This window comes from Inhella proteolytica (assembly GCF_016093275.1).
GTDB lineage: Bacteria > Pseudomonadota > Gammaproteobacteria > Burkholderiales > Burkholderiaceae_C > Inhella > Inhella proteolytica.
The window spans coordinates 54346-110170 of the sequence record NZ_JAEDAK010000014.1; the positions used below are offsets into that span (position 1 = coordinate 54346).

General features: G+C 68.6%; 50 protein-coding genes and 2 tRNA genes (1 of these 52 cut by a window edge). 22 read left to right on the forward strand and 30 right to left on the reverse strand.

What is annotated here, in order from left to right; all coding sequences use genetic code 11:
* Positions 1-99 precede the first annotated feature (99 nt).
* From I7X39_RS17635 to I7X39_RS17645, 3 genes are read left to right on the forward strand one after another with little or no spacing between them, the layout of a single operon-like run.
* The gene (locus tag I7X39_RS17635; protein WP_198112486.1) at positions 100-948 is read left to right on the forward strand and encodes a CheR family methyltransferase; all 849 of its coding nucleotides are present in this window, start codon (positions 100-102) and stop codon (positions 946-948) included.
* A gap of 7 nt (positions 949-955) precedes the next feature.
* Positions 956-1630, forward strand: a complete 675-nt coding sequence (gene cheD, locus I7X39_RS17640) for a chemoreceptor glutamine deamidase CheD (RefSeq protein WP_198112487.1) — start codon at positions 956-958, stop codon at positions 1628-1630.
* Positions 1631-1641: 11 nt separating this feature from the next.
* The gene (locus I7X39_RS17645) at positions 1642-2727 is read left to right on the forward strand and encodes a protein-glutamate methylesterase/protein-glutamine glutaminase (protein WP_198112488.1); all 1086 of its coding nucleotides are present in this window, start codon (positions 1642-1644) and stop codon (positions 2725-2727) included.
* 9 nt (positions 2728-2736) lie between these two features.
* Here I7X39_RS17645 and hemW read toward each other — a convergent pair whose 3' ends face one another.
* Genes hemW through I7X39_RS17670 form a run of 5 tightly spaced genes read right to left on the reverse strand, consistent with a single transcriptional unit; the run spans position 2737 to position 7164 of the window.
* Positions 2737-3945: a radical SAM family heme chaperone HemW gene (gene hemW, locus I7X39_RS17650; RefSeq protein WP_198112489.1), complete on the reverse strand. Its 1209-nt coding sequence runs from the start codon at positions 3943-3945 to the stop codon at positions 2737-2739.
* Complete coding sequence (gene rdgB, locus I7X39_RS17655; protein ID WP_198112545.1) at positions 3936-4538, reverse strand: RdgB/HAM1 family non-canonical purine NTP pyrophosphatase; 603 nt, start codon at positions 4536-4538, stop codon at positions 3936-3938. The genes hemW and rdgB overlap by 10 nt, the downstream gene beginning before the upstream one ends.
* A 4-nt stretch (positions 4539-4542) precedes the next feature.
* On the reverse strand, positions 4543-5268 hold the full coding sequence (gene rph, locus I7X39_RS17660) for a ribonuclease PH (protein ID WP_198112544.1): 726 nt from the start codon (positions 5266-5268) through the stop codon (positions 4543-4545).
* A gap of 19 nt (positions 5269-5287) precedes the next feature.
* A complete protein-coding gene (locus I7X39_RS17665; protein ID WP_198112490.1) occupies positions 5288-6199 on the reverse strand; it encodes a PP2C family protein-serine/threonine phosphatase in 912 nt (303 codons plus the stop codon).
* Positions 6196-7164 carry a serine/threonine protein kinase gene (locus I7X39_RS17670; protein WP_198112491.1) on the reverse strand — a complete coding sequence of 323 codons (969 nt, stop codon included), beginning with the start codon at positions 7162-7164 and terminating at the stop codon, positions 6196-6198. The genes I7X39_RS17665 and I7X39_RS17670 overlap by 4 nt, the downstream gene beginning before the upstream one ends.
* Positions 7165-7197: 33 nt before the next feature.
* On the opposite strand from I7X39_RS17670, the gene I7X39_RS17675 reads away from it, so the two are divergent.
* From I7X39_RS17675 to I7X39_RS17690, 4 genes are all read left to right on the forward strand, one after another.
* Positions 7198-8109, forward strand: coding sequence for a YicC/YloC family endoribonuclease (locus I7X39_RS17675; RefSeq protein ID WP_198112492.1), 912 nt, complete (start codon positions 7198-7200; stop codon positions 8107-8109).
* Positions 8106-8744: a guanylate kinase gene (gene gmk / locus I7X39_RS17680; protein WP_198112493.1), complete on the forward strand. Its 639-nt coding sequence runs from the start codon at positions 8106-8108 to the stop codon at positions 8742-8744. Before I7X39_RS17675 ends, gmk begins: the two co-directional genes overlap by 4 nt.
* Positions 8745-8767: 23 nt before the next feature.
* On the forward strand, positions 8768-8971 hold the full coding sequence (gene rpoZ, locus I7X39_RS17685; RefSeq protein WP_198112494.1) for a DNA-directed RNA polymerase subunit omega: 204 nt from the start codon (positions 8768-8770) through the stop codon (positions 8969-8971).
* Positions 8972-9072: 101 nt separating this feature from the next.
* Positions 9073-11322: a RelA/SpoT family protein gene (locus I7X39_RS17690; RefSeq protein ID WP_198112495.1), complete on the forward strand. Its 2250-nt coding sequence runs from the start codon at positions 9073-9075 to the stop codon at positions 11320-11322.
* Here the strand turns inward: I7X39_RS17690 and greB are convergent.
* From greB to hemC, 7 genes are all read right to left on the reverse strand, one after another.
* Positions 11312-11875 (reverse strand): transcription elongation factor GreB, encoded by a 564-nt coding sequence (greB, locus tag I7X39_RS17695; RefSeq protein ID WP_198112496.1) that lies wholly within the window; start codon positions 11873-11875, stop codon positions 11312-11314. The two genes, I7X39_RS17690 and greB, sit on opposite strands and share 11 nt — an antisense overlap.
* Before the next feature lie 54 nt (positions 11876-11929).
* A tRNA-Arg gene (locus tag I7X39_RS17700) sits at positions 11930-12006 on the reverse strand.
* Positions 12007-12069: 63 nt separating this feature from the next.
* Positions 12070-12146: transfer RNA gene (locus I7X39_RS17705), tRNA-Arg, on the reverse strand.
* Positions 12147-12184: 38 nt separating this feature from the next.
* Positions 12185-13432, reverse strand: coding sequence for a heme biosynthesis HemY N-terminal domain-containing protein (locus I7X39_RS17710; protein WP_198112497.1), 1248 nt, complete (start codon positions 13430-13432; stop codon positions 12185-12187).
* Positions 13432-14508 carry a uroporphyrinogen-III C-methyltransferase gene (locus I7X39_RS17715; RefSeq protein WP_232352034.1) on the reverse strand — a complete coding sequence of 359 codons (1077 nt, stop codon included), beginning with the start codon at positions 14506-14508 and terminating at the stop codon, positions 13432-13434. The genes I7X39_RS17710 and I7X39_RS17715 overlap by 1 nt, the downstream gene beginning before the upstream one ends.
* 10 nt (positions 14509-14518) lie before the next feature.
* Positions 14519-15265 (reverse strand): uroporphyrinogen-III synthase, encoded by a 747-nt coding sequence (locus I7X39_RS17720; protein ID WP_198112498.1) that lies wholly within the window; start codon positions 15263-15265, stop codon positions 14519-14521.
* Positions 15265-16185 carry a hydroxymethylbilane synthase gene (hemC, locus tag I7X39_RS17725; RefSeq protein ID WP_198112499.1) on the reverse strand — a complete coding sequence of 307 codons (921 nt, stop codon included), beginning with the start codon at positions 16183-16185 and terminating at the stop codon, positions 15265-15267. Before hemC ends, I7X39_RS17720 begins: the two co-directional genes overlap by 1 nt.
* A gap of 112 nt (positions 16186-16297) precedes the next feature.
* On the opposite strand from hemC, the gene ppc reads away from it, so the two are divergent.
* The 5 genes from ppc to I7X39_RS17750 all read left to right on the forward strand — a co-directional run bounded on the left by ppc (position 16298) and on the right by I7X39_RS17750 (position 24863).
* The gene (ppc, locus tag I7X39_RS17730) at positions 16298-19126 is read left to right on the forward strand and encodes a phosphoenolpyruvate carboxylase (RefSeq protein ID WP_198112500.1); all 2829 of its coding nucleotides are present in this window, start codon (positions 16298-16300) and stop codon (positions 19124-19126) included.
* Positions 19127-19194: 68 nt separating this feature from the next.
* Positions 19195-20085, forward strand: coding sequence for a FecR family protein (locus tag I7X39_RS17735; RefSeq protein WP_198112501.1), 891 nt, complete (start codon positions 19195-19197; stop codon positions 20083-20085).
* A complete protein-coding gene (locus tag I7X39_RS17740) occupies positions 20082-20954 on the forward strand; it encodes a Tll0287-like domain-containing protein (RefSeq protein WP_198112502.1) in 873 nt (290 codons plus the stop codon). The genes I7X39_RS17735 and I7X39_RS17740 overlap by 4 nt, the downstream gene beginning before the upstream one ends.
* Positions 20954-22339, forward strand: a complete 1386-nt coding sequence (locus I7X39_RS17745) for a serine/threonine-protein kinase (RefSeq protein WP_198112503.1) — start codon at positions 20954-20956, stop codon at positions 22337-22339. The genes I7X39_RS17740 and I7X39_RS17745 overlap by 1 nt, the downstream gene beginning before the upstream one ends.
* A 115-nt stretch (positions 22340-22454) precedes the next feature.
* Positions 22455-24863 carry a YCF48-related protein gene (locus tag I7X39_RS17750; RefSeq protein ID WP_198112504.1) on the forward strand — a complete coding sequence of 803 codons (2409 nt, stop codon included), beginning with the start codon at positions 22455-22457 and terminating at the stop codon, positions 24861-24863.
* Between the two features lie 9 nt (positions 24864-24872).
* Here the strand turns inward: I7X39_RS17750 and I7X39_RS17755 are convergent, their stop codons facing one another.
* From I7X39_RS17755 to I7X39_RS17770, 4 genes are all read right to left on the reverse strand, one after another.
* Positions 24873-26261 (reverse strand): DUF1501 domain-containing protein, encoded by a 1389-nt coding sequence (locus tag I7X39_RS17755; RefSeq protein ID WP_198112505.1) that lies wholly within the window; start codon positions 26259-26261, stop codon positions 24873-24875.
* 12 nt (positions 26262-26273) lie between these two features.
* Positions 26274-28073 carry a DUF1800 domain-containing protein gene (locus I7X39_RS17760; protein ID WP_198112506.1) on the reverse strand — a complete coding sequence of 600 codons (1800 nt, stop codon included), beginning with the start codon at positions 28071-28073 and terminating at the stop codon, positions 26274-26276.
* A gap of 62 nt (positions 28074-28135) precedes the next feature.
* On the reverse strand, positions 28136-28774 hold the full coding sequence (locus I7X39_RS17765; protein WP_198112507.1) for a 3-oxoacid CoA-transferase subunit B: 639 nt from the start codon (positions 28772-28774) through the stop codon (positions 28136-28138).
* Between the two features lies 1 nt (position 28775).
* Positions 28776-29471, reverse strand: coding sequence for a CoA transferase subunit A (locus I7X39_RS17770; RefSeq protein ID WP_198112508.1), 696 nt, complete (start codon positions 29469-29471; stop codon positions 28776-28778).
* Positions 29472-29626: 155 nt separating this feature from the next.
* Between I7X39_RS17770 and I7X39_RS17775 the strand changes: the two genes are divergently transcribed.
* The gene (locus tag I7X39_RS17775; RefSeq protein ID WP_198112509.1) at positions 29627-31537 is read left to right on the forward strand and encodes a B12-binding domain-containing radical SAM protein; all 1911 of its coding nucleotides are present in this window, start codon (positions 29627-29629) and stop codon (positions 31535-31537) included.
* Here I7X39_RS17775 and I7X39_RS23725 read toward each other — a convergent pair.
* On the reverse strand, positions 31527-32234 hold the full coding sequence (locus tag I7X39_RS23725) for a TonB family protein (protein WP_198112510.1): 708 nt from the start codon (positions 32232-32234) through the stop codon (positions 31527-31529). The two genes, I7X39_RS17775 and I7X39_RS23725, sit on opposite strands and share 11 nt — an antisense overlap.
* Positions 32235-32426: 192 nt before the next feature.
* Between I7X39_RS23725 and I7X39_RS17785 the strand changes: the two genes are divergently transcribed.
* The gene (locus I7X39_RS17785; protein WP_198112511.1) at positions 32427-32798 is read left to right on the forward strand and encodes a BlaI/MecI/CopY family transcriptional regulator; all 372 of its coding nucleotides are present in this window, start codon (positions 32427-32429) and stop codon (positions 32796-32798) included.
* Entirely contained in the window at positions 32791-34332 is a 1542-nt protein-coding gene (locus tag I7X39_RS17790; RefSeq protein ID WP_198112512.1) for a M56 family metallopeptidase, read from the forward strand. The genes I7X39_RS17785 and I7X39_RS17790 overlap by 8 nt, the downstream gene beginning before the upstream one ends.
* Here I7X39_RS17790 and I7X39_RS17795 read toward each other — a convergent pair whose 3' ends face one another.
* The 4 genes from I7X39_RS17795 to I7X39_RS17810 form a co-directional block, all read right to left on the reverse strand.
* A complete protein-coding gene (locus tag I7X39_RS17795) occupies positions 34333-35691 on the reverse strand; it encodes a DUF3422 domain-containing protein (RefSeq protein ID WP_198112513.1) in 1359 nt (452 codons plus the stop codon).
* A gap of 61 nt (positions 35692-35752) precedes the next feature.
* Entirely contained in the window at positions 35753-36199 is a 447-nt protein-coding gene (locus I7X39_RS17800; protein WP_198112514.1) for a DUF6265 family protein, read from the reverse strand.
* Positions 36200-36214: 15 nt separating this feature from the next.
* The gene (locus tag I7X39_RS17805; protein WP_198112515.1) at positions 36215-37030 is read right to left on the reverse strand and encodes a LytR/AlgR family response regulator transcription factor; all 816 of its coding nucleotides are present in this window, start codon (positions 37028-37030) and stop codon (positions 36215-36217) included.
* A 13-nt stretch (positions 37031-37043) separates the two neighbouring features.
* The gene (locus tag I7X39_RS17810) at positions 37044-38096 is read right to left on the reverse strand and encodes a sensor histidine kinase (RefSeq protein ID WP_232352035.1); all 1053 of its coding nucleotides are present in this window, start codon (positions 38094-38096) and stop codon (positions 37044-37046) included.
* 47 nt (positions 38097-38143) lie between these two features.
* Between I7X39_RS17810 and argH the strand changes: the two genes are divergently transcribed.
* Together argH and dinB are read left to right on the forward strand one after the other, a co-directional pair.
* The gene (argH, locus tag I7X39_RS17815) at positions 38144-39544 is read left to right on the forward strand and encodes an argininosuccinate lyase (RefSeq protein WP_198112516.1); all 1401 of its coding nucleotides are present in this window, start codon (positions 38144-38146) and stop codon (positions 39542-39544) included.
* Complete coding sequence (gene dinB, locus I7X39_RS17820; RefSeq protein ID WP_198112517.1) at positions 39537-40742, forward strand: DNA polymerase IV; 1206 nt, start codon at positions 39537-39539, stop codon at positions 40740-40742. Before argH ends, dinB begins: the two co-directional genes overlap by 8 nt.
* 249 nt (positions 40743-40991) lie before the next feature.
* Here the strand turns inward: dinB and guaA are convergent, their stop codons facing one another.
* The 3 genes from guaA to guaB are packed head-to-tail and all read right to left on the reverse strand — an operon-like array spanning position 40992 to position 45346.
* Entirely contained in the window at positions 40992-42596 is a 1605-nt protein-coding gene (gene guaA / locus I7X39_RS17825; RefSeq protein WP_198112518.1) for a glutamine-hydrolyzing GMP synthase, read from the reverse strand.
* Entirely contained in the window at positions 42589-43827 is a 1239-nt protein-coding gene (locus I7X39_RS17830; RefSeq protein ID WP_232352036.1) for an MFS transporter, read from the reverse strand. Before I7X39_RS17830 ends, guaA begins: the two co-directional genes overlap by 8 nt.
* Positions 43828-43879: 52 nt before the next feature.
* Positions 43880-45346 carry an IMP dehydrogenase gene (guaB, locus tag I7X39_RS17835; protein WP_198112519.1) on the reverse strand — a complete coding sequence of 489 codons (1467 nt, stop codon included), beginning with the start codon at positions 45344-45346 and terminating at the stop codon, positions 43880-43882.
* Positions 45347-45454: 108 nt separating this feature from the next.
* Between guaB and I7X39_RS17840 the strand changes: the two genes are divergently transcribed.
* On the forward strand, positions 45455-45970 hold the full coding sequence (locus I7X39_RS17840) for a DUF4124 domain-containing protein (RefSeq protein WP_198112520.1): 516 nt from the start codon (positions 45455-45457) through the stop codon (positions 45968-45970).
* 3 nt (positions 45971-45973) lie between these two features.
* Here the strand turns inward: I7X39_RS17840 and nadB are convergent, their stop codons facing one another.
* The 4 genes from nadB to I7X39_RS17860 form a co-directional block, all read right to left on the reverse strand.
* Positions 45974-47578: an L-aspartate oxidase gene (gene nadB / locus I7X39_RS17845; protein ID WP_198112521.1), complete on the reverse strand. Its 1605-nt coding sequence runs from the start codon at positions 47576-47578 to the stop codon at positions 45974-45976.
* Between the two features lie 70 nt (positions 47579-47648).
* The gene (gene clpB, locus I7X39_RS17850) at positions 47649-50240 is read right to left on the reverse strand and encodes an ATP-dependent chaperone ClpB (protein WP_198112522.1); all 2592 of its coding nucleotides are present in this window, start codon (positions 50238-50240) and stop codon (positions 47649-47651) included.
* A gap of 73 nt (positions 50241-50313) precedes the next feature.
* Positions 50314-50679 carry a fluoride efflux transporter CrcB gene (crcB, locus tag I7X39_RS17855; RefSeq protein ID WP_198112523.1) on the reverse strand — a complete coding sequence of 122 codons (366 nt, stop codon included), beginning with the start codon at positions 50677-50679 and terminating at the stop codon, positions 50314-50316.
* Positions 50676-51137, reverse strand: a complete 462-nt coding sequence (locus I7X39_RS17860; protein ID WP_198112524.1) for a molybdenum cofactor biosynthesis protein MoaE — start codon at positions 51135-51137, stop codon at positions 50676-50678. The genes crcB and I7X39_RS17860 overlap by 4 nt, the downstream gene beginning before the upstream one ends.
* Positions 51138-51233: 96 nt before the next feature.
* Here I7X39_RS17860 and I7X39_RS17865 point away from each other — a divergent pair, with 96 nt between their 5' ends.
* Positions 51234-51569: an Mpo1-like protein gene (locus tag I7X39_RS17865; protein ID WP_198112525.1), complete on the forward strand. Its 336-nt coding sequence runs from the start codon at positions 51234-51236 to the stop codon at positions 51567-51569.
* A gap of 21 nt (positions 51570-51590) precedes the next feature.
* Positions 51591-52043, forward strand: a complete 453-nt coding sequence (locus tag I7X39_RS17870; RefSeq protein ID WP_198112526.1) for a hypothetical protein — start codon at positions 51591-51593, stop codon at positions 52041-52043.
* Here I7X39_RS17870 and apbC read toward each other — a convergent pair whose 3' ends face one another.
* Positions 52044-53120 carry an iron-sulfur cluster carrier protein ApbC gene (gene apbC / locus I7X39_RS17875; RefSeq protein ID WP_198112527.1) on the reverse strand — a complete coding sequence of 359 codons (1077 nt, stop codon included), beginning with the start codon at positions 53118-53120 and terminating at the stop codon, positions 52044-52046.
* Positions 53121-53301: 181 nt separating this feature from the next.
* On the opposite strand from apbC, the gene ocd reads away from it, so the two are divergent.
* Together ocd and I7X39_RS17885 are read left to right on the forward strand one after the other, a co-directional pair.
* Positions 53302-54375 carry an ornithine cyclodeaminase gene (gene ocd, locus I7X39_RS17880; protein WP_198112528.1) on the forward strand — a complete coding sequence of 358 codons (1074 nt, stop codon included), beginning with the start codon at positions 53302-53304 and terminating at the stop codon, positions 54373-54375.
* Positions 54376-54454: 79 nt separating this feature from the next.
* On the forward strand, positions 54455-54685 hold the full coding sequence (locus I7X39_RS17885; protein WP_198112529.1) for a hypothetical protein: 231 nt from the start codon (positions 54455-54457) through the stop codon (positions 54683-54685).
* Here I7X39_RS17885 and I7X39_RS17890 read toward each other — a convergent pair.
* Positions 54679-55825 carry the 3' portion of a GGDEF domain-containing protein gene (locus tag I7X39_RS17890; RefSeq protein ID WP_198112530.1) on the reverse strand. 680 nt of this gene lie beyond the right edge of the window, so the window shows 1147 of its 1827 coding nt (coding positions 681-1827); the start codon falls outside the window, past its right edge — the gene reads right to left on this strand; its stop codon occupies positions 54679-54681. The genes I7X39_RS17885 and I7X39_RS17890 overlap by 7 nt on opposite strands.

The following is a 55825-nucleotide window of genomic DNA, read 5'->3' on the forward strand; positions in this document are numbered from 1 at the left end:
GGCAAGGCGGCCATACAGTGCTGCTCCCCCGTGACGATACTAGGGTGTCGCCCCTGGCGGGACTCCCACAATCAAGCCGTATCCGCAGAAGAACCCTCAATGGCCGCCTACGACAACCCGCGTGCAGAAGCCGGTGAACAGGAGTTCAGTTTCAGTCGCGCAGACTTCGATCGCGTGCGGCGCATGATCTATAGCCATGCCGGCATCAGTCTGCATGACGGCAAGCATGCGATGGTCTACAGCCGGCTCTCCAGGCGGCTGCGCGAAACCGGGCAGTCCTCGTTCAGCACCTATCTGGACGCACTGGAGCGCAGCAGCGGGCCGGGCGCCGAGCAGGAGTGGCAGGAGTTCGTCAACTGCCTGACGACCAACCTCACCAGCTTCTTCCGCGAGGAGCACCACTTCCACGCGCTGGCACAGGAAGCCAAGGCCTATGTCGGCAAACCCCTGCGCATCTGGTGCTGCGCCGCCTCCACCGGCGAGGAGCCCTACTCCATCGCCATGACCTGCCACGAGGCGCTGGGCAACCTGAACCAGGTTCAGCTCATCTGCTCGGACATCGACACCAATGTGCTGGCCACCGCGCGCCGCGGCGTCTACAGCGCCGATTCCCGCGGGCTCTCCCCGGAGCGGCTGCGCCAATATTTCATGCGCGGCACGGGTGCCAATTCCGGCCGCATCCGCTTCAAGCCCGAGTTGGCCCGCAACATCGACTTCCGCGTGGTCAACTTGATGCATACGCAATGGCAGCTCGGCGAACCCTTTCACATGGTGTTCTGCCGCAACGTGATGATCTATTTCGACGCCCCCACGCAGCGCAAGGTGCTGGAGCGCATCCACCGGGTCATGCAACCGCATGGCCTCCTGTTTGTCGGCCACTCGGAGAACTTCACCGAGTCCAAGGACTTGTTCCGCCTGCGCGGCAAGACCATTTACGAACGCGTGTAGGTCCGACATGAGCAGCCTGTCCAGCGCTTCGATCGCCTCATCCAGCCTGGCATCGGCTGGCGCACACCCCGGCATCAACTGGGTCAGCAAGCTCAAGAGCCAGCCACGCAAGAACGGTGAGGCGTCGTTCTTCTTCTTCGATTCGCACTTCAAGAACGCAGCGGTCAAGGTGTTGCCGGGCGAGTACTTCGTCGAAGCCGAAGACCTGCTGATCATGACCACGCTGGGCTCCTGCATCGCGGCCTGCCTGTGGGACCGCACCGCCATGGTCGGCGGCATGAACCATTTCATGCTGCCCGAAGGCAATGGCGAGTCGGGCCGCTACGGCACCTATGCGATGGAACTGCTGATCAACGAAATGATGAAGCGCGGCGCCAGCAAGGGCCGCATGGAGGCGAAAGTCTTTGGCGGTGGCGCCGTGATCTCCGGCATGAACAGCCTCAACGTGGGCGAGCGCAACACCAACTTCGTGCTCGACTTCCTGAAGACCGAGCGCATCCCGGTGGTGTCCAAGGACGTGATGGACATCTACCCGCGCAAGGTCTGCTTCCTGCCCAAGAGCGGCAAGGCGATGGTGAAGCGCTTGGCCGCCGCCAACGAAGCCCTGCTACAGCAAGACCAGGTCGCCGTGCAGCGCGTGCAGCCGGTGGCCAGCGGCGGTGGCTCCATCGATCTCTTCTGATTCACAACACTATGGCCAAGACACGTGTGGTGGTGGTGGACGACTCGGCGCTGGTCCGTTCCATCCTCACCGAAATCATCAACAAGCAGCCCGACATGGAATGCATCGGCGCCGCCAGCGACCCGCTGGTGGCGCGCGAAATGATCCGCAACCTCAACCCGGACGTCATCACGCTGGATGTGGAAATGCCGCGCATGGACGGCATCGACTTCCTCTCGCGCCTGATGCGTTTGCGCCCGATGCCGGTCGTGATGGTCTCGACGCTGACCGAGCGCGGCGCCGAAGTCACGCTGAAGGCGCTGGAACTGGGGGCGGTGGACTTCGTCGCCAAGCCCAAGATCGGCGTGGCCGACGGCATCCGCCAACTGGCAGCCGACATCACCGAAAAGATCCGCATTGCCGCGCGCGCCCATATCCGCCGCGCACCGCCCGCACCGGCCGCCGGTGCGCCGGCGGCGGCAGCGGCGCCCACCCAGGTCGCCAGCGTCGGCCGGCTCTCCACGGAGAAGATCGTTTTCATCGGCGCCTCCACCGGGGGCACCGAGGCCACCAAGGATGTGCTGATCAACCTGCCCGCCGACTGCCCGGCCGTCTGCATCACCCAGCACATGCCGCCCGGCTTCACCGCCAGCTATGCGCAGCGCCTCGACGGGCTGTGCCGCATCCGCGTCAAGGAAGCCAGTGACGGCGAGCGCATCCTGCCCGGCCATGGCTACATCGCCCCGGGGGGCAAGCACTTCAGCGTGGAGCGCTCAGGCGCGAACTACATCGCCCGCGTGCAGGATGGCGAACCGGTGAACCGGCACAAGCCCTCGGTCGAGGTGCTGTTCAATTCCGCCGCCCGGGTGGTGGGGCCGAATGCGCTGGGCATCATGCTCACGGGCATGGGGGCCGATGGCGCCCGTGCCATGCGCGCCATGAAGGATGCCGGCGCCTACAACCTGGTGCAGGATGAAGCCAGTTGCGTGGTATTCGGCATGCCGCGTGAGGCCATCGCCGCGGGTGCGGCCGACGAGGTGCTGCCGTTGGGCCAGATCGCCCCCCGGTTGATCGAGCGCCTGCGCAGCACCGCCGGCATGTCCATGAACCGCGTCTGAGGCGCAGCCTCAGGCCAGGAACAGGGCCTGCAGGTCGCTGAGGAAATCAAAACCCTTGGCACTGGCCTGCAGCCGCCCAGGCTCGTCCACCAGCAACCCGCGGGCCACCCCCTGCTCCAGGCCCTTCCGCAAGGCCGACAGCGGCAGCCCCGTGCGCTCCGTGAACAAGGTCAAGGGCACCCCCTCGCGCAGGCGCAGAGCATTCAGCACGAACTCGAACGGCAGGTCGGCCCGCGCGACCTCGTGCTCGTTCGACACCGCCTGACCACGCAGGGCCTGCTCCTGGTAGGTCCGCGGCTCGCGCCAGCGCACCTGGCGCAGCACCCGGTGCGGGTAGGACAGCTTGCTGTGCGCCCCCGCGCCGATGCCCAGGTAGTCGCCAAAGGACCAGTAGTTCTGGTTGTGAACGCAGCGGTGGCCGGCCTGGGCATAGGCCGACACCTCATAGCGCTCATACCCCTGCGCCGCACTGCGCTCGGTGATGCGATCCAGCATCTCGCTGGCCAGATCGGCGTCTGGCAAGGTGGGTGGCTGCACCGCAAAGCGGGTGTTGGGCTCGATCGTGAGGTGGTAGATGGAAAGATGCGGTGGCGCAAACCGCAGCACCTCATCCAACTCGCGGTCCAAGTCCTGCAGGCTCTGCGCGGGCAGCGCGTACATGAGGTCGAGATTGAAGGTCTCGAAGCAGGCCTTGGCTTCGGCCAGCGCTTCGCGGGCCTGCGCTCCGTTGTGTACACGCCCGAGACTCTGCAGGTGCCGGTCATCAAAGCTTTGCACGCCGATGGACAGCCGCGTCACGCCAGCCTCCCGGTAGCCGCGAAAGCGGTCGCGCTCAAAGGTGCCCGGGTTCGCCTCCAAGGTGATTTCGGCCCCCGGCTCCAGCGGCACGCGAGCGCGCAAGTCGGAGAGCAGTCGCGCAACCTGCTCCGGCGTGAACAGGCTGGGTGTCCCGCCGCCGATGAAGGCCGAAATCACTGGCCGCCCCCACACCAGCGGCAAGGCCGCTTCCAAGTCGGCGCACAGAGCATCCAGATAGCCCTCCGCGGCAGAGTCGGACAGGCCCTGCGCGGCCTCGTGCGAGTTGAAGTCGCAATACGGGCATTTGCGCAGGCACCAGGGCAGATGCACATACAGCGAGAGCGGCGGCAGGCTGCTCAGCTGCAAGGTGCCCGGCCGCATCAATTGCGCCAGGCGTTCGGGGCTGGCGTTCAGCGCCATCCCCAGGCCTCGGCCAGCTGGGCACGCAATTGCGCCATGGCCTGCGCGCGATGACTGAGGGTGTTCTTCTCCGAAGCGCTCATCTGGGCCACCGACCGGGACTGGCCGCGCGGCGCGACCAGCGGGTCGTAGCCAAACCCACCCTCACCCCGCGGGGCCGCCAACACCTCCAGAAGCCAGCGCCCTTGCGCGATCAGGGGCTGCGGGTCGTCCGCATGGCGCAGCGCGACCAGCACGCACGCAAAGTGCGCACGGCGATCCGCTTGACCCTGCAGAGTGGCGAGCAGCAGGGCATTGTTCGCCGCATCGCTGCGCTCGCCCCCCGCCAGCGCGGCATAGCGGGCCGACTGCACGCCGGGCCGGCCTTGCAGGGCGTCGACGCACAGGCCCGAGTCGTCGGCAAGCGCCGGGCGGCCGGTGATGCGAGCCGCGTGCCGCGCCTTGGCCAGCGCGTTCTCCACAAAGGTGCCATGCGGCTCCTCCGCCTCGCCCACACCCAGTTCACCCTGGCAGCGCACCTGGATGCCGGGCAGCAAGGCCTGCAGTTCGGCCAGCTTCTTGGCGTTGTTCGACGCCAGCACCAACTCCGGCATGGTCTCAGACATCAGACAAACCCAGGCTCAGGCGCTGCGCCCGATGCAGCTGCGCAATGCCCGCCTGCGCCAGATCCAGCAATTGGTTGAGCTCGGCCCGCGAGAAGGCGGCGCCTTCGGCCGTGCCTTGCACTTCGATCATGCCGCCCTGCCCCGTCATCACCACGTTCATGTCCGTGTCGCAGGCAGAGTCTTCTGTATAGGCCAGGTCCAGCAGGGGCACCCCATCGACGATGCCCACGGAGATCGCCGCCACCGCATCGCGCAGCGGCCAGGCCTGGATCAGGCCCTGCTCGCGCAGCCAGCTGCACGCGTCATGGGCTGCCACGTAGGCGCCGGTGATGGCAGCCGTGCGGGTGCCGCCGTCAGCCTGCAGCACGTCGCAGTCGAGCTGGATCGTGCGCTCGCCCAGCGCCCCCAGATCGAACACGGCGCGCATGGCGCGTCCGATCAGGCGCTGGATTTCCTGGGTGCGCCCGCTCTGCTTGCCCTTGGCCGCTTCGCGATCGGACCGGGTATGGGTGGCGCGCGGCAACATGCCGTACTCGGCGGTCACCCAACCCGCACCACTGCCGCGGCGGAAGGGCGGCACGCGCTCTTCGACCGAGGCGGTGCACAGCACCTGGGTGTCGCCAAAGGCCACCAGCACCGAACCCTCGGCATGGCGCGTGTAATGCCGCTCCAGCCGCAGCGGGCGCAGCTCATCGGCGCGCCGGCCGTCGGCGCGCATTCCCTTGATGGGTTCCATCTCAGACTTTCTTCTTGGTGCGACGGATGGTCGCGTTGATCTCGTCGACCTGGCGGTCGATCTCCGCATCGGTCATTTCCGAGCGGCGCTCCAGCTGCTCGAGCAAGGAGCTTTGAATGGTGGTGGCGAAGGCCGACTCACCGAGGTTGCGGGTGGACAGGCGCTCGGTCTCCGCCACCTCGGCCGGGTCCTCACCCTCCCACTCCACCGCGAGCACGGTGACGTTGTCCGACTTGGCGCCGCCCTGGCGCAGCGCAGCCTCGACCAGATCCGGCACCGCATCGTGCAACTCGCGCGCACTGATCTGCTCGACGATGCTGTGATCGGTTACCTGGCTCCACAGGCCGTCCGAGCACAGCAGCAAGCGGTCCCCCACGGTGAGTGGCAAAGGCCCCTGGATATCGATCATCGGCCTGCCTGGACTGCCCAGGCAGGTGAACAGCACATTGCGATTGACGCGGTCGGCCTGGCGCCCCAGGGCTTCCTGCAGTTCGATGTAGGAATGGTCGCGGGTTCGCGCCACCAGCTCGCCGGACCGCACCCAGTACAGGCGGGAGTCGCCGCAATGGGCCCAGAAGGCCTGTCCGCCCTGGGTGATGCAGGCCACGATGGTGGTGCGCGGCGTGTCGTCCAGCTTGCGTTCGGCCGCGTAGTTCAGCAGTTGCTGGTGAGCCGCCAGCACCCCTTCACGCAGGAACACCATCGGGTCGGCAATGCGAGGCTTGGCGGAGGCCTGAAACAGGGATGCCAGGGTCTGCAACGCAATCTGCGCGGCCATCTCCCCTTCTGGGTGGCCGCCCATGCCATCAGCCAGAGCAAACAGCGCCGAATCCCGCGTGTAGCAATAGCCCATGCGGTCTTCGTTCTTTTCCCGCCCACCCTTGCGGCTGACCTGGAAAACTCCAAACTTCACGCCTTGGCCCCTGTCTTGAGGTTCTCCAGCTGCATCTTCAACCGTTCACTGAAACTGAGTTTGGTATATCGGCGCTCGGTTTCACGCGCCAACTCCTTCTGCAAGGCAAAGACCGACTGCGGCCGCGCCAAGGGATCCATGGCCATGCACCATTCGGTCACTTCCAGCAGGTTGTCTGAATAGACATTGCGCAGGCGCGACAGGCTGAGGCTGAGGCGGTCCTTCTCCTGGCGCTGCGGCGCATCATTGGGCGGATAGCCCTGCATGCAGGCATAGATGCAGGCGCCGATGGCGTAGATGTCCGTCCAGGGGCCCAGCGAGCCATCGCGCCGGTACATCTCCGGGGCCGCAAAGCCGGGCGTGTACATCGGCCGGATGAAGTTGCCTTCCTTGCTCAGCACCTCGCGCGCGGCACCGAAATCCAGCAATACCGCCCGGTTGTCATTGGTGATGAAAATATTGGCCGGCTTGATGTCCAAGTGCAGCATCTTGTGCTGATGGACGATGCGCAAGCCCTTCAGGATTTCATCGAACAAGGATCGAATCGTGGATTCGCGAAATACCTTGTCACGCTTCAAATCTCGCGCCGTGACGATGAAATCCTGCAGGGTATCGCCCTGCAGGTAATTCATCACCATATAAACCGTCTCGTTTTCGCGCAGAAAATTCAGCACCGAGACGACGCTCGTGTGCGAGATCTGCGCCAGCGAGCGCCCTTCTTCAAAGAAGCTGCGCAGGCCCAAGCGATACAGCGGCAGCTTGTCGGGCTTGATCCGTGGGACCAGTTCGCCAGGGCTGCGCTCGGCCAGCGAAGACGGCAGGTATTCCTTGATCGCCACCAAATGGTGGTCAGGATCCTCGGCCAGATACACCACGCCGAAGCCACCAGCTGCGAGTTTCTTGATGATCTGGTAGCCGCCCACCACGGTGCCGGCAGGAAGGGGCGCCGGTTTCGGCTTTGACATAATCGCGAATCGCCTTTTTTGTCAGCCAGATTCATGCCAGTCTACAGCATGACCGGGTATGCCAGTGCCCTGGGGCAACCCCCGCAAAACCCGGATCAAGTGCCCGCGCCGCAACTCGCGGTCGAGCTGCGCTCGGTCAACGGACGCTTTCTGGATCTATCTCTTCGTTTGCCCGACGAACTGCGCCACCTGGAGCCCCCCATCCGCGACGCGATTGCGCAGGGCATCCGGCGCGGCAAGGTGGAATTGCGCATCGCCGCCGGGCGCGAGGGCGACCACGCCCTGCCTCGCCTGAACCCGGGCACCCTGGATCAACTGGCCGAACTCCAAAGTCAGTTGCGGGCGCGCTTTCCGTCTGCCAGCCCCTTTGCCGTTCAGGAATTGCTGCATTGGTGCCGTCAGGGCAGCACCCAACCGGCCTGGGACGACGGCTGGTTATTGAAATTGGTTCAACAGTGCGTGGACGGCCTGCGCGAGGCGCGCGCGCGTGAAGGCGACCGGCTGACCCTGATCCTCCTGGACAAGATTGCGCAACTGCGGGTTTTGGCCGAACGCGCCGAGCCGCTTGTGCCCGCCGTGGTGCAGCGCCATCAGGAGCGCTTCCTGCAGCGCTGGCAGGAGGCCCTCAACCAGGCCGGCGCCCTGGCCCATGCCGAGCTTTCAGAGGCTGCGCGCGAGCGCGCCTTGTCGGAGGCGGCGGCCCATGCCATCCGCATCGATGTGGCCGAAGAGCTGGCCCGGCTGCGCGCCCACCTGGATGAGATCGAGGCCCAGCTGCGCAAGGGCGGAGAACTGGGCAAGCGGCTGGACTTTCTGATCCAGGAGCTGCATCGTGAAGCCAATACCCTGGGGTCCAAATCCACTGCACTGGAGCTGTCCGCCATTTCGGTCGACATGAAGGTGCTGATCGAACAGATGCGCGAACAAGTGCAGAACATCGAATGAACACACCTCTCCCCCTTGACACCCCGGGCAACCTTTTTGTCGTGTCTGCACCGAGCGGCGCCGGAAAAAGCAGCCTGGTCAATGCCCTGCTGGAGCTCGATGCCAAGCTCGCAGCCTCCATTTCGCACACCACCCGCGCCCCGCGTGGGCAAGAGCAGGATGGCCGCGAGTACTGGTTCATCAGCCGCGAGGAGTTCCGCGCCAAGATTGAGCACGATGACTTCCTTGAGTGGGCAGAGGTTGTTGGGAATCTCTACGGCACGTCGAAGGCGGGCATTGAGGCCCGCCTAGCCCACGGCGAGGACGTTGTCTTGGAGATCGATTTCCAAGGTGCGCTGCAAGTGAAGCAGATGTTCCCGATGGCGACGCTGATCTTCATCCTTCCCCCAAGTTGGGAGGAACTTCGCTTGCGATTGCAGCGCCGAGGCGACACCGAGCCAGATGTGATCGAGCGACGCATGGCCAACGCCCGCGTCGAAGTGGCGCAGGCCAAGCACTTCGATTTCGTGGTCGTGAACGCCCTGTTCGAGACCGCCCTCTTCGATCTGAAGGCGATCGTTCACGCGCAGCGTCTAAAATACGCGGCTCAGCTCCGGCACCGCTCGGCGGTGTTCCAGGCGCTGGACCTCTGTTGACCCCTTGCTAGCAAACGAGAACCATGGCCCGCATCACTGTTGAAGACTGCCTGGAAAAGATCCCCAACCGCTTCCAGCTCGTGTTGGCCGCGACCTATCGCGCCCGCATGCTCAGCCAGGGTCATTCGCCCAAGATTGAGAGCAAGAACAAGCCGGGCGTGACGGCCCTGCGCGAAATTGCCGCTGGCGAAGTGGGTCTGGAAATGCTGCGTCGCGTGCCCATCTGAAGCCGCACACTCTGAAAGAAAGGCGCCCACGGGCGCCTTTCTGTTTTTTCGCTTGGCACCGCACTCCAAAACCGGCCCGGGCCATCGAGTAAATTCGACGCATGCTGCGCACCTTTGCCGCTGTCCGCTGGCCGGGCAGCCGCCCCAACCGTCCCACGAACGAAACCCCGGCCACCCATGCGGCCTCGTTCGAGGTGCTGGCGCCGCACCTGAACTACCTCAGCAAGGCTGACATCAAGCGCGTGCGTGAGGCGTTCCGCTTCGCGGACAACGCCCACCTGGGCCAGCTACGTGCCAGCGGCGAGCCGTACATCACGCACCCTCTGGCGGTGGCAGGCATCTGCGCCGAATGGCGACTGGACGCCCAGGCCATCATGGCCGCGCTGATGCACGACGCCATGGAAGATTGCGGCGTCACCAAGGTCGAACTGATCGAAAAGTTCGAGGCGCCGACCGCCGAGTTGGTGGATGGCCTCACCAAGCTGGACAAGCTGCAGTTCTCCACCAAGGAGGAGTCGCAGGCTGAGTCGTTCCGCAAGATGCTGCTGGCGATGGCACGCGACGTGCGGGTCATCCTGATCAAGCTGGCCGACCGCCTGCACAACATGCGCACGATGGACGCGATGGCACCCGCCAAGCAGCGACGCATCGCGCGCGAGACGCTCGAGATCTTTGCGCCTATCGCGCACCGACTCGGTCTGAACCAGACCTACCGGGAGCTGCAGGACCTCAGCTTCCGCTACGAACACCCCTGGCGCCATGCCTTGCTCGAAAAGGCTGTGGGCAAGGCGCGGGGGCATCGGCGCGATCTGGTGGCGCGCATCGAGCAGGACGTGCGCAAGTCCTTCGCCAAGGCCAGCTTGAATGTGGATGTGCAGGGCCGGGAAAAGACCCTGTATTCGATTTACCGGAAGATGCGCGACAAGCACCTGAGCTTTGCCCAGGTCAGCGACATCTTCGGTTTCCGCATCGTGGTGGACGAGCTGCCGCAGTGCTATCTGGCCCTGGGCGTGTTGCACCAGCTCTACAAGCCGCAGCCCGGACGCTTCAAGGACTACATCGCCATCCCCAAGCCGAACGGCTACCAGAGCCTGCACACGACGCTGGTCTCGCCCCTCGGAACCGCGGTGGAGTTCCAGATCCGCACCGAGGCCATGCACCAGGTGGCCGAACAAGGCGTGGCGGCGCATTGGCTCTACAAGAACAAGGGCAAGGGGACCGACGCGCAATCGCTCGGCTCGCGCCTGCTGCAGTCGCTGCTGGACATCCAGAACGAGACACGCGACGCGCGCGAATTTCTGGAGCATGTGCGCATCGATCTGTTCCCGGATTCGGTCTACGTCTTCACGCCGCGTTCGCGCATCCTGGCCCTGCCCAAGGGCGCGACGCCCGTCGACTTCGCCTACGCCATCCACTCCGACATCGGTGACCACTGTGTGGCCGCTCAGGTCAATGGCGAGATGGTGCCGCTGCGCACCGAACTGCGCAGCGGCGATGTGGTGGAGATCGTCACGGCGCCCAGCGCCCGCCCGAACCCTGCGTGGCTGAGCTTCGTGCGCACCGGCCGGGCGCGCAGCAAGATCCGCCACCACCTCAAGACCCTGGCGCACGAGGAATCGCGCGAACTGGGGCTGAAGCTGCTGGCGCAGGCCCTGCGTGCCGAAGGCATGGCGCTCCCGGCCCTGGAAGGTGAGTCCGCACCGCTCTGGCAGAACCTGGCGCGTTGGGCCGGGCATCGCAATGCCGACGAGTTGCTGATGGAGATCGGCGTCGGTCGCAAGATCGCCAGCATGGTGGCCAAGCAACTCTCGCGCATGCTGGTCGAGGCTGGCCAGCGCCCGGACACCGTGCTGCTCAGCATGGGGCGCTTTGCCGAAGACGAGAGCGCCCAGGCAGCCGTGGTGCTGCTGGATGGCAGCGAGGGCGCATCCGTGCGCTACGCCAGTTGCTGCCACCCGATCCCGGGCGACGAGATTCGGGGCTATCTGGGCCGAGGCGAAGGGCTGCTGGTGCACACCGCCGAGTGCCAGACCGGCCGGCGCGTGTTCCAGCGCGACAGCGAGCACTGGATCGATGTGGCCTGGGCGGACGAGCTTCAGCACGCGTTTGAGGCCGAGGTCGGTGTGCTGATGAACAACGTCAAGGGCGCACTGGCGCAAGTGGCGGCGGGTGTCAGCCAGGCCGAGGCCGACATCACGCACGTGGAGATGAACAAGGATTCGGACGTGGCCCGCGAAACCGCGGAGATGCGCATGCTGATCGCCGTGCGCGACCGCCATCACCTGGCCGATGTGCTGCGCGTGGTGCGCCGGGTCTCGCCCGTGATGCGCGTGTGGCGCATCAAACCTTAGCCGGGTAGCTCACTTCCAACACTTCGAGCGCTTCATCGCCGCCCGGGGTGCGCAGCACCACCTCGTCGCCCACGCGGGCGCGCAACAGGGCGCGCGCCACCGGGGCCACCCAGCTGATCTCGCCGGACAGGCTGTCGGCCTCGTCAACGCCCTTGATGGTGACCGTGCGCTCTTCGCCGCGCGCATTGGCGAAGGTGACGGTGGCGCCAAAGAACACCTGTTCGCTGCCGTGATGCACGCTGGGGTCGACGACCTCGGCGATTTCCAGGCGCTTGGTCAGGAAGCGGATGCGCCGGTCGATCTCGCGCAGGCGCTTCTTGCCGTACAGGTAATCGCCGTTCTCGCTGCGGTCCCCGTTCGAGGCCGCCCAGTGCACGATCTCCACCACCCGCGGCCGCTCCTCATCGAGCAGGTGCAACAACTCAGCACGCAGCCGCGCGTGGCCCGCCGGCGTCATGTAGTTGCGCTGACCGGGAGGCAGGGGCGGTAGCGCGGGTGCATCGCCGTCTTCGGCGTCGTCCGCATCGCTTTCGCGTGTGAAGGCCTTGCTCATGTCGATTGCACAAAGAAAAACGGGTCGATGCGAAGCATCGACCCGTTCAGATGTTGGCGCGGCTGGCAGGATTCGAACCCACGACCCCTTGGTTCGTAGCCAAGTACTCTATCCAACTGAGCTACAGCCGCTTTGCATAAACCCGGCGGGCCGGGATCTGCGATTTCTAATTTCTTCTTGATTCCAACAATTTCTGGCGCGGCTGGCAGGATTCGAACCCACGACCCCTTGGTTCGTAGCCAAGTACTCTATCCAACTGAGCTACAGCCGCCGAAAGACAGAGACTATAACAAGAAATTTGAATGATCATCAAGTGGCGCGCGCGGCTTTTTCCAAGCAATGCAGCCGCTGCTCGCTGTCTTCAAACTGCTCGGCCAGCTCTGCCATGCGCAACCAGGCGCGGCGGCGCTGGTTGGCGCTGAGCCGCTGCTCTTCGGCTGCCGTGCCCAGCACTTGTCGCGCCTTGCCCCAGAGCTGCAATTCGGCCAGCGTGTGACCCAGGGCCAGCGGTAGTTGCACATTGCGCGGGAAGCGCGCAACGGCCTCCTCCAGGCGCGCCAGCCAATCGGCCCCGATGCCCGACGTGCACAGGGCCAGCGCATCAGCCAGCACGCCGCGCTCTTCCTCACTGAGTTGGGCGAGCTGATCCCAGAGCGGACGAATCCAGGCGCGTGCATCGGCCGCGGCACCCTGCGCGGCCATGGTCTCGGCGGCGCGCGCCACCACGAAGGGATCACGCCGGTCGCTCGCATCCAGTTGCAGCCACAGGCCACGCAACTGGTCGACATCGCGCGCACTGGCCAGCACATCGAAAGCCAGCGAGCGCATCAGGCTCTGCGCCACGCCGGCGGAAAAGCCCTGGTGCTTGGCCAGCAGACGCGCGGTGCGCAGGGCCTCCAGCGGGCGCTCGGCCATGCGGGCCGCCTGCAGCCGCAGGCGCAAGGCCTGCGTTCGGCGCGCGGCACCGGCCGGCAACTCGGCCAGCAGGTCCAGTGCACGGGGCGCGTCGCGGTCGTCCAGGGCCCAGCCCACGGCCATCAGTCGGGCGGCTTCCTCATGGGCGCGCGCTTGGCCCTGGCTGGCGCACAGCCGCAGCGCGGTGTCCCATTGCTCCTGGCGGCGCGTGCGGTCTTGCAGGCGGTGCGCGGCTTCGGCGGCCAACAGGTGCGCCAGTGCCAACGCACCGGCATCGGCCTGCAACTCGGGGGTCTTGGCGTTCAGTGTGAGCAGGCGCTGCACCACGCGCTGGGCACGCGAAAAGCGCGCGCCCCAGAGCGACACCAGCGCCTCGCGCAGCAACTGCTGCGCGCCGCGATCGCGCTGGGCCAGCCGCCAGGCGCGGGCGCGCTCGGGCAGGCCGAACAGCAGGCTCAGGGTATGCAGCAGGGCGAACACCAGCAGGCAGGCGCCCACCATCAGCAGCAGAAAGAGGTTCAGTGACAGGTCGACGCGCCAACCGGACCAGAACAAGCTGACCAGGCCGTCATTGCGCCCCAACGTCAGCGCCGCCACCGCGGCAGCGGTGAACAGCAGGATCAACCAGACGATGCCGCGCATCAGCGCACACCCGCCACGGCGGCCAGAGCGGCCAGGCTGTCCTCAGGCCGGGGCAGCTGGATAGGCCGGGCCTGGCCCTGCACCTGGCGCAGCAACTCCATGGCCAACTGGGTGCGGCGCTGGCGGGCGTCCGCGTAGCGCTCCACTAGGCCCAGTGCGGCACGCAGGTCGGCCTGAGCGCCTTCGTACTGCCGCGACATCAGCGCCAAGCGGGCGTTCAACAGGCGCAGCTTGAGGTTCTCGCGCAGGAAATAGCTCTGCTCGGGCGCGATCAGCATGGCGTCGGCATGCTCGATGCGGGTCACCCGCACCAGGTCTTTGACCTCACTCCAGGCCTCGCCCGCGCGCAGGCCGAGCCAGCGCTGCCATTCCTGCCAGCGCGGCTCCGGTGCACTGGCCGGCTTGGCCGGCGCCGAGGCAGGCGCTGCGCGCTGCAGGCGCTGCGGCTCGACCAGCAGGGGCAGCTCGTCCACCAGGCGCGTCACTTCATCGAGGCGGAGTGCCAGCGTGGCGTTGTCGACCGCGCCCACGGCCTTGACGCGATCGAGGTCGCGCAGCATGGCGCGGCGCACACCCTCCAGGCGCGGTTGCTTGTGGCGCTGCAGGCGTTCCTCCCCCTGCTTGAGCGCCGCCACCAGCGGCTCGGCGCTGGCAAAGAGCTGCGCCTGCTGACTGGCCAGGCGCAGGCTGGCTTCCAGGTCGCCGACAACGTTCTCGTCGCGCGAGCGCGAAAGCGAAGAGAGCAGCTCTTCCAGCTGGCTGCGCTGCACCGCCACCTCGGCCAGACGCGCCTCGGCCAAGGCCAGCTTGGCAGCCAGGTCGCGCACCTGTTCCTGAGTTTGCTGAGCGGCCTGGCGGGCTTCACCGGCAAGGCTCTGCGTGCCGGCCTGGCGGCGCACCAGCTCCTGCTCCAGTTCGCGCACCCGGGTCTGTGACTGCCAAGCCAGGCCCAGTGCGGCCAGGCTCAGGCCGGCCAGCACGGCCCCCATCCACCAGGGGGCTGCAGGGGCGCGCGGGCCCGGGTTGGCGGGCGGAACGGGGCTGGGTTCGGGGGATTGGGGGGTCTCGGCAGACATCCGGAAGATTCTAGGCAGCGGCCCAGTGCCGCCAGGCCTGGGCGACGGCCTCGGGGTCGGCGCGCAGTTCCCGCACCGCCAGCCCGGCCTTGCGCGCCACGGCTGCGATGCGCGGGTGCGAGGCCAGCACCGTGGCACCGGGGCCAAAAACGTCCAGCTGCAGGCCGTGCTCCAGCGACTGGGTACTCGTCAGCAGCCACAGCGCCGGCTGAGCACGCAGGGCCCGGGCCTGCCGGGCCCAGTCGCCCTCGGCGGGTGGCGCCATGCGCCGGTAGACCGACAGGGCCTGCACCTTGGCGCCCTGATCCACCAGGCGTTCGGCCAGCCATTCGCGGCCGCCGTCGCCGCGCAGCAGCAGCACATCCGCATCGCGCCAGCCGCCCAACCGCTCCAGCAGCGGCCAGAGGGATTCGGACTCGAAGCGTTCGCTGTCCTCCGGGGGGCACAGCACCTGGCCCACACCCCGCTCGCGCAGGGCATGCGCAGTGCCTGGTCCCACGCAGGCAGCCCAGGTGGCTGCCGGCCAGCGGGACCAATCGCCCGCGTCGAGCGCCGTCACCGCACTGGGGCTGACGAAGACGGCGAGGCGCGGCGCCTGCCGCAGGGCAGACCAGGCCTTGGCCACGGCGTCCGGGTCGGCCGCGGGGCCGATGACGATCAGGGGCAGACCCTGCACCGGCACGCCGAGCGCCTGCAGCGCGCTGCGCCAACGCGCTTGCTGGGCCTGCGGTGCCGTCAGGACCAGGGGGCCGCGCATCAGGCGGGGAGCTGGGCGCCCTGGTCCAACAAGGCCTGGGCCGCGCGGGCGCCCAGGGCCTCGGCGGCGGCTTGGTCGGCGGCCGGCCCGCTCACCTGGGCGCGCAGCAGCGCACCCTGTTCACCCTCAGGCGCCCCCAGGGCCACGTTCAAGAAGAGTGCACTGCCCTGCCATTGCGCATGGGCCGCCAGCGGCATCGAGCAGCTCCCCCCCAGCCGGCGCGAGACCTCGCGCTCGGCCGCGCAGGCCAGCCAGGTCGGCTGATGGGCCAAGCTGGCCAGGCGCTCGCGCAGCGCGTGGTCGCCTGCGCGTACCTCAATGCCCAGCGCGCCCTGGCCGGCGCAGGGGATCAGTTCGTCCAGCGCAAAGTGCGAGCGAATGCGCTCCCCCAGCTCCAGGCGCTTCAGGCCGGCAGCGGCCAGCACGATGGCGTCAAAACCGCCTTCGTCGAGCTTGCGCAGGCGGGTGTCCAGATTGCCCCGCAGCGGCAGGATTTCCAGATCGGGCCGGCGTGCCTTGAGCTGGCTGGCGCGGCGCAGGCTGGAGGTACCCACCTTCGCGCCTTGGGGCAGATCGTCCAGCTTGGCAAAGCCCGGGCTGACGAAGGCGTCGCGCGGGTCCTCGCGCTCCATCACGCAGGCCAGGGCGAAGGCATCGGGCAGCGCCATCGGCACGTCCTTGAGCGAATGCACGGCCAGATCGGCCTCGCCCAGTTCCAGCGCCACTTCCAGTTCTTTCACGAACAGGCCCTTGCCGCCGACCTTAGAGAGGCTGCGGTCGAGGATTTCGTCACCGCGGGTACTCAGAGGCACCAGCTCGACCTGCACGCCCCACTCGTTTTGCAGGCGGTCTCGCACATGCTCGGCCTGCCACAGGGCCAGACGGCTTTTGCGGGTGGCAATTCGCAGAATTTCGCTCATGCGCAGGATGCTATCTGGCAGGCGAAGGCGGCTTCGCCCTGGGGAGGAAACTCTTGCCGAACGTCAAAGTAACTCGGTTACATTGTTTTGGCCTTTTCAAGTTACATCGACCATGCCACGCCCTGCCCGCTCCAAAGCACCCGCTGCCCAACCTGAAGCCGACAAGGATCAGCCGCTGCGCGAGGACATCCGCCTGCTCGGCCGCCTGCTGGGCGAGGTGATCCGCGACCAGGAGGGCCGCGAAGCCTTCGAGCTGGTGGAGCGCATCCGCCAACTTTCGGTGGCCTGGCGGCGCGGGCAGGACCAGCAAGCCGGTCGCCAATTCGATCGCCTGCTCAAGGGCCTCTCGGCCGATCAGGCGGTGATGGTGATCCGCGCCTTCAGCTACTTCTCGCACCTGGCGAACCTGGCCGAGGACCGGCACCATGTGCGCCGGCGCGAACACCATGAGCGCGCCGGGCATCTGCAGGCGGGCTCGCTGGCCTACAGCCTGGAGGCCCTGCACAGCGCCGGCGTGCGGCCGGTGGAAATTGGCGCCCTGCTGCAGCGCGCGCACATCTCACCGGTGCTGACGGCCCACCCCACCGAGGTGCAGCGCAAGTCCATCCTGGACGCCGAGCGCGCCATCGCCCACCTGCTGGCGCAGCGCGACGCGCCCTTGAGCGAACGCGAACAGCGCGCCAACGAGGAGCTGATGCGCGCCCGAATCACCCAGCTCTGGCAGACGCGCATGCTGCGCTACTCGAAGCTGACGGTGGCAGACGAGATCGAAAACGCGCTTTCGTACTACCCGGCCACCTTCCTGAGCGAAATCCCGCGCCTGTACGCCGAGCTGGAAGCCGCCCTGCCCGGCCAGAACCTTCCCGCCTTCCTGCGCATGGGCCACTGGATTGGCGGCGACCGCGACGGCAACCCGAATGTGGGTGCCGCCACCCTGCGCCATGCGCTGAAGCGCCAGAGCGAAGTGGTGCTGCGCCATTACCTGACCGAGCTGCACGAGCTCGGCGCCGAGCTGTCGATCTCGGCGCGCCTGGCGCGCATCACGCCCGAGATGCAGGCCCTGGCCGAACGCAGCCCGGACCGCAACGAGCACCGCCTGGACGAGCCCTACCGCCGCGCGCTGACCGGCATGTACGCGCGCCTGGCCGCCACCCTGCACGAGCTGACCGGCACCGAGGCCCTGCGCCATGCCGTGGCGCCGCAGGACGCCTACCGCGACCCCGAGGAGCTGCTGGCCGATCTGCGCACCATCGAGGCCTCGCTGCGCCATCACCATGCGGATGCCCTGATCGCCCCGCGCCTGACACCGCTGATGCGGGCCCTCAGCGTGTTCGGCTTCCACCTCGCCACCCTGGACCTGCGCCAGAGCAGCGACCAGCACGAGGCCGTCGTGGCCGAACTGCTGCTGGCCGCGCGCATCGAGCCCGAGTACAGCGCGCTCGACGAACTGGCCAAGCGCGCCCTGCTGCTGCGACTGCTGGGCGAGGCGCGGCCGCTGCGCGTCATCGGCCACGCCTACAGCGAGAAGTCCCTGGGCGAGTTGGCGGTGTTCGAGGCCGCCCAGGAAGCCCTGCAACGGTTCGGGCGCGACGCCATCCGCCACGCCATCATTTCGCACACCGAGTCGGTGTCGGACCTGCTGGAAGTGCTGCTGCTGTGCAAGGAAGTCGGCCTGCTGCGGGGTCGCCTGGGTGAAGACGCGCACTGCGCGCTGATCGTCTCGCCGTTGTTCGAGACCATTGGCGATCTGCGCGAGGCACCGGCCATCATGCGCGAGTTCTACGCCCTGCCCGGCATCCCCGAGCTGGTGATGGCCAGCGGCGGCGAGCAGGACGTGATGCTGGGCTACTCCGACTCCAACAAGGACGGCGGCGTCTTCACCAGCAACTGGTCGCTCTACCGTGCCGAGATCGCCCTGGTCGAGCTGTTCGACGAGCTGCGCGCCCGCCACGGCGGGCCGATCCTGCGCCTGTTCCACGGCCGCGGCGGCACCGTGGGCCGCGGCGGCGGCCCGAGCTACCAGGCCATCCTGGCCCAGCCCCCAGGCACGGTGAACGGGCAGATCCGTCTGACCGAGCAGGGTGAAGTCATCGCCTCCAAGTACGCCAACGCCGAGATTGGCCGGCGCAACCTGGAAACCCTGGTGGCCGCCACGCTGGAAGCCAGCCTGCTGCACCCCACGCAAGACGCACCGGCCAAGTTCCTGGAGGCCGCGCAGACCCTGTCGGACGAGAGCTTCGGTGCCTACCGCCGCCTGGTCTACGAGACCGAGGGCTTTGCCGACTACTTCTTCGCCGCCACGCCGATCCGCGAGATCGCCGAACTCAACATCGGCTCGCGCCCGGCCAAGCGCCCCGGCAGCGGCGGCGGCCCCAAGGCCATCGAGGGCCTGCGCGCCATTCCCTGGGGCTTCAGCTGGGGCCAGGCCCGCGTGGCCCTGCCGGGCTGGTGCGGCTTCGGCTCGGGCGTGATGGCCTACCTGGGCGAGGAAGGCACGAAGGAGCGCACCCAGCGTCTGAGCCTGCTGCGCAAGATGCACAAGCAGTGGCCCTTCTTCCGCACCCTGCTCTCCAACCTGGACATGGTGCTGGCCAAGAGCGACTTGGAACTGGCCGCGCGCTATGTGGAGCTGGTGGAGGACAAGAAGCTGGGCCGGCGCATCTTTGCCGCCATCAAGGCCGAGTTCGCGCGTACCGAGGAGGCCCTGGGCCTGATCACCGGCGAGACGCAGCGCCTGGCCGGCAACCCTTCGCTGGCGCGCTCCATCGCCCACCGCTTCCCCTACATCGACCCGCTGAACCACCTGCAGGTGGAGCTGATGCGGCGCTACCGCCAGCTGTCGAGTGACAAGCAGGTCGACCCGACGGTGATGGAGCGCGTGCAGCGCGGCATTCATCTGTCCATCAACGGCATCGCCGCGGGCCTGCGCAACACCGGTTGAACCCAGGGGCAGCCGACAGGCCCTGCCCAGTACGATCCCAGGCTCTTCAAACAGACAGGGAGCGCTAATTGCGCAGGGCTTGGGGTTGCACACGCAGGAGCTGGCTGGCGGCCTGCGCCTCCGTTCCGGGGCTGGCGGGCGCTCAAGGGGCGCAAGGCGCTCAGCTCACGCTCACCCTGCTGGAAGGGCCGGCGGCGCTGGTGATCGGCGCGCAGGCCTTTGACGCTCAGGAAGGCCTGCGGCTGGCCGCCGGCGCGCTGATCGAAACCGGGGCCAACACCGGCCTGCTGCGCCTTGAGGGCGCGGACGGCAGCCTGATCGACCTGGGCCCCGGCAGCCGCGCGCTGCTGCAGCCGCCCCGGCGCGGCACCGCTTCGCCCGGGCTGTACCTGCTGTCGGGCTGGGTCAAGCTGCAAAGCGGGCCCAAGCAGCCGCACGGCGGGCTGCTCAGCCCGCTGCTCGAACTCGAACCCACATCGGGTTCGGTGGTGCTGCAGGTCAGCGCCAGCCAGGTGGCGCTGTTCTGTGAAGGCGGCTCGGTCAAGCTGATCGAACGCGCTGGCGCCAAGGCCCGTCAACTTGTGGCCGCCGGCGCCAGCTACCAGCGCCAGGGCAGCAAGGGCGGCGAGCTGCTGCCCCGCCCGGACCCGGCCTGGCTGCGCACCGTGCCGCGCGCCTTTCGCGACCCCATCCCGCCGCGCCTGGCCCGCTTCAGCGGCGCCGCGCCCACGCCCGCCGCCCAGCCCGCGCCGCGCTACGAAAACCTGGCCGCCTGGTTGCAGGCCGAGCCCGGCCTGCGACGCGAGTTCCCGCGCCGCTTTGCCCCGCTGGTGCGCGACCCGGCCTTCCGCGCCGAAGTCGCCAAGAACCTCGGCGCCCACCCCGAGTGGGAGCCGGTGCTCTTTCCCGAACGATTCCAAAAACCCGCCTCGGCCCCCGCCTCCGGAGTTCGCCCATGAAACTGCTCGTCAAGTTCAACCTGCTCTACGTGCTGGCCATGCTGCTGGGCATCGGCAGCAGCGGGCTGATTGCCCGCAACATGCTGCAGGACAACGCGCGCGAAGAGGTGCTGAACAGCGCCCGCCTGATGATGGACAAGGCCGTGGCCGTGCGTGCCTACACCAGCAAGCAGATCACCCCGCTGCTGGAAACGCAGATGAAGTACGAGTTCCTGCCGCAGTCGGTGCCCAGCTACTCAGCCGTGGAGGTGCTGTCGGCCGTGCAGGCCAAACACCCCGAGTTCGCCTACAAGGAAGCCACGCTGAACCCCACCAACCCGCGCGACCGCGCCGTGGGCTGGGAGGTGGACATCGTCAGCCAGTTCCGCAGCAACGGGGAACTGAAGGAATTCGTCGGTGAGCGCGACACGCCGATGGGTCGCTCGCTCTTCATCTCGCGCCCGCTGCGCATCACCGACCCGGCCTGCCTGCGCTGCCACTCCAGCGTGGAAGCCGCGCCCAAGACCATGGTGGACAAATACGGCCCGGCCAACGGCTTCGGCTGGGCGCACAACGAGGTGGTGGGGGCGCAGATCATGTCCGTGCCCATGAACCTGCCGCTGGAGCGCGCCGAGCGCTCGTTCAAGCTCTTCATCAGCGCACTGGTGGGCGTGTTCGTGGCCGTGGGCGTGCTGCTCAACGTCGCCATCTGGGCCTTCGTGGTGCGCCCGGTCACGCGCCTGTCGGCCTTGGCCGACCGCGTCAGCCAGGGCGACCTGGAAGCGCCCGAGTTCGCCACCGGTTCCAGCGATGAAATCGGCACGCTGGCGCAGTCCTTCGCCCGTATGCGCGCCAGCGTCGTCCAAGCCATGAAGATGTTGGAAAGCTGATGCCGCTGCCTCTTCCTGAGAAGCTCGGCAAGTACCAGATCAGCGGGGTGCTGGGCGAAGGCGCCATGGGCGTCGTCTACAAGGGTTTCGACCCCGACATCGGTCGGGTGGTGGCGCTCAAGACCATCCGCCGCGCGCTCGACGACGGCTCGGACGCGGCGGACTCCATCACCGCCCGCTTTCGCAACGAGGCGCGCGCCGCCGGGCGCCTGCAGCACCCCGGCATCGTGGCGGTGTACGACTTCGGCCAGGACGAGGACGTGGCCTTCATCGCCATGGAGTTCGTCGAGGGCAGCAACCTCTCGCACTACCTGGGCCGCAAGGTGCGCTTCACCGATGAGGACATCCTCAGCGTGATGACGCAGCTGCTGGACGCGCTGGAGCATGCGCACGACCAGGGCGTCTGGCACCGCGACATCAAGCCCGCCAATCTGATGATGACGCGCGGCGGCAAGCTCAAGGTGGCGGACTTCGGCATCGCCCGCATCGAGTCCGCCGGTCTGACGCTGGCCGGCGGCCTGATCGGCACGCCCTCCTACATGGCGCCCGAGCAGTTCCTGGGCAACCCGATCGACCGGCGCGTCGACCTCTACGCCGCCGGCGTGCTGCTCTACCAGCTGCTGACCGGCCAGCAGCCCTTCGTGGGCAGCACCGAGCGCCTGATGCACAAGGTGCTGAACGAAACGCCGCGGCCGCCCTCCACCTTGGAGTTCGGCCTCAGCCGGCCGCCCGGCTACGACGCCATCGTGGCCAAGGCCCTGGCCAAGGACCCGGAGGACCGCTTTGCCAATGCGGCGGCGTTCCGCACGGCCCTCACGCAGGGCATCGGCACGCCGCTGGCGGCCACGGTGTCGGACGCCACCGTCATCGCCGTGCCGCTGCGCCGCCCACAGGTGCCGGCCGACGACAAGACCCAGCTGGTGACGCGCGGCAGCGAAGCCTCCACCGGCGCCGCGCCGCCACCCACGCATTTCGACGCCAAGGCACTGAGCCAGGTCGAACAGACGCTGGCGCGCCATGTGGGCCCGCTGGCGGCCGTGATGGTGCGGCGCACCGCGCGCCAGAGTGCCGACCTGCCCGATCTCTGCCAGCGCCTGGCCGAGCAAGTGGCCGACGACACCGCTCGCAACGCCTTTCTGGAGCAGATCGCGCAAGGGGCCGGCCGTTCCACCGGTTCGGTCTCGGCTACCCGGCTGGCCGAGGTGGACCCCGAGCTGCAAGCCAAGGCCGAGAAGCTGCTGGCGCAGCTGATCGGCCCCATCGCCCGGGTGCTGGTGAAGAAGGCCGCCAGCAGCCCGCGCGAGGTCTTTGCCGCGCGCCTGGCCGAGGCCATCAACGACCCGGTGCAGCGCCAGCGCTTCCTGACCGAGCTGGACCGGCTTTGAGGCCCGGGGGCTTCGTCCCCCCCTGACCCAGACACGAGCCCTTACCGAGGCCTCCGGTCATCACCCTAGACTGCCGGCCCCACCGAGTGGGCACGACAAATTCCAGGGAGATTGAATGGCTTCGATTCGTCAACGCCTCTGGCTGGCGCTGGCCAGCTTGTGCGCGGGCTTGATCGCCTGCGGCGGGGGCTCCCGAGCGCCTGCCCCGACCCCGCTTCCCGACACGCTGAGCCTGCAGGCGCCGCAGCGGGCCGAGGCGGGCGAGCGCATCACCCTGCAGCTGTCTGGCCTGGCCGGCGCGGCGAACGCGCAGGACCTGAGCTGGGACTGGCAGTTCGGCGACAGCGGCACCAGCAGCTCGCCCGTGCAGGTCGAGCATCCGTTCGCCCAGCCCGGCCAGTACGAGGTTCGCCTGACCCTGCGCAACGGCGCGGGCCAGCAGCGCACGCTGCAGACCCGTGTGGAAGTCGGGCATTTCCAGCGCCTGATCGGTCGGGACTGCAGCCAGACTGACTCGCGCGGCTGGTGCTGGCAGATGCCCACCCGGGCGGTGCATGAAATCCATGACATCCACTTCGCCGAATCCGGATGGGGCCTGGCCGTTGGCGCTACCGGCCAGCTAAGCCGCAGCGAGGATGGCGGGCGCAGCTGGGTCGTGCTGCCCAGCCCCACATCGGCGGCGCTGCGCTGGGTGCGCGCGGGGGCGAACGACACCGCCTTTGCGGTCACCGAAGACCTGCGCCTGCTGGCCAGCGAGGACCGCGGCATGCATTGGCTGGACCGGGGCCGCTTGCCGCTGGGCCGCCTGGGGGATCTGTGGCTGCACGGTCCGCGCACCTTGATTGCGAGCGGCACGGCCGAAGGGCCGTTCGCCTTCCTGCAGGTCGCCGTCAGCACAGACGGAGGCAGCAACTGGCGCAGCGTTTCCGCCTTTGCGAGTGCCGTGGGACAGGGTGGCCAGATCTGGGATCGCTACTGGCAGGCCGTCAGCCTCGACCTCGGACAGACCTGGCACGGCCCCGGCAACTTCGACACCCCCGTTCTGGCCCTGGCCAGCAGCGGCGCGCTCCGGGTGGATCGCATCACCTCGGATCGTGGCCAGACTGGCTTGCAGGCGCTGCGCCATGGCCGCAGCGAGGACGGCGGGCTGCAGTTCAGCAGCGCGCCCATCGAATGGCCGCCCGAGTTGCCAGCCGACAGCCTCCTCAAGGCCCTGCGCCTGGGGCCGGGTGGGCAAGGCATCGCCTTGTTCGAGAGCGGTGGCTACTTCAGCGCAGCGGGGCAGGAACTGACCCGCCTGGTGCTGAGCAGCCGCGATGGCGGTGCCAGCTGGCAGCCTGTGGGCGCACCGCTGGCCGATCAGCTCAACCAGTTCTGGGAGCACGAGCCGCTGCTGGACAGCGGTGCGGTGCAGTTCGTGCAGGCCGGCACCACCATGCTCTGGGACACGCGCAACACCGCAGCGGTGGCGGTCCAGGTACCCGGCGAGCCCGGCCGGCCGCAGACGCTGCGCCGCAGCGGCGCGGACACCCTGCTGGCCGGCTTTGGCGAGGGGCGCGCGTGGCGCTGGTATAGCTCGGCAGACCTGGGCCGCACCTGGCAGCCCCTGCCCGGCAGCGCGGGCGCCGAAGACGAGCATCGCCGGATTGACGGCCTTGGCTTCTTCGACGCGCAATCGGGGCTGATGCTCAAGAGCGATGGCAGCGTCTGGCGCAGCGAAGACGGTGGCCGCAGCTGGGCCTGGGCCACGGTGCTGGGCCCAGCCACTCGCACCTTTAGCCAGCTGCAACTGCGCAAGTCCGGCGAGGCCTGGGCGCTGGCCGAGGGTCGGATCTTTCGCTCGCAGGATCGCGGCCTGCACTGGCAGGAGCTCGGCAGCCCTGGCGAAGTGGTGAGCGTGCTGCGCGTGCTCGACGACTCAGCCGCCTTCAAGCTGACGGTGAACTGTCCGGGGCTCAGCTCCTTCTGCAGCAACAGCCTGCATCAAAGTGCCGACGGCGGCCGTACGTGGCAGGCCTTGCCGGCCTTCGGCAACATGGTGGACTTCGACTTTGCCAATGCCAGGCAGGGTGTGGCCCTGACCCAGGCGGGCGAGCTGCTGCACAGCCAGGACGGCGGCCAGCATTGGGAGAAAGCCCCTGCCGAGGCTGGGCTGGAGCGCGGTCGGGTGCGCTTCGATCGCCTGGGGCGCGCCTGGGCCTTGCCGGCCCTCGGCCAGCCGCGCGTGCTGCGCAGCGTCGACCAGGGGCGCAGCTGGACGACCATCGCCCTGCCGGCGCAGCCCGAGCCGCTGACCCGCACGACCGGCCTGCTGGACATCGCCTTTGGCGACGCGCAGACCGGCTGGATCAGCGGCGAGCGCGGTTTGCTGTTCAGCACGCAGGATGGCGGCCAGACTTGGCAGCGGCAGCAAAGCGGCAGCGAGCGCCGCCTCGCCACCCTGTTTGCACTGGACGCCCAGACCGTCTGGATCGCCGGCGGCGCACCAGAAACCCTGCTGAGCACCGCCACGGGCGGACGCTGAGCGGGCCGCTCAGGCGGTGAACAAACCCAGGTCGCGCGCAGCAAAGCGGCCGATGTTGGGGGCGATCAGGGCCAGCTCGCTGTCTGCCACCCCCATCCAGCGCGCCAGTGTGGCGGCGAGCTGATCGACGCTGGTGCTGGGAATCAGGCGGCCCTGGCCCACGTCGTCAGGCCCGTTGTGGGCCAGCACGGGCCAGTTGCCCCAGAAGCGCTGACCCCGCAGCGCGCCGCCCAGCAGCAGTTGGTGGCTGCCCCAGCCGTGGTCGCTGCCATTGCCGTTGCTGGTGAGCGTGCGGCCGAATTCGCTGGCGGTGAAGGTGGTGATCTGGTTGGCCACGCCCAGCTCCACCATCGCCGCCTGGAAGGCTGCGAGCGCGCCGCCGATCTGCGTCAGCAGGCCCGGGTGGTTGGCCGTCAGGTCATCGTGGTTGTCAAAGCCGCCGAGCGAGACCATGAAGACCTGGCGTTGCACGCCCAGGGCGCCGCGCGCGGCGATCAGGCGCGCCACCACTTGCAGCTGGCGCGCCAGGCCCGTGGCCGGGAAGGTGGTTTGCAGTGCACTGGCCCCCGCCAGCGCGGCGGCCACACGCGCCTCGGCGTCGATGGCGCGGCCGGCCACCTGGGTGATCTCGTTCTGCAGCCAATGGCCACGCGGTGTGGTCAGCAGGCTGCGCAGCGCCTGCTGGCAGGCGGTGGAGCCAAAGAGCGCGGACTTGACGCCATTGATGGGCACCGCGCCATTGGTCGAGACCTGGTAGCGGATGGCCTGATCGCCCGCCAGGTAGACGGCATTGCCGCTGGTGCTGATGCAGGTGAAGGCCGCGGTGGCATTGCTGGCCAGGAACAGATCGCCCAGCGCACCGCCCCAGCCGCGCGTGGCGCCCTCGGCCTCGCTGCTTTGCCAGACGGACTGCTGGTCGTTGTGGGAGAACAGGCGCGGCGGCAGCGGCACCGAGCGCGCTTGGTACTGGGCCTTGCTGGTGGGCGCGCGCAGCGGGCCGACGTTCAGCAGCACGCCCATCTGGCCATTGTCGAACCAGGGCTTGAGGGGCGCGAGCTGCGGTGCCAGCGCCAGCTGGGTGCCGCCGGACAAGGCCAGGCGCGGCGTCAGGGCCGTGGCGCTCAGGGTGTCACGCGCCAGGCCCAGGCCGGCGCGCAGCGTGGTGTAGCTGGCGTGGCCGGCGGTGTCGTAGGGGATGACGGTGTTGCTCTGGTCGTTGCCGCCGTAGAGGAAGACGCAGACGAGGGCCTTGTAGCCGCCGCTGGCGTCGGCCGCGGCGGCCTCGCCCAGTGCGGCCAGATTCAGAGCCCAGGGCGCGGCGGCGCCGGCCAGACCCAGCTGACTGGCGCGGCGCAGAAAGGCGCGGCGGCGCAGTTCGGGCAGGCGGTTGATGTGCATGGCGAGCTTTGCCTACTGCTGGATCAGGTAATCGGGGCTGGCCAGCACCAGCAGTTGGGCGGCGCGCACGCGGGCCAGCTTGCCGCTGTCGGTGCCGGCGCTGATCTGGCCCACGGCCGTGGCCAGCTGACTGAGCACAGCGCCCGGAATGGCATTGGCCGCCAGGTGCAGGTTCAGCGCGGCCAGCAGTGCGGCGGCATCGGCGGCGAGTGGGATCAGGGCCGAGACATCGGGGCGCAGATCGCCCACGCCATTCGTGATCCAGTTCTGCATCGTGTTCAGGTAGCCCGCGATGCTGCTTTCGTTGAGCAGTTGGAACTCGGGCACGGTGACAGCCTGCGCGGCCAGCGGCCCGCCCGAGGGCACATAGCCGGGGCGGAAGAAGTTGAAGACCGTGGGGCTGCGGAAGGGGCTCTGGCCCAGGCGGGTGGCGGGGTCGGAGGTGTCGCCGATGGCCCAGAGGTCGCCCGGCGAGTTCAGGCCCAGGGTGCGCGCCCATTGCACGAAGCGCAGCACCGGTTCGCGCAGGCGGCCGCCTTGCACCCCGCTGGGTGCGGCGCGCGCCTCGGGGTCCAGCAGCACGGCACGCAAGGTGGCTTTCAGGTCACCGCGCTGGCCGCGGCCGTTGTCGTTGAAGGCCGCCGCCACGCGCGCCACATAGGCCGGGCTGGGGTGACTCTGGGTGAAGCGCTGGATCAGCTGGCGGCCGATGAAGGGGCCGACGTTCGGATGGTTGGCGAGGATGTCCAGCGCCTGCTGCAGCGCGGCCGGGCCATCGGCGCTGGCGGGGATGGTCTTACCGAGCACCTGTTTGTCGCCGCCGGCAAAGCGGCTGGCCACATGGATCATCGGGCGCTTGACGTACTCGTAGTCGTCGTTGCCGGCGCGGTTGCTGTCCCAGCCGGTGAACACGCGCGCCAGCTGGGTGATGTCGGCCTGCGTGTAGCTCTCCACCGGCTGGCCGCTCACGCGCTGCGGCGTGCCGTCCGGGTTCAGCAGCAGCAGGCCGATGGAGAACAGCTGCATCACCTCGCGGGCGTAGTTCTCGTCCGGCACGCGGCCGGTGGCCGGGTCTTCCTTGCGGTTGCCACGCAGGTTCAGGTAGCTGCCCATGGGCACGCTGAAGGTCACCGCCTCCAGCAGCTGGCGGTAGCTGCCAAACGCGTGCTGCTCCAGCAGATCGGCGTAGTGCGCGATGGCCAGACCACGCCAGGGGATGGGCAGGCCATTCATCGAGACCACCAGGATCTCGGACAAGGCCAGGGCCATACGCTGGCGCACCGGGTCGGTGGCGGTCAGCAGCTTGCGCCAGATGGCCGCGTCAGCGCCGTTGAAGTTGTTGCTGTTGGCCTCGACGGCATAGCCCTTGGCCACCATCCAGTCGTAGCGGCTGCTGCCTTCGGGCGGACGTGCCAGCTGCGCGTCCAGCCAGGGTGCGATGCCCTGCGCCTGGACGGCGGCGATCTCGGCGGGGCGGGCATCCAGCCCGGCCTGCAGCAGGAAGCGCGCGGCCTCCGCCGCGGCCAGGCTGGGTGGTGCCGGTGCGGGTGGGGGCGCCGGCGTGGGAGCCGGGCTGGGGGCGGGTGAAGGGCTTGGCGAAGGTGCCGGCGCCGGGGGTGGGCTGGGTGCTGGCGGCGGAGCGGGAGCCGGTGCGGGGGACGGTGCGCCGCCGCCACCCCCGCCACCCCCGCCACCCCCACCGCAGGCCGTCAGCAAGGCGGCGGCGCCCAGCGCGCCCAGCAGGGCTTCGGAGCTCAGTTCGGGCGCCGGAGCCTCGGCCACGTCCACTTCATTCGGCACTGGGTCTTGCATGCGCCGAATGTAGAAGCGGCCGCTCCAGGCGGCCGCTTCATTCTGTTAACGCTGGGATTCGGTCAGATCAGCGGCACGCCGGTCTTGCTCTGCACGAACTCGCGCGTCACCTCGGGGGCCAGCTCCACCAGCTTCAGGCCGGTCGGCGTCACGTCCATCACCGCCAGGTCCGTGATGATGCGGTGCACCACGCCCACGCCCGTCAGCGGCAGCGTGCACTTGGGGATGATCTTCAGGTCCTCGGTGCCATCCTTCTTCTTGGCCACGTGTTCCATCAGCACCACCACGCGGGCCACGCCGGCCACCAGGTCCATGGCGCCGCCCATGCCCTTAACCATCTTGCCGGGGATCATCCAGTTGGCCAGGTCGCCGCTGCCGCTGACCTGCATGGCGCCCAGGATGCTCAAGTTGATCTTGCCGCCGCGGATCATCGCGAAGCTGTCGTGGCTGCCGAAGATCGAGCTGCCCGGCAGCGTGGTCACGGTCTGCTTGCCGGCGTTGATGAGGTCGGCATCCACTTCCGCTTCCGTGGGGAAGGGGCCGATACCCAGCATGCCGTTCTCGCTCTGCAGCCAAACTTCCTTGTCCGCCGGCACATGGTTGGCCACCAGGGTGGGGATGCCGATGCCGAGGTTCACGTAGAAGCCGTCTTCCAGCTCCTGGGCGGCGCGGGCCGCCATTTGGTCTTGGTTCCAGGCCATCTCAGCTCCTCACGGTGCGCTTTTCAATGCGCTTCTCGGGGGTGGGGTTGTGCACGATGCGGTGCACATAGATGCCGGGCAGGTGGATGTCGTCCGGGGCGATCTCGCCGACCTCGACGATCTTCTCCACCTCCACCACGCAGACCTTGCCGGCCATGGCGGCGGCCGGGTTGAAGTTGCGCGCCGTCAGGCGGAAGCGCAGGTTGCCGGCCTTGTCGGCCACGTCGGCCTTGATGAGGCTGAGCTCGGGGCGCAGGCTGCGCTCCATCACATAGGTGTGGCCGTCGAACTCGCGCAGCTCCTTGCCTTCGGCCACCAGGGTGCCCACGCCGGTGCGTGTGAAGAAGGCCGGGATGCCGGCGCCGCCGGCGCGCAGCTTCTCGGCCAGCGTGCCCTGGGGCGTGAACTCCAGCTCCAGCTCACCGGCCAGGTACTGGCGCTCGAACTCCTTGTTCTCGCCCACGTAAGAGGAAATCATCTTCTTGATCTGGCGCGTTTCCAGCAGCTTGCCGAGGCCGAAGCCGTCGACACCGGCGTTGTTGGAAATCGCGGTCAGGTTCTGCGCGCCGGTGCGCTGCAGCGCGTCGATCAGCGCCTCGGGAATGCCGCACAGACCGAACCCGCCCACGGCGATCAATTGACCGTCGTGGACGAGGCCCGCCAGTGCCGCATCGGCGCTCGGGTAGAGCTTGTTCATGGGCAGCCTCGTGAAGAGAGGGCGCGAGCTTACGCGAAACCACCCGTAATGCTGCACTGCAACACTGTCCGGGATTCAGGCACACCCCTGCCCGGCCGAAGCCAGGCTTTGCCGGGGCGCAAGCCAGACAATCCGGGCTCAACCCCCTGCCCACCATGACCGAATCGCCCCGGGTGCTGTCGCTCATCCCCCCGATGACGCAGCTCAACACCCCCTACCCCGCCACTGCCTACCTCACCGGCTTCCTGCGCCGCCAGGGCGTGGATGCCCGCCAGGCCGATCTGGCCCTCGCCCTGGTGCTGCACCTGCTCAGGCCGCAGGGCCTGCAGCGCCTGCGCCGTGCGGCCCAGGCGGTGGCCCAGCCCAGCCCCAGCCTGCAGTTCCATCTGCAGGAGGCCGAGCGCATCGCCCAGGTCACGCCCCGGGTGCTGGCCTTTCTGCAGGGGCGCGACGCCACGCTGGCACACCGCATCAACAGCCGCGCCTACCTGCCCGAAGGGCCGCGCTTTGCGCCGGCCGATGCCGGCATCCCCGGCCAGGAAGACGAACCCGACCCGCTGGCCTGGGCCTTCGGCACCCTGGGAGCGCAAGACCGCGCGCGCCACCTGGCCACCCTGTTCCTGAATGACCTGGCCGATGCGATCCGCGAGGCCCTGGACCCGCGCTTCGAGTTCGTGCGCTACGCCGAGCGCCTTGCCATGAGCCAGCCCAGCTTCGACCCGCTGGCCGAGGCCCTGGCGGCGCCACCCACCGTGGTGGATGAAGCGCTGCAGCAGCTCACGCTCGAAACCATCGAAGCGCACCAGCCGCAGGTGGTGTTGCTCTCCTGCCCCTTCCCCGGCAGCGTGTACGGCGCCTTCCGCATCGCCCAGGCGATCCGCCAAGCGCACCCGCACATCACCCTGGTGCTGGGTGGCGGCTACGTGAACACCGAGTTGCGTGAGCTGGCCGAGCCGCGCGTGTTCGACTACTTTGACTTCGTCACCCTGGACGCTGGCGAGCGCGTACTGCTGGCCCTGCTGGAACACCTCAAGGGCAAACGGGGAAAAAGCCGGCTGGTGCGCTCCTTCTGGCGCGAGGAAGGTCAGGTGCGTTACCAGGCTGGCCTGGGCGAACCCGAGGTGCCCTTCGAGGACGTGGGCACGCCCACCTGGGACGGCCTGCCGCTGCAGGACTACCTGAGCCTGCTCGACATGCTCAACCCCATGCACCGGCTGTGGAGCGACGGGCGCTGGAACAAGCTCACCGTGGCCCTGGGCTGCTACTGGAAGAAGTGCAGCTTCTGCGACGTGGGGCTGGACTACATCGGCCGCTACGAGGCCACCACCGCCGAAGTGCTGGCCGACCGCATCGAGGCCATCGTGGCCGAGACCGGCCAGACCGGCTTCCACTTCGTGGACGAGGCCGCCCCGCCCAAGATGCTGAAAGCCCTGGCCGATGAACTGATCCAGCGCCGCCTGGACATCAGCTGGTGGGGCAATGTGCGCTTCGAAAAGACCTTCACCCCGGCCCTGGTGGAAAAGCTCGCCGAGAGCGGCTGCATTGCCATCAGCGGCGGCCTGGAGGTGGCCAGTGACCGGCTGCTGAAGCTGATGAACAAGGGCGTGACGGTGGAGCAGGTCGCACGCGTCACCAAGGCCTTTGCCGACCACGGCGTGCTGGTGCATGCCTACCTGATGTACGGCTTCCCGACCCAGACCGCGCAGGACACCGTCGATGCCCTGGAGTACGTGCGCCAGCTCTTCGAAGAGGGCTGCATCCACAGCGGCTTCTTCCACCGCTTTGCCTGCACCGTGCACTCGCCCGTCGGCCAGAAGCCCGAGGAATTCGGCGTGCAGCTGATCCCGCTGCCGCCCGGAACCTTTGCCAAGAACGACATCGGCTTCATCGACCCCACCGGCGTGGACCACGACCGCCTGGGCCTGGGCCTGAAGCGCGGGCTCTACAACTTCATGCACGGTGTGGGGCTGGATTGGGACGTGCGCCGCTGGTTCGAGGAAATCCGCGTGCCCAAGCCCACCGTCAAGCGCGGGCACATCGCGCGGGCGCTCGGCGTCAGCGCTTGAAGGCGATCTCCACTTCCACTTCCCGGGCGGCCGGCAGGGGCTCGAAGCGCCACTGCAACACCGCGCGCTCGGCCACCTGACCCAGCCGGCGCGGCACGCCTTCCACGGCACGCGCGCTCTGCACCTTCCCGTCGGTGCCCACCATGAAGCGCAGCTTGACCACCGGGCTGCTCGCCCCCAGGGTGGCCTGGATCTGCGGCGTCAGTTCCGGCGCCACGAAGTCCACCAGCTTCAGCTCAACCTCCTGTTCTTCGGGCTCCGGCTCGGGCGTGGGCGGCGGCGCCGCGGCGGCGGGCGGTTGAACCGGCGCCCCAAGCGCAGGGCGGGCCGGGTCTTCCGCCGCCGCACCCTGCGGCCGGCTTGCCTCCGGCGCAATTTGCGGCACGGTTGCCGGCGCAGAGGCCAAGCTTGGCGCCGAGGCCTGCGCCGCTGCGACGCCGGGCTCGGGCGCGGCGGGCTTGCTGCGGGCCGTTGGCGTGGCGTCCGAGCGGGCAGGGGCCAGCCTGGGGCTTGGTGCCGCGGCGCTGGGTGCCGCTGCTGGTGCGGCGCTGGGCTTCTTCACCGTCTGGAACTTGATGAAGCTGAACACCTTTTCCGCATCGCGCTTGGCACGCTCGGCGTCGCTCAATCCCTTGCCGCCGTCCTGCGCCAGCGCCGAACCCATGACACCTACCCCCAGCACCCACCACCATCGCATGACATGACCCTCGTGACGAAGCCCTGGCGGACCGACAGCGGGAACTTAACGTCAGAACGATGACAGGCGCTAGCGCACGGCCCCGCCCCGCGCGCCTGTGCACACGCCGATGGCGCAAAACGCGGGTTTGCCCGCGGCAATGGGTTTGATTACACCCGTAAACTTAACGCGTTTACATCAGTAATCAATCACATGAAGCTCCCCATCAGCGAGGCCGAGGCCCAGGTCATGGAAGTGCTGTGGCAGCGCGCGCCACAGGCCACCGATGAAATCGCCGCCGCCCTGGCCGGTCAGCAGGACTGGCAGCTCGCCACCATCAAGACCCTGCTGAACCGCCTGCTCAACAAGGGCGCCATCGCCGCGGACAAGGACGGCCGGCGCTACCTCTACCGGCCCCTGCTGGCGCGCGAGGACTGGGTGGGCAGCCAGAGCATCGGCCTGCTCGACCGCCTGTTCGGCGGCCAGCTGGCGCCGCTGGTGGCGCAGTTCAGCAGCCAGAGGAAGCTCAGCGCGGCCGACCGCGCGGCGCTGCAGAAGCTGCTGGCGGAGAGTGGTGATGAGTGAAGCCCTGTTGCTGCAGCAAAGTCTGCTGCTGAGTGGCACCGTGGTAGCCCTGCTCTTGCTGCGCCCCTTGCTCAAGCGCTTGGGCGGCGCCCCGGCGCTGTACTTGGGCTGGATGGCGGTGCCGCTGGTGTTGCTCAGCCCCGCCCTGCCCCGGCCTGCGGCCACGGCACTGCCGCTGGCTTACACAGTCCAGTTGGGCGGCTGGTCAGCGGCCGCCGCCACGGCACCCGCTGGCGCCGCCATCCCGACGGCCCTGCCTTGGCTGAGCCTGTGGGCGCTCGGCGCCTTCGCGCTGGCGCTGCTGCTCGCCGGGCGCCAATGGCAGTTCCAGCGCCAGGTCCGCAGGCGCCGCCTGCCGGCGGGGCACAGCCCGGCCTGGGTCGGCCTGCTCAAGCCGCGCCTGCTTCTGCCCAGCGACTTCCGTGCGCGCTTCTCGCCCGAAGAGCGCTGCCTGATCCGTGCCCACGAGCGCGTGCATGCGCAAAGGCAGGACAACCTCTGGAACCTGCTGGCCGCCCTGCTGTGGCTGCTGCACTGGTTCAACCCGTTGGCCTGGTGGGCGCTGCGGCGCTTCCGCGCCGACCAGGAATTGGCCGCCGATGCTGCCGTGCTGCGCGCGCAGCCGGAGCAGACGGGACGCTATCTGCGCACGCTGGCCAAAGCCCAACCCGGTGCGGCGACGCCGCTGGCCATCAGCCCCTTCGCGCCCCATCCCTTGATCGAAAGAATCACCATGCTCCAGTCGCTTTCTCGCCGTGTCGCCCGTCCCTGGCTCGCCGTGCTGAGCTGCCTCGCCCTGCTGGGCAGCGCCTGGGCTCTGACACCCCCTGCAGCGCCGGCATCCGGACCTGCGGGGCAGAACCTGACCTATGCCGTGAGCAGCTATGTGAGCGATCGCCTGGTGGATGTGCAACGGGTCGAACTGGGCAGCCCGGGCCAGGCCTCGGTGCGCCTCAGCAGCTTCAAGCAGAAAGACTTGCTCGTGACCCTCAGTGGCCAGGCCCAGCAGGCCGACCGCTCACAGCGCGTGCACGCCTATCTGAACCTGGGTTTTCCGAGGGTGACGATGTCAGAGGCCGAAGGCCTCATCAGCGTCGGCAAGCCGCTGCAAATCGCCGTCGACGAGCCCGAGCTGCGCCAGCAGCGGGCGGTGGTGACGATCGATCGCGTGGAACCGGGCCAGGGCGGCCTCAGCACTCCTGTGGACCCGGACCAGTCGGGGGCGGTGGAGCTGGAGCTGCGCGCCTTTGTAGACGGACAGTCCATCGACACGGTGCACACCCGTGGCGACCTGGGTCAGGACACCCGGATCGAATTGGGCCGCGACGGCCCCCTGCCGATCGCCGGAAAGCTGCGCATGCAAGCCCGGCTGCCCGCCTACCTGGACCTGCGCTTCGAGCTGCAGGTCGGGGGCCGCAACTTGCAGCCGCGGCTGATGGTCCCCAACGGTGAGTTGGCCACGCTGGAGTTCAACTCCGAAACCGATCGACGTGTGGTGCGGCTGGAAGTCAGGCCCCGCCGCATCATGCCCTGATCACTCCCCGCGCCGCAGCCGCCGCAAGCCCCAGGCCACCGCCCCCAGCACCGGCAGCACCGCCAGGGCCACCAGCGCATCGGCCGAGGGCCACCAGGCTGGCAGGCCGGGCAGCTTGGCCAGCGCCTTGGCGCCGTAGCCCACCAAGCCCAGCGCGTAGTAGCTGATGGCGACGACCGAGAGCCCCTCGACGGTCTGCTGCAGCTTCAGCTGCGCCTGCTGGCGCGTGGCCAGGGCGCGCAGCAGTTCCTGGTTGCCCTGCTCGCGCTGCGCCTCGATGCGCACACGCGCCAGGTTCACCGCGCGGTTGATGCGCTCGCCCAAAGCGCCCAGGCGGCGCTCGGTGCTCTCGCAATAGGCCATGGCCGGGGCGAAGCGCCGGCTCAGGAAGCCGCTCAGGGTCTGCACGCCCATCATGCGCTGCTCGCGCAGGTCGTCCAGGCGCTGGCGCACCAGGGCGTGGTAGGCCCGCGTGGCGGAAAAGCGGTAGCCGCTGCGCGCGCTGGCGTGCTCCACCTCGGCGGCCAGCGCGGTCAGCTCGGCAAAGGCGGCGGCGTCGTCGGTGTCGGGTTCGTGCGCCAGGGCGTGCACGGCGGCCTGCAGGCGCTGCTCCAGCGCATCGAGCCGCTGGGACTCCTGCTGCGCCAGCGGAAAGCCCTGCATGGCCAGCATGCGGTAGGCCTCGATCTCGCACAGACGCTGCGCCTCGCGCGCGGCCTGGTCGCGCGGCAGGCCAAAGTCCAGCACCACGAAGCGGGTGAAGCCGTCGGGGCCGAGCTGCAACTGGGTCAGCAGCGCGGCATTGCGGGCGTCGCCGATGAAGGCGCCCATCAGCGGGGCGCTGTCATCGCCGCCACCGCCTCGCAAGGCCTCGCGGCATTGGCCGAGCAGCTCGTCGTCGCCGCGCGCGGCCAGCATCAGCACATGGGTGGCGGCAATCAGGCGGCCGGCGTCGGGCTTCTGGAACTCGGCCAGCAGGGCCTGGGGCAGGTCGTCCAGGGTACCGATCTGCTGCAGCGCGGTGCGCGCCTGCAGCGGGTCCTGCGGCCAGGTCCAGGCGCTGAGCGGGCGGTTCAGCTGCCAGCTGACGAACTCGCCATGGCGCTCGAACTTGAGCTCCCAGCCCGGGCCGGGCACGCGGGCGTGGCGCTGGCCGGGCAGCGGGTCGGGTGCACCCACCCAGCGACTGAGCGCCAGGAGCGCAGCGTCGGCGCGCTCGCTGGCCATGTCGGCCAGCGCCCAGTACGACACCACACAGGGCGCACGCGCCGGCAGCGCGGGGCGGGCATGCAGTTCCTGGTGCAGCGGCAGGTCCGAACGGGTCGGGAAGGCGGTCGGACTGGGTACGGGGCGCTCCATGCGCCGATTCTGGGTGCCGCGCGTGAAAACCCGGCGTCAGCGGCCTTGGTGCCTGGGCAATTCAGCGTTCGCCACTGGGTGCGCGCTGGAAGCGAAAGCGCTGCGTGCCTTCGGTGCCTTCCAACTCGGCCACCAGGTCGTCCGGCCCCTCCAGCCGGTAGCGGATGGACTTGGGGTGGTCGTGCTGCGGGTTCTCGAAGCGGGCCGAACCAGTCTCCAGCGCCGTCAGCCGGAACTCGGTGGGTGGGCGGCCCTGGGGCTGGGCCACATAGACGACCGAGCCGTCCTGGCGGAATTCGATGCGCAGGAACTCGAAGCCGACGGCACGCCGCGCCGCGCCTTCGCCCTTGAGGTTGCGGGCCACGCCGAGCATCAGGCCGCCGGCCGCGTCGGTCCAGCGCTCCTGCAGTTGCAGGCTGCCCAGGCGCCCTTCCCAGCTGCCTTGCATGAAGGCGAGATCGGCAGGGCTGGCGCTGAGGCCGGCGGCGAGCAGCAGGGTGGCGAGCATGGCCGTCCGCGCCGTTCAGCCCGCCAGCGCCCGCAGCGCCTCACGCACCGCGGCGAGCTGGCGGCGTGACACCTGCAGCCATTCGTTGACGGGCGCCACGCGCACCGACCAGGTCTCGGCCGACTCCAGTTCGGCCGCGCCGAAATCCGCCGGCAGTTCCTCCTCGCCGGGCTGGTGACGCGCCAGTTCGCGCACCGCGGCCTTGGCCACCAGGGCGTTGCGGTGCACGCGCAGGAAACGGTGGCCCATGCGCTGCTCGATGTCGTTCAGACTGCCGTCCATCACGTAGCGGTGCTGGGCGGTGCGCACGGTCAGGTACTTGAGCTCGGCCTTGATGTAAAGCACTTCGGTCAGCGGCACCCGCAGCACACGGCCGCGCTCGTGGATGCTGAGCGCCTCGGACTCCTCGGTCGGGCGCGGTTCCAACTGGGCCGCAGCCTCGCGCTCGCGCAGGCGCTGCGCCACCCGCACCAGGGCGGACTGCAGGCGTTCGGCGCGGAAGGGCTTGGTCAGATAGTCCACCGCATCCAGGCCGAAGGCCTCGACAGCGTGCTTGGCATGCGCCGTGACGAACACCACCAGCGGGCTGCCGGGGCGGTGCTGCAGGGATTCCGCCAGCATCAGCCCGTCGGGCCCGGGCATCTGAATGTCCAGCAGCACCAGGTCGCAGCCATGCTCGCGCAGCCAGGTTTGGGCGGCGGAAGCGGTGCCAACCTCGGCCACCACCTCGGCATGGGGGTCGCGGCAGGTTTCGAGCAACGTGCGCAGGCGCGCGCGGGCCAGGGGTTCGTCATCGGCGATCAGGACACGCAGGGGCGGCTGGGTGAGCATGCAGAGAACTTCCCTACAGAGGTAAGGTGATGCGGACGCAGTATTGCTGGGGCGTGACCTCGATTTCCATGTTGGCGGCAACATCGTGCAACAGCGCCAAGCGCTCCCGCACGTTCGCCAGCGCCAGCCCATGCCCGCCCTGCCCCGGCGCAGCCAGGGTGTTGCAGACCGAGAGTTCGGCGCTGCCGGCACGCCGGCGCGTGCGCACCCACAGCTCGCCACCGGCCTCGTTGGGCTCCACGCCGTAACGCACGGCGTTTTCCACCAGGGGCTGCAGCAGCAGCGGGGGCACCCGGGCCGCGGCGCAGGTCGGGTCCAGCTCCCAGTGCTGGCGCAGGCGCTCGCCAAAGCGCAGTTGCTCGATGTCCAGGTAGCGGCGTGCCAGTTCGATCTCGTCGGCCAGTGTGCAAGCCTGCTCGTCGGGCGCCAGCGCCGCCTGAAAGAGCTCGCCCAGGTCTTCCAGCACCTGCTCGGCCTGCTGCGGGTTCACGCGCACCAGGGCGATGGCGGTGTTGAGGGTGTTGAACAGGAAGTGCGGCCGGATGCGCGCCTGCAGTTCCACCCAGCGCGCCTGCATGCCGCTGGGCGCCTGGGCACGCGCGCGCAGCAGCAGCGCCTGCACCAGAAAAGCCGCCGCCGTGGCCCCGCAGGCAGCCACCGCCACGCCGCGAAAGGGGCTGACCGGGTCGGCCCCCACCAGGTCCATGAAGCGGGCCCCCAACCACCAGGGCGCCCAGGCGCACAGGGCTCCCAGCGCCATCAGGGCCAGGCGCACGCGCAGCATCGGCCAGGCCGCCAGGCGCAGGTGCAGGCCGCACACCACCAGCAACCAGGCCATCAGGGCCGGCACGCTGACGGCACTGGCCTCCATGAAGCCCTCCAGCCATTCCGCCGGGCTACGGGCCAGGGTAGCCAGCAGCAAGGCCAGCAGGCCCTGCACACCCAGCAGCGCACGCAGCACCACGCCGACATGGCAAAGCTCGAACACGGGCAGCGCCAGCACAGGGGGCTCGCTGCGGTCCACGCGCTCGGCGTATTGGGAAACTGGGGCTTCGGTCTGCGTCATGGGGTGATTCCTAGAATCCTAGGCTTCCTTGCTGCCTTTGCGCCTCCATGTCTTCCAACCCCCTGGCCAACAAGGCCCAAGCCTGGTCCGCCCTGTTTGCCGAACCGATGAGCGAGCTGGTGCAGCGCTACACCGCCAGTGTCGGCTTCGACCAGCGCCTCTGGGCGGCCGACATCGAGGGCAGCCTGGCCCACGCCGAGATGCTGCACGCCCAGGCCTTGATCTCCGACACCGACTGGGCCGACATCCAGCGCGGTTTGAACCAGATTCGCGGCGAGATCGAGGCCGGCCAGTTCGAGTGGAAACTGGAACTGGAGGACGTGCACCTGAACATCGAGGCGCGCCTGACCGAGCTGGTCGGCCTGGCGGGCAAGCGCCTGCACACCGGCCGCAGCCGCAACGACCAGGTGGCCACTGACGTACGCCTGTGGCTGCGCGGCGAGATCGACGGCCTGCTGGAGCTGCTGCGCCAGGTGCAGGCCGTGCTGGTGGAACGCGCCGAGGTGCATGCGGACGTCATCGCCCCCGGCTTCACCCACCTGCAGGTGGCCCAGCCGGTCAGCTTCGGTCACCACCTGCTGGCCTACGTGGAAATGTTCGCCCGCGACGCCGAGCGCCTGGCCGACTGCCGCCGCCGCGCAAACCGCCTGCCCCTGGGCGCCGCCGCCCTGGCCGGCACGCCCTACCCGCTGGACCGCGAGCGCGTGGCGCGCACCCTGGGCATGGAAGGCGTGTGCCAGAACAGCCTGGACGCCGTGAGCGACCGCGACTTCGCCATCGAGTTCACGCACGCCGCCGCGCTGGCCATGATGCACATCTCGCGCCTCAGCGAGGAGCTGGTGCTGTGGATGAGCCAGAGCTTCGGCTTCGTGCGCCTGCCCGACCGCTTCTGCACCGGCTCGTCGATCATGCCGCAGAAGAAGAATCCCGACGTGCCCGAGCTGGCACGCGGCAAGACCGGCCGCGTCTACGGCCATCTGATGGGCCTCTTGACCCTGATGAAGGGCCAGCCCCTGGCCTACAACAAGGACAACCAGGAAGACAAGGAACCGCTGTTCGACACGGTGGACACCCTGCGCGACACCCTGCGCATCTTTGTGGAAATGCTGGCCGGCCTGGAAGCCCGTGCCGACAACCTGCGCGCCGCCGCCCAGAAGGGCCACGCCACCGCCACCGACCTGGCCGACTACCTGGTGCGCACCAAGGGCGTGCCCTTCCGCGACGCGCACGAGATCGTCGCCCACGCGGTGCGCGTGGCCAGCGAACAGGGGCTGGAGCTGGCCGCGCTCTCGCTGGCGCAGCTGCAGGCCATCGACGCGCGCATCGACGCCGACGTGTTCGGCCCGCTCTCACTCGAAGGCTCGCTGGCCAGCCGCAAAGTGCTGGGCGGCACCGCGCCCGAGCAGGTACGCGCCCAGATCGCGCGCCACCGCAGCCGGCTTGGCTGAGCGCTGGATCGCCCATCTCGACATGGACGCGTTCTACGCGTCCGTCGAGCTGCTGCGCTATCCGCAGCTCAAGGGCCAGCCGGTGGTCATCGGCGGCCGGCGCGAACACCAGCCGCGCGCCGGGGCCGACGGCCAGCTGCAGTTCTCCCGTCTGCGCGACTACACCGGCCGCGGCGTCATCACCACCGCCACCTACGCGGCGCGCGCCTTTGGCGTGCGCTCCGGCCTGGGCCTGATGAAGGCCGCCCAGCTGGCGCCGGACTGCATCCTGCTGCCGGTGGACTTCGAGGCCTACCGCGCGGCCTCGCGCCGCTTCAAAGCCGCCGTGCGCGAGATCGCCCCAGTCATCGAGGACCGCGGCATTGATGAGATCTACATCGACCTGAGCGAACTGGCCCAAGGGCGCGGCAGCGTGGCGCACGACCCTCTGGGTGGGCTGAAGCAGCTCGCGCAGGACATCAAGAACAACGTGCGTGCCGCCACTGCCCTCACCTGCTCCATCGGTCTGGCGCCCAACAAGCTGCTGGCCAAGATCGCCAGCGAGCTCGACAAGCCCGATGGCCTGACCCTGATCCGGCCCGAGGACCTGGCCACGCGCATCTGGCCGCTGAGCGTGCGCGCCATCAACGGCGTCGGCCCCAAGGCCGCGCAGCGCCTGGAAGACCTGGGGGTGCACAGCATTGGCGAGTTGGCCGCCTGCGACCCGGCCTGGCTGATCCAGCGCTTCGGCAAGAGCTACGGCGCCTGGCTGCACGAATCCGCCCACGGCCGCGACGAACGCCCGGTGGTCACGCACAGCGAATCGGTCTCGATCAGCCACGAGACCACCTTCGAGCGCGACCTGCACGCGGTGCGCGACAAAGCCGAGCTGGGCGCCATCCTGGACCGACTCTGCGAGGCGCTGGCGCGCGATCTGGCAAAGAAGAACTTGAGTGCACGCACCATCGGCATCAAGCTGCGCTTTGAGGGCTTCAAGACCGTCACACGGGATCAGACCCTGGAAGCCCCGGTGCAAGCTGCCGCCGACATCCGCCACGCCGCCGGGCTGTGCCTGAAGCGGGTGGACTTGAGCAAGCGCCTGCGCCTGATGGGGGTGCGGGCGGCGGGATTGGAGGCGACCGGCGCAGGGCAGTCCAGTGCCCCGCGCGCCCGGGTCAAGTCAGAACGCCCCAGCAACCAATCCCTGTTTGACGAATGAGAAAGGGCCCGCAGGCCCCTGACGCTTCAACCAGCACCCCCACCTCGCAGCTTGCAAGCCGCTCGGAGTGATGAGGCACGGAGATCTGGCTGCCTGCCAGCATCACCCCCACCTCGCGGCTTGCAGGCCGCTCGGAGTGATGAGGCACGGAGATCTCGCTGCCTGCCAGCATCACCCCCACCTCGCGGCTTGCAGGCCGCTCGGAGTGATGAGGCAGCCGACCGTCCTCAGGACGGTCGGCTGTCCACATCACTCCCACTCGATCGTCGCCGGCGGCTTGGAGCTGACGTCGTAGGTCACGCGGTTGATGCCACGCACCTCGTTGATGATGCGACCCGACACCTTCTTCAAGAGCCCATAGGGCAGCTCGGCCCAGTCGGCGGTCATGAAGTCGCTGGTCTGCACGGCGCGCAGGGCCACCACGTAGTCGTAGGTGCGGCCGTCACCCATCACGCCCACGCTCTTCACGGGCAGGAACACGGTGAAGGCCTGGCTGGTCAGTTCGTACCAGCTCTTGCCCGTGGCTTCGTCCTTCCAGCCACGCAGCTCCTCGATGAAGATGGCGTCGGCGCGGCGCAGCAGATCCGCGTACTCCTTCTTCACCTCGCCGAGGATGCGCACGCCCAGGCCGGGGCCCGGGAAGGGGTGGCGGTAGACCATTTCGGCGGGCAGGCCGAGCGCCACGCCCAGTGCGCGCACCTCGTCCTTGAAGAGCTCGCGCAGCGGCTCCAGCAGCTTCAGGCCCAGCTGCTCGGGCAGGCCACCGACGTTGTGGTGGCTCTTGATGGTGGTGGCCTTCTTGGTCTTGGTGCCGCCGCTCTCCACCACGTCCGGGTAGATGGTGCCCTGGGCCAGCCACTTGGCGCCCTTGTGGCCACGGTCGCCGGCCTTGAGCTTCTCGGCTTCGGCCTTGAACACGTCCACGAACAGGCGGCCGATGATCTTGCGCTTCTGCTCCGGGTCGGTCACGCCGGCCAGTTCTTTCAGGAAGAGTTCGCTGGCGTCCACGCGCACCACATGGGCGTGCAGCTTGCCTTCGAACATCTCCATCACCGCGTCGCCCTCGTTCAGGCGCAGCAGGCCGTGGTCGACGAACACGCAGGTCAGCTGGTCGCCGATGGCGCGGTGGATCAGTGCCGCGGCCACGGAGGAATCGACCCCGCCGGACAGGCCGAGGATGACCTCCTCGTCCCCCACCTGCTCGCGGATCTTGGCGACCGCCTCGTCGATGTACGAGCCCATCTGCCAGTCGCCCTGGCACCCGGCGATGTCGCGCACGAAGCGGCGCAGCATGGCCTCACCCTTCAGGGTGTGCGTCACCTCGGGGTGGAACTGCACGGCGTAGAAGTGGCGGCTCTCGTCGGCCATGCCGGCGATCGGGCAGCTGGGCGTGCTGGCCATCAGCTTGAAGCCGGGCGGCAGCGCGCTGACCTTGTCGCCATGGCTCATCCAGACCTTGAGCATGCCGTGGCCCTCGGGCGTGGCGAAGTCCTCGATGCCGCTGAGCAGCTGCGTGTGGCCGTGCGCGCGCACCTCGGCGTAGCCGAACTCACGGTGGTCGCTCCAGCTCACCTGGCCGCCCAGTTGCACGGCCATGGTCTGCATGCCGTAGCAGATGCCCAGCACCGGCACACCCTGCTGCCAGACCTGGGCCGGCGCGCGCAGCTCATGGTCTTCGTAGGTGGAGGCATGGCTGCCACTCAGGATGATGGCCTTGGGCATGAAGGCCTTGATGAAATCGTCCGAGACATCGTTCGGGTGGATTTCGCAATACACCTGGGCTTCGCGCACGCGACGTGCGATGAGCTGGGTGACTTGCGAGCCGAAGTCGAGGATCAGGACCTTGTCATGCATGGGAATTCACCTGAAGAGCAGCTTGGGAAGGATGGCGGCGCTGGTAGGACAGCGCGAAGACGAGGGCCAGGGCCTGCAGCGCGGCGCAGAGCAGGAAGGGCGCGCCGATGCGCCAGTCGCCCTGCGGCAGATGGGCCACGAGCGTCAGCAGGCCCGGGCCGATCAGCGGACCCAGAACGGCCATCAGGCTGTTCAGGCCGGCCACCGCGCCCATCGTGGCGCCCTGGCGCGTGGCGTCCACGCTGTTGGAGACGATGCTCTGGATCGCCGCCGACGCGGCGTAGCCAAAGACGTTGAAAACGATCAGCACGATCAGCATCCAGCCCTGCGGCACCAGGGCCCAACCGAGATAGGTCAGGCTGCTGGACACGAGCGAGAGCACCACCAGGCGCGGCGTGGCGAAGCGCTTGAGCAGGCGCGGCAGCAGGAAACCCTGCACCAGCACCGACATGAAGCCGACGGCAAACAGCGACAGGCCGTTCTCCTTCGGCCCCCAGCCGAACTTGAAGGTGGTGAACAGCACCCAGCTGGCATGCAGGATGAACTGCGCCAGGGCCGAGAGACCGATCACCACCACCAGCACGCCCACATCCTTGAGCTCGCCGAGCTTCTTCAGACTGCTGACGGGGTTGGCGGTGCGCCAGTCGAAGGCGCGGCGCTTGTCCTGCGGCAGCGACTCCGGCAGCACGAAGTAGCCATAGGCCAGGTTCACCAGGGCCAGGCAGCCGGCGACGACGAAGGGCAGGCGCAAATCGATCGCACCCAGCATGCCGCCCGTAGCCGGGCCGAGGATGAAGCCGATGCCGAAGGCCGCACCCAGCTGACCGAAGCGCTTGGCGCGCTCGGCCGGGGCCGTGATGTCCGCTACATAGGCGTTGGCCACCGAGATGTTGGCCTGCATGGCGCCGCTGACGAGGCGAATGGCCACCAGCATCCACAGCGCCGTGGCGGCGGCGGTGACGAAGAAGGACAGAGCCAACCCGCTGAAGCCCAGCAGCAGCACGGGCCGGCGGCCGTACTGGTCGGACAGTGCGCCCAGGATGGGCGAGCCGATGAAGTTGGCCAGGCCGAAGGCGCCGGCCACCCAGAGATAGGCCACCGCGTGGTCGGCCTGGCTGCTGGAAAAGCTGCCCGCGATGGCCGGCAGCACCGGGATGATGAGCCCGATGCTGATCATGTCGATCAGCACCGTGGCGAAGATAAAGGCCATCGAGGCCTGGCGGTTTTGCATTGCTCAAACGACAAGGCGGGGAGTGCCCCCGCCTTGTCTGCCTTTCAGTCGCTCACTCCGCCCGGTAGTTGGGCGCTTCCTTGGTGATCTGCACATCGTGGACATGCGATTCGCGCATGCCCGCCGAGGTGATCTCGACGAACTCCGCCTTGTCCTGCATGTCCTGGATGCTGGCGCAGCCGCAGTAGTGCATCGAAGCACGCAGGCCGCCGGCCATCTGGAAGATCACCTGCACCACCGAACCCTTGTAGGGCACCTGGCCCTCGATGCCTTCCGGCACCAGTTTGGAGGTGTTGGGGTTGTTGCCGCCTTCCTGGAAGTAGCGGTCGGCACTGCCCTTGGCCATCGCACCGAGCGATCCCATGCCGCGGTAGCTCTTGTAGCTGCGGCCCTGGTAGAGGATCAGGTCGCCTGGGGCTTCCTCGGTGCCGGCAAAGGCGCCGCCCATCATCACGGCATCGGCACCGGCGGCAATGGCCTTGGCCAGGTCGCCCGAGAAGCGCACGCCGCCGTCGGCGATCACTGGCACGCCAGAACCGCGCAAGGCGCTGGCGACGTTGTCGATCGCGGTGATCTGCGGCACGCCCACGCCAGCCACGATGCGGGTGGTGCAGATCGAGCCCGGGCCGATACCCACCTTCACGCCGTCGGCACCGGCCTCGGCCAGCGCGCGCGCTGCCGCGGCGGTGGCGATGTTGCCGCCGATGACATCGACCTGCGGGTACTGGCTCTTGACCCAGCGCACCTTGTCCAGCACGCCGGCGCTGTGGCCGTGCGCGGTGTCGACGATCAGCACGTCCACACCGGCCTTGACGAGGCGCTCGACACGCTCCTCGGTGTCGTCGCCGAAGCCCACCGCCGCACCGACGCGCAGCTTGCCCTGGGCATCGCGGGCGGCATTCGGGAAGCTGGTCTGCTTGGTGATGTCCTTGACGGTGATGAGACCGCGCAGATCGAAGCTGTCGTTCACCACCACCAGACGTTCCAGGCGGTGCTTCTGCAGCAGCGCCTTGGCGTCAGCCAGGGACACACCTTCCTTGACCGTGACCAGGCGCTCGGCCGGGGTCATGATCTCGCGCACCGCCACGTCCATGCGGGTTTCGAAGCGCAGGTCGCGGCCGGTGACGATGCCGACCACCTTCTTGCCTTCGACGACCGGGAAGCCGCTGACGCCATGCTGATGGCTGAGCGCCAGCACCTCGTGCACCTTCAGGTCAGGCCCGATGGTGATCGGGTCGCGCAGCACGCCGGATTCATAGCGCTTGACGCGTGCCACCTCGGCCGCCTGGGCGGCAGCCGGCAGGTTCTTGTGCACGATGCCGATGCCGCCCTCCTGGGCGATGGCGATGGCCAGCCGGGCTTCGGTGACCGTGTCCATCGCCGCCGAAACAATCGGCAGGTTGATGCGGATACGGCGCGTGAGCTGGGTGGAAAGATCGGTGTCGCGTGGCAACACCGTGGAGAACGCAGGGACCAACAACACATCGTCGAAGGTCAACGCTTTGCCAAGAAGGCGCATGGGGAAAGCTCCAGACGCAAAGCGGGATTATAGAGAGCACCGCGGGTAAGCCCTGGCGGGGCAGGGTCGGGCTAGACTGACCGCTCGCTGTTCACCCGCCTGACCACCATGACTGCATTCCGTTCGGCCAGCCTTCTTGCTCTGTGCGTGTTGATGACCCTCGGTTCTGCCCAGGCCCAGGGCCAGTGGAAGTGGCGCGATGCCAGCGGCAAGGTGCAATACAGCGACCGTCCGCCGCCGCAGGGCACACCGGAAAAGGACATCCTGGCCCGCCCGGCCAATGCCAAGCAGCCGGTCCAGATCGTGCCGTTTGGCGTCAAGGCCTCGGACCCGGCGGCCAGCGCGCCGGCCGATGCCGCCAGTGCCGCGGCCGCCAAGCGCGAGGCCGAGGCCAAGAGCAAGGCCGCGAAGGAAAGCGAGGCCAAGCTCAAGGCGGAAGAGAAGCGCAACGCCGACATCCGGGCTCAGAACTGCAGCAATGCCAAGCAGCAGCTGACGACGCTGGAGTCCGGCATCCGCATCGCCCGCGTGACCGAGAGTGGCGAGCGCCTGATCATGGACGACGCGATGCGCGCGGCCGAAATCCAGAAACTGAAGGCCGTCATCGCCTCCGAGTGCAAGTAAGGATCAGCGCCGCGTCGGCGGGATCAACAGGGTCGGGAAGCTGACCGGCAGCGTGGCAGGGAAGTCACGGCTGAAGTGCAGGCCGCGGCTCTCGTGCCGCATCAGGGCCGAGCGCACGATCAGCTCGGCGCAATCCACCAGATTGCGCAGTTCCAGCAAGTCGCGGTTGACGCGGAAGTTCGCGTAGTACTCCAGGGTCTCGGCGCGCAGCAGCTCGATGCGGTGCAGCGCACGCTCCAGGCGCTTGGTGGTGCGCACGATGCCGACGTAGTTCCACATCAAGAGACGCAGCTCATCCCAGTTGTGGGCGATGACCACCTGCTCATCGGCGTTCTCCACCTGGCTTTCATCCCAGGCCGGCAGCGGCACCGCACAGTTCCGGGCTTCGGCAGCGATCCGCGCCGCACAGGTCTGGCCCAATACCACGCATTCCAGCAATGAGTTGCTGGCCAGCCGGTTGGCTCCGTGCAGGCCGGTGTAGCCGGTCTCGCCGACGGCAAACAGGCCCGGCAGATCGGCCCGGCCGTCCAGATCGGTGACCACGCCGCCGCAGGTGAAATGCACCGCCGGCACCACGGGGATCATCTGCTTGGCGATGTCGATGCCCAGCTTCAGGCAGCGCGCGTGGATGGTGGGGAAATGGCTCTTCAGGAACTCCTCGCCGAGATGGCGGGCGTCCAGCCAGACATGGTCCACGCCATGCTTCTTCATCTCGAAGTCGATGGCGCGGGCCACGATGTCGCGCGGCGCCAGTTCGGCGCGTTCGTCGTGCTCCGGCATGAAGCGGTGGCCATTGGGCAGCTTCAGATGCCCCCCCTCGCCGCGCAGGGCCTCGGTGATCAGGAAGCTGCGCTCCTGTGGGTGATACAGGCAGGTCGGGTGGAACTGGATGAATTCCATGTTCGCCACCCGGCAACCGGCCCGCCAGGCCATGGCCACGCCGTCGCCGGTCGCCGTGTCGGGGTTGGTGGTGTAGCGGTAGACCTTGCCGGCCCCGCCGGTCGCCAGCACCACGGCCTGGGCGGCCACGGTGTCCACGCGGCCGCTGTCGATGTCGAGCGCGTACACGCCGTAGCAGCGGGTGGTCTCCTCGCGCTTCAGGTGGCGGCTGGTGATCAGGTCCACCGCCATCCAGCGCTGGCGCAGCTGGATGTTCGGGTGGGCGGCCGCCTTGGCCAGCAGGGCATCGTGGATGGCCTTGCCGGTGGCGTCGGCCGCGTGGGCAATGCGGCGCACCGCATGGCCGCCCTCGCGCGTCAGGTGCAGGCCCAGCGGGCCGGCGTCGTCCTGCGTGAAGGGCACGCCCTGCCCCACCAGCCACTCCACAGCGGCGGCGCTGCGCTCGGCGATGAAGCGCGCCGTGGCCTCGTCCACCAGGCCGGCGCCGGCATCGGCGGTGTCGCGCACATGGGAGTCGATCGAGTCGTCGCTGCCCAGCACGCCCACGATGCCGCCTTGCGCCCAGGCGGTGGCGGCTTCGCCGAGCTCGCGCTTGGCCAGCACCAGCACAGGCATGCGGTCGGCCAGGTGCAGGGCCACGGTCAAGCCGGCCAGGCCGGCGCCGATGATCACCACCGGTGCCATACCGGTCTCAGAAGGCTTGGTCATCGGGCCATTGTCCCGGCAATGAAAAGGCCCCGGCGAAGGCGCGCTTCACCGGGGCCCAAAAGGCGCCGCGTCAGTGGACAACGCGGGCGAAGCTGAAGGCGCCGTCGGCCACATCCACTGGCACGATGTCCTTCGGGCCGAACTTGCCCTGCAGGATCAGCTTGGCCACCGGGTTCTCGATGCGCTGCTGGATGGCGCGCTTCAGCGGCCGCGCGCCGAACACCGGGTCGAAACCGACCTTGGCCAGTTCGTCGAGCGCGGCCTCGCTCACTTCCAGCTTCATCTCCTGCTGCGCCAGGCGCTGCTCCAGATGACGCAGTTGGATGCGCGCGATCGACTTGATGTGCTCCTGGCCCAGTGCGTGGAAGACTACGGTCTCGTCGATGCGGTTCAGGAACTCAGGCCGGAAGTGGGCCTTGACCTCGTGCATCACGGCCTCGCGCACCACCTCGTCACCCTGCCCCGCCAGCGCCATGATGTGCTGGGAGCCCAGGTTGCTGGTCATCACGATGACGGTGTTCTTGAAGTCCACGGTGCGGCCCTGGCCGTCGGTCAGGCGGCCGTCGTCCAACACTTGCAGCAGCACATTGAAGACGTCGGGGTGGGCCTTCTCCACCTCGTCGAGCAGCAGCACGCTGTAGGGCTTGCGGCGCACGGCCTCGGTCAGGTAGCCGCCTTCGTCATAGCCCACATAGCCCGGGGGCGCGCCAATCAGGCGGCTGACCGAGTGCTTCTCCATGAACTCGCTCATGTCGATGCGCACCATGTGGTCTTCGCTGTCAAACAGGAAGCCGGCCAGGGCCTTGCACAGCTCGGTCTTGCCCACGCCGGTGGGGCCCAGGAACAGGAAGCTGCCGAGCGGCCGGTTCGGGTCGCTCAGGCCGGCGCGGCTGCGGCGGATGGCATCGGCCACGGCCACGATGGCCTCGTCCTGCCCCACCACACGCTGGTGCAGCTTGTCTTCCATGGCCAGCAGCTTGTCGCGCTCGCCCTGCATCAGCTTGCTCACCGGAATGCCGGTGGCACGCGCCACCACCTCAGCAATTTCTTCGGCGCCCACCAAGGTGCGCAGCAGCTTGGGCTTGTCGGCTTTCTCGCCCTTGCCTTCCTTGGCCTGGGCCTCGTGCAGGCGCTTATCCAGCTCGGGCAGCTTGCCGTACTGCAGCTCGGCCACCTTGTTGAAGTCGCCCTTGCGCTTGAGTTCCTCGATCTGCGTCTTGATGCGATCGATCTCCTCCTTCACATGGGCCGAGCCCTGGGCCTGGGCCTTCTCGGCCTTCCAGACTTCTTCCAGGTCGGCGGCCTCGCGCTCGAGCTTGCTGATCTCTTCCTCGATCAGGCCCAGGCGCTTCTGGCTGGCTTCGTCTTTTTCTTTCTTGACGGCCTCGCGCTCGATCTTCAGCTGGATCAGCCGGCGGTCCAGCTTGTCCATGGCCTCGGGCTTGGAGTCGATTTCGATCTTGATCTTGGCCGCGGCCTCGTCGATCAGGTCGATCGCCTTGTCGGGCAAGAAGCGGTCGGTGATGTAGCGGTGGCTCAGCTCGGCCGCGGCCACGATGGCCGGGTCGGTGATCTCCACGCCGTGGTGGACCTCGTACTTTTCCTGCAGGCCGCGCAGGATGGCGATGGTCTGCTCGACGCTGGGCTCACCCACCAGCACCTTCTGGAAGCGGCGCTCCAGCGCGGCGTCCTTCTCGACGTACTTGCGGTACTCGTCCAGCGTGGTGGCGCCGATGCAGTGCAACTCGCCACGCGCCAGCGCGGGCTTGAGCATGTTGCCGGCGTCGATGGCGCCCTCGGCCTTGCCGGCGCCGACCATGGTGTGGATCTCGTCGATGAAGAGGATCACGCGGCCCTCTTCCTGGGCCACTTCCTTGAGCACGGCCTTCAGGCGCTCTTCGAACTCGCCACGGAACTTGGCGCCGGCCAGCAGGCCCGCCATGTCCAGCACCAGCACGCGCTTGTTGCGCAGGCTGTCGGGCACCTCGCCGGCATGGATGCGCTGGGCCAGGCCTTCGACGATGGCGGTCTTGCCCACGCCGGGCTCGCCAATCAGCACCGGGTTGTTCTTGCTGCGGCGCTGCAGCACCTGGATGGCGCGGCGGATCTCGTCGTCGCGGCCGATCACCGGGTCCAGCTTGCCCTGGGCGGCGCGCTCGGTCAGGTCGAGCGTGTACTTCTTCAGCGCCTCGCGCTGGCCCTCGGCTTCGGGGTTGTCCACCTTGTCGCTGCCACGCACGGCCTTCAGCGCGGCTTCCAGGGCCGCACGGTTCAGGCCATGGCCGCGTGCCACGCCGGCGAGGTCAGTCTTGGCATCGGCCAGGGCCAACAGGGCCATTTCGCTGGCGATGTACTGATCGCCCTGCTTGGCCGCTTCGCGCTCGGCGCCCTGCAGCAGGGCCATCAGGTCACGGCTCGGCTGCACCGCCTGGCCGCCACCTTCAACCTGGGGCAAGCCGCCCAGCAGGCCTTCCACTGCGCCCTTGAGCGCGGCCACCTTCACCCCGGCGCGATCCAGCAAGGCGCGCGGGCCTTCGGGCTGGGCCAGCATGGCGGCCAGCAGATGCACGGGCTCGATGTAGGGGTTGGAGCGGGTGACGGCCAAGCTTTGGGCGTCGGCCAGCGCTTCTTGCAAGCGGGTGGTGAATTTGTCAGGACGCATGGGGTTTCCTCCGGAATGCCTGCCATGTGGGCCCTGAGCTTGGCATTTCAAGCCGGGCGCGCTTTGCGCCGTGTCAAAGGCTGCGCGCCAGCCAGGCCCCGAGTGCGGCCGCGCCCAAGGCGCCCAGCACATGGGCTAGGCTGTGCAGGGTGGCCAGCCCCCAGGCGCCGCGCTGCAGCAGGGTCAGGGATTCGGCGGAAAAGGCGCTGAAGGTCGTCAGCCCGCCCAGGAAACCGGTCACCAGCAGCAGGCGCCACAGCGCCTGATCGGCCCGCGCCAGCAGCACCAGGCAGGCCCCGATCAGCAGGCCGCCGACCAGGTTCACAGCCAGCGTGCCGAGTGGGAAGCCGCCCCAGCGGGCGTTCAGCCACAGCCCGGCCCGCCAGCGCAGCAGCGCGCCGGCAGCCGCACCGAAGGCCACGGCCAGGGCCTGGTTCATGCGCTGTTGCGGGCGCTGATGCCCCAACGCGCCAGCGCGGCGTCATCGGCCTCGCGGGCATCCACCCACTGGGCGCCGGCCGGGCCATGCTCCTTCTTCCAGAACGGCGCCTGGGTCTTCAGGTAGTCGATCAGGAAGGCGCAGCCATCCAGCGCGGCCTGGCGGTGCGGGCTGGCCGTCAGCACGTAGACGATGGGCTCGCCCACCGCCAACCGGCCCACGCGATGCCAGACCTCGGCGTGGTGCAGGCCGAAGCGCGGCCGGGCCTGTTCGATCATGGCTTCGATGGCGCGCTCGGTCATGCCCGGGTAGTGCTCCAGCTCCAGGGCCTGCAGGCCGCCGCCGGGCAGGTCGCGCACCACGCCAAGAAAGCTGGCGATGCCGCCGACCTCGGCGGCCAGGCCGCGCTGCCAGGCCTGGGCCAAATTCAGCGGCTGTTCACAGATATGCACGGGCATGGAGAAATTGTGGCACCCAGGCCGCGCAGGCCCTTGCACAATGGGCCGAAGTCTTCGCCCCGAGAGGCCACCATGCACTGCATCGCCCAAGCGTCCATGACGCGTTTTGCCGCCGCCCACCGCGACCCCCGCAACATCGCCCTGCACTGCTGGGGCGTGCCCATGGTGCTGATGGGCCTGGGCCTGCTGCTGCGCGATCTCTCAGACCTGGGCTGGGCACTGGCCTTCACCACCTCCGGCCTGCTGCTGCAGTCGGTCGGCCACTGGTATGAAGGGCGCCGCCCGGCCATGGGTCTGGCGGGCTGGCTGCTGGCACCGATGTTCGTGGGCCTGCAGGGCCTGCACCGCCTGGGTTGGGCGCAGCAATGCTGGGCCGAGGTGGAACGTGACGCCGGCCCGCGCCGCCTGCGCGATCTGGCCCATTCCCGCTGAGTCCCAGACCGCCTACCGTCCATGTTGCAAAAGACCGAGAAGGGGCGACAGGAAGTCGCCACGCGCACCCATGGCCTGCGCCAGGCGGCCCGTTCGGTGCTGCTGATGATTGACGGCAAGCGCAGCGAAGCCGAACTGCGCGCCCTGATGCCGCCGGCGCTGGCCCAGGAACTGGACCGCCTGCTGCAGGAAGGCTTTGTCGCCAACGAGGCGGCGGCACCGGCACCGGCCGCGCCCACCCCTGCACCGCCGCAGCCCGCCGCGGCCGATCCGCTGCAAAAGCGCATGGAAGCGGCTCGCGCCGTGACCGAGGCGCTCGGGCCCCAGGGCGACCATCTGGCCCTGCGCATCGAGCGCTGCAAGACGGCGCAGGAACTGCAAGACGCGCTGTTCTTCGCCTACCAGGTGATGGGCGACCTGGGCCGCAGCCGCCAGGCCCAGGCCTTCGCCGAGCGCTTCCAGATCAAGCTTTGATCAGGTCGACTTCGAGATCGTGATGGTCGGGAACTTGGCCGAGTAGTCCTTGCCGAGTCGGCCCACGGCCACCGCCACCTGGCGCGCCAAGGCCTTGTAAAGACCCGCAATCGCGCCCTCGGGCTCGGCCACCACCGGCGGCGTGCCGGCGTCGCTCTGCTCGCGGATCGAGCGCTGCAGCGGCAGCGCCCCCAGGTAGGCCAGGCCGAACTGTTCCGCCATGGCCTTGCCGCCATCGGCGCCGAAGATGTGCTCGGTGTGGCCGCAGTTCGGGCAGCAGTACACCGCCATGTTCTCCACCAGGCCGAGCATGGGCACGCCGACCTTCTCGAACATGCGCACGGCCTTCTTGGCATCGATCAGCGCGATGTCCTGCGGGGTGCTGACGATCAGCGCGCCCGTGACGGGCACGCGCTGCGCCAGGGTGAGCTGGATGTCGCCAGTGCCCGGTGGCAGGTCCACCACCAGGTAGTCCAGATCGTCCCAATTGGTCTGGCGCAGCAGCTGCTCCAGCGCGCCGGTGGCCATCGGGCCGCGCCAAACCATGGCCTGGTCCTCGTCCACCAGGAAGCCGATCGACATGAGCTGCACGCCATGACTCACCAGCGGGCTCATGGTCTTGCCGTCGGCGCTTTCGGGGCGGCCGTGCGCGCCCATCATCATGGGCACGCTGGGGCCATAGATGTCGGCATCCAGCAGGCCGACGCGCGCGCCCTCGGCATGCAGGGCCAGGGCCAGGTTGGCGGCGGTGGTGCTCTTGCCCACCCCGCCCTTGCCCGAGGCCACGGCAATCAGGTTCTTGACACCCGGCAGCGGCTGCAGCCCGCGCTGCACCGCATGGGCCACGATGCGCTGGGTGACGTGCACCTCATCGGCGCCGAGCGCCTGCTTCAGCTCGCTGGCGATGCCGGCATGCTGGCTGGCCGCGGGGTAGCTCAGTTCGATATCCACCTGCAGGCGGCCCGCCCGCTCGTGCACGCCCTTGACCTGCTTGCTGGCGCTCCAGCTTTGGCCGGTACCGGGGTCGATCAGGGTGGCGAGCTGGTCCAGGGCGGCTTGTTCACGGGGCGTGGTCATGGTGGCTTCCTCTTTGGGGCGGCGAGTTTAGGCGGCCCCGTATCAACCCTAGTTTTGAACATTCTGGCAATTTCAACTGCCATTTTGATCTACATGCACTACATAACGCAGCAAAGTCTCCACTTCTGTTTGACAAGACATCCCGCGAAACTGACCTCATTGCAGCTTTCCACCCACGCCTATGCGCTCCAACCGCCACACCGCCAGCCCCCTGAGCACGACCTTCGTCAGCGTCTCCAACATGGTGCGCCTGATCCAACGCAAGGGTCTCAGCACCTGTCTGGTCGGCGTCGCGGATCGCATCGAGCAGGAATTCCTGCGCTGGGAAGCCTTTGACAAGAGCGCCCGCATCGCCTGCCACTCGGCAGATGGCGTGGTCGAGCTGATGCCCATCGCCGACGACCAGCAGTTCAGCTTCAAGTACGTCAACGGCCACCCCAAGAACCACCGCTTCGGCCTGCCCACCGTGATGGCCTTCGGACTGCTGGCCGATGTGGAAACCGGCGCGCCGCGCTTCCTCTCCGAGCTGACGCTGACCACCGCCATCCGCACCGCCGCGATGTCGGCCCTGGCCGCCAAGAAGCTGGCCCGCCCGAACAGCCGCTCCATGGCCCTGATCGGCAACGGCGCGCAGTCGGAGTTCCAGGCGCTGGCCTTCCGCGACATCGTCGGCATCCGTGAGCTGCGCCTGTTCGACGTGGACCCGGCCGCCAGCGCCAAGCTGGCCGCCAATCTGCAGGGCCAGGGCCTTGAGATCACCCTCTGCACCAGCACGGCCGAGGCGGTCAAGGGTGTCGACATCATCACCACGGTGACGGCCGACAAGACCAACGCCACCATCATCACGCCCGAGATGGTGGAGCCCGGCATGCACATCAACGGCGTGGGCGGCGACTGCCCCGGCAAGACCGAGTTGCACCGCGGCGTGCTGGAGATGGGTGCCGTGTTCTGCGAATTCGAACCGCAGAGCCGCATCGAAGGCGACATGCAGCAGATGCCGGCCGACTTCCCCGTCACCGAGTTCTGGGAAGTGCTAGCCGGCCGCAAGGCAGGCCGCGTGAGCGCCGAGCAGGTGACGGTGTTCGACTCCGTCGGCTTCGCCCTGGAAGACTTCGCCGCCCTGTGCTTCATGCGCGACGCCGCGGCCGAGTTCGGCATCGGCGAGCAAATCGAGCTGGTGCCGAACAACCCGGATCCGAAGAATCTGTTCGGCCTGCTGGGCTCGCAGCGCGCCCAGCTCAAGCGCGCCGCCTAAGTTCTTTACATCCCCGGGTCAACCCGAATCGAGGCCTCCCGTTGTGGAGGCCTCGGTCGTTTCTGACCTCGGAGGATCCATGAACCGCCTGTTCCAAGCCACCCTGCTCGGCCTGCTGGCCACCAGCCTGTCGGGCTGCATCGTGCTCAGCCCCGGCCATCGGGGCGGCCATTACGGTCACTCGGAGGTGCGCGTCGGCGTTCCGGTGCCGGCGGTCGTCATCCGCGGGCATTCGCATCGCTACGGGGATCGCTATGACCGTTACGACCGCTATGACGACCGCGATTACCGCGGCCCGCGGCGCTACTGATCGACCAGCTCCACGCGGTTGCGGCCGCCCTGCTTGGCGCGATAGAGCGCTTCGTCCACGCGCTTGAGCAGGGCCTCGGGGCTGGTGTCCGCCGCGCGGGCCAGGTCACCCCCCAGGCTGATGGTGACGCGGGCCAGGGCGGCGGCCTCGCCGGCGAAGCGCAGCATGGCCACCGTGTGCCGCAAGCGCTCCGCCCACTCGGCCAGGCCCGCGCGCCCGGCTTGCGGGTCCAGCAGCACCAAAAACTCCTCGCCACCGATGCGACCCAGCGCGCCGGCCGCGCCCAGCTCCTCCTGCACCGCGCGCGCCACCGTGCGCAACACCTCGTCGCCGGCGTCGTGCCCCAGGCCATCGTTGATGGCCTTGAAGTGGTCGATGTCGAACATCAGCACCGGCAGGGCTTGGCCCGCCGCCAGGGCCTGGTCCAGGCGCTCCAGGATGGCGCGGCGGTTCGGCACCCCGGTCAGCACATCGGTGTGGGCCAACTTCTTCATGTGCCGGGCGCGGCCGTGTGCCCGCCAGCCCAGCACGCCCAGTCCCAACGCCAGCAGCAACGCGCAGACCAGCAAGGCGGCCTGCAGCTTGCGGATGCGCGCCGCGTCCTCCAGGGCCGCGCCCCGCAGGCTGTTCTCGCGCTGCAGGGCCGCGTTCTCGCGCTCCTTGCGTTCGGTGTCGAACTGCACGCGCAGGCCGGCGCTCAATTCGTCGCGGCGCAGGGTCTCCAGCTCGCGGGCCAGCGCCAGTTGGCGGCTGCGGGCGCGGAAGGCCGCCTCCCAGCGGCCGCGCGCGGCCTCCAGCTCGGCCCGTTCGGCCAGCAGGGGCTCCAGAAAGCGCGGCATCTTCTCGGCCACGAACCAGCGCCCGGCCGCTTCGAGGTCGGCATCGGCCTCGGTCAGGCGGCCCAGGCGCCACAGGGCCTTGGCGCGCGTGAAGCGGGCATTGGCCAGTTCGGTGCTGGATGAGGCCTGCTGGCGCCAATGCGTCAGCGCCGCCTCCAGCAGCGGCAGCGCGGCCGCGGCATCGCCCTTGCTGACGAGCAGGCTGCCCAGGGTCCGGCGCGTTTCGGCCACCGAATCCGCGTCGCCCAGGGCTTCATACCGTTCCAGCGCCGTGCGCAGCTGGCTGTGGGCCTCCTCCAGC

Coding starts and splice junctions, on each gene's coding strand:
- I7X39_RS17635 (WP_198112486.1), top strand. CDS start 100: ATGGCCGCCTACGACAACCCGCGTGCAGAAGCCGGTGAACAGGAGTTC.
- cheD (WP_198112487.1), top strand. CDS start 956: ATGAGCAGCCTGTCCAGCGCTTCGATCGCCTCATCCAGCCTGGCATCG.
- I7X39_RS17645 (WP_198112488.1), top strand. CDS start 1,642: ATGGCCAAGACACGTGTGGTGGTGGTGGACGACTCGGCGCTGGTCCGT.
- hemW (WP_198112489.1), bottom strand. CDS start 3,945: ATGGCGCTGAACGCCAGCCCCGAACGCCTGGCGCAATTGATGCGGCCG.
- rdgB (WP_198112545.1), bottom strand. CDS start 4,538: ATGCCGGAGTTGGTGCTGGCGTCGAACAACGCCAAGAAGCTGGCCGAA.
- rph (WP_198112544.1), bottom strand. CDS start 5,268: ATGCGCGCCGACGGCCGGCGCGCCGATGAGCTGCGCCCGCTGCGGCTG.
- I7X39_RS17670 (WP_198112491.1), bottom strand. CDS start 7,164: ATGTCAAAGCCGAAACCGGCGCCCCTTCCTGCCGGCACCGTGGTGGGC.
- I7X39_RS17675 (WP_198112492.1), top strand. CDS start 7,198: ATGCCAGTCTACAGCATGACCGGGTATGCCAGTGCCCTGGGGCAACCC.
- gmk (WP_198112493.1), top strand. CDS start 8,106: ATGAACACACCTCTCCCCCTTGACACCCCGGGCAACCTTTTTGTCGTG.
- rpoZ (WP_198112494.1), top strand. CDS start 8,768: ATGGCCCGCATCACTGTTGAAGACTGCCTGGAAAAGATCCCCAACCGC.
- I7X39_RS17690 (WP_198112495.1), top strand. CDS start 9,073: ATGCTGCGCACCTTTGCCGCTGTCCGCTGGCCGGGCAGCCGCCCCAAC.
- greB (WP_198112496.1), bottom strand. CDS start 11,875: ATGAGCAAGGCCTTCACACGCGAAAGCGATGCGGACGACGCCGAAGAC.
- I7X39_RS17710 (WP_198112497.1), bottom strand. CDS start 13,432: ATGCGCGGCATCGTCTGGTTGATCCTGCTGTTCACCGCTGCCGCGGTG.
- I7X39_RS17715 (WP_232352034.1), bottom strand. CDS start 14,508: ATGTCTGCCGAGACCCCCCAATCCCCCGAACCCAGCCCCGTTCCGCCC.
- I7X39_RS17720 (WP_198112498.1), bottom strand. CDS start 15,265: ATGCGCGGCCCCCTGGTCCTGACGGCACCGCAGGCCCAGCAAGCGCGT.
- hemC (WP_198112499.1), bottom strand. CDS start 16,185: ATGAGCGAAATTCTGCGAATTGCCACCCGCAAAAGCCGTCTGGCCCTG.
- ppc (WP_198112500.1), top strand. CDS start 16,298: ATGCCACGCCCTGCCCGCTCCAAAGCACCCGCTGCCCAACCTGAAGCC.
- I7X39_RS17740 (WP_198112502.1), top strand. CDS start 20,082: ATGAAACTGCTCGTCAAGTTCAACCTGCTCTACGTGCTGGCCATGCTG.
- I7X39_RS17745 (WP_198112503.1), top strand. CDS start 20,954: ATGCCGCTGCCTCTTCCTGAGAAGCTCGGCAAGTACCAGATCAGCGGG.
- I7X39_RS17750 (WP_198112504.1), top strand. CDS start 22,455: ATGGCTTCGATTCGTCAACGCCTCTGGCTGGCGCTGGCCAGCTTGTGC.
- I7X39_RS17755 (WP_198112505.1), bottom strand. CDS start 26,261: ATGCACATCAACCGCCTGCCCGAACTGCGCCGCCGCGCCTTTCTGCGC.
- I7X39_RS17760 (WP_198112506.1), bottom strand. CDS start 28,073: ATGCAAGACCCAGTGCCGAATGAAGTGGACGTGGCCGAGGCTCCGGCG.
- I7X39_RS17765 (WP_198112507.1), bottom strand. CDS start 28,774: ATGGCCTGGAACCAAGACCAAATGGCGGCCCGCGCCGCCCAGGAGCTG.
- I7X39_RS17770 (WP_198112508.1), bottom strand. CDS start 29,471: ATGAACAAGCTCTACCCGAGCGCCGATGCGGCACTGGCGGGCCTCGTC.
- I7X39_RS17775 (WP_198112509.1), top strand. CDS start 29,627: ATGACCGAATCGCCCCGGGTGCTGTCGCTCATCCCCCCGATGACGCAG.
- I7X39_RS23725 (WP_198112510.1), bottom strand. CDS start 32,234: ATGCGATGGTGGTGGGTGCTGGGGGTAGGTGTCATGGGTTCGGCGCTG.
- I7X39_RS17785 (WP_198112511.1), top strand. CDS start 32,427: ATGAAGCTCCCCATCAGCGAGGCCGAGGCCCAGGTCATGGAAGTGCTG.
- I7X39_RS17790 (WP_198112512.1), top strand. CDS start 32,791: ATGAGTGAAGCCCTGTTGCTGCAGCAAAGTCTGCTGCTGAGTGGCACC.
- I7X39_RS17795 (WP_198112513.1), bottom strand. CDS start 35,691: ATGGAGCGCCCCGTACCCAGTCCGACCGCCTTCCCGACCCGTTCGGAC.
- I7X39_RS17800 (WP_198112514.1), bottom strand. CDS start 36,199: ATGCTCGCCACCCTGCTGCTCGCCGCCGGCCTCAGCGCCAGCCCTGCC.
- I7X39_RS17805 (WP_198112515.1), bottom strand. CDS start 37,030: ATGCTCACCCAGCCGCCCCTGCGTGTCCTGATCGCCGATGACGAACCC.
- I7X39_RS17810 (WP_232352035.1), bottom strand. CDS start 38,096: ATGACGCAGACCGAAGCCCCAGTTTCCCAATACGCCGAGCGCGTGGAC.
- argH (WP_198112516.1), top strand. CDS start 38,144: ATGTCTTCCAACCCCCTGGCCAACAAGGCCCAAGCCTGGTCCGCCCTG.
- guaA (WP_198112518.1), bottom strand. CDS start 42,596: ATGCATGACAAGGTCCTGATCCTCGACTTCGGCTCGCAAGTCACCCAG.
- I7X39_RS17830 (WP_232352036.1), bottom strand. CDS start 43,827: ATGCAAAACCGCCAGGCCTCGATGGCCTTTATCTTCGCCACGGTGCTG.
- guaB (WP_198112519.1), bottom strand. CDS start 45,346: ATGCGCCTTCTTGGCAAAGCGTTGACCTTCGACGATGTGTTGTTGGTC.
- I7X39_RS17840 (WP_198112520.1), top strand. CDS start 45,455: ATGACTGCATTCCGTTCGGCCAGCCTTCTTGCTCTGTGCGTGTTGATG.
- nadB (WP_198112521.1), bottom strand. CDS start 47,578: ATGACCAAGCCTTCTGAGACCGGTATGGCACCGGTGGTGATCATCGGC.
- clpB (WP_198112522.1), bottom strand. CDS start 50,240: ATGCGTCCTGACAAATTCACCACCCGCTTGCAAGAAGCGCTGGCCGAC.
- crcB (WP_198112523.1), bottom strand. CDS start 50,679: ATGAACCAGGCCCTGGCCGTGGCCTTCGGTGCGGCTGCCGGCGCGCTG.
- I7X39_RS17860 (WP_198112524.1), bottom strand. CDS start 51,137: ATGCCCGTGCATATCTGTGAACAGCCGCTGAATTTGGCCCAGGCCTGG.
- I7X39_RS17865 (WP_198112525.1), top strand. CDS start 51,234: ATGACGCGTTTTGCCGCCGCCCACCGCGACCCCCGCAACATCGCCCTG.
- I7X39_RS17870 (WP_198112526.1), top strand. CDS start 51,591: ATGTTGCAAAAGACCGAGAAGGGGCGACAGGAAGTCGCCACGCGCACC.
- apbC (WP_198112527.1), bottom strand. CDS start 53,120: ATGACCACGCCCCGTGAACAAGCCGCCCTGGACCAGCTCGCCACCCTG.
- ocd (WP_198112528.1), top strand. CDS start 53,302: ATGCGCTCCAACCGCCACACCGCCAGCCCCCTGAGCACGACCTTCGTC.
- I7X39_RS17885 (WP_198112529.1), top strand. CDS start 54,455: ATGAACCGCCTGTTCCAAGCCACCCTGCTCGGCCTGCTGGCCACCAGC.